Annotated in this window: 62 protein-coding genes (1 of these 62 only partly in view); 37 read left to right on the top strand and 25 right to left on the bottom strand. The window is 62.8% G+C overall.

Translation table 11 applies throughout. From position 1 onward, the window contains the following. The 5 genes from GGR47_RS17545 to GGR47_RS17525 form a co-directional block, all read right to left on the bottom strand. Positions 1–117, bottom strand: the start of a protein-coding gene (locus GGR47_RS17545; protein ID WP_147036966.1) for a single-stranded DNA-binding protein. The gene continues 207 nt to the left of window position 1, outside the view; the window shows 117 of its 324 coding nt (coding positions 1–117); its start codon is at positions 115–117; its stop codon lies beyond the left edge, outside the window. A 44-nt stretch (positions 118–161) separates the two neighbouring features. Then, a complete protein-coding gene (locus tag GGR47_RS17540) occupies positions 162–776 on the bottom strand; it encodes a hypothetical protein (protein ID WP_244305224.1) in 615 nt (204 codons plus the stop codon). Between the two features lie 368 nt (positions 777–1144). Continuing rightward, positions 1145–2161, bottom strand: a complete 1017-nt coding sequence (locus tag GGR47_RS17535) for a helix-turn-helix domain-containing protein (protein WP_208663178.1) — start codon at positions 2159–2161, stop codon at positions 1145–1147. Between the two features lie 526 nt (positions 2162–2687). Next, the gene (locus GGR47_RS17530) at positions 2688–3548 is read right to left on the bottom strand and encodes a replication initiator protein A (protein ID WP_147036964.1); all 861 of its coding nucleotides are present in this window, start codon (positions 3546–3548) and stop codon (positions 2688–2690) included. Positions 3549–3642: 94 nt separating this feature from the next. Next, entirely contained in the window at positions 3643–4092 is a 450-nt protein-coding gene (locus GGR47_RS17525; protein WP_183949602.1) for a hypothetical protein, read from the bottom strand. A 158-nt stretch (positions 4093–4250) separates the two neighbouring features. Between GGR47_RS17525 and GGR47_RS17520 the strand changes: the two genes are divergently transcribed. Next, entirely contained in the window at positions 4251–4496 is a 246-nt protein-coding gene (locus GGR47_RS17520) for a helix-turn-helix domain-containing protein (protein WP_147036963.1), read from the top strand. Positions 4497–4636: 140 nt separating this feature from the next. On the opposite strand, the gene GGR47_RS17515 is transcribed toward GGR47_RS17520, so the two are convergent. Continuing rightward, entirely contained in the window at positions 4637–5272 is a 636-nt protein-coding gene (locus tag GGR47_RS17515; RefSeq protein WP_147036962.1) for a helix-turn-helix domain-containing protein, read from the bottom strand. A gap of 639 nt (positions 5273–5911) precedes the next feature. Here GGR47_RS17515 and GGR47_RS19190 point away from each other — a divergent pair. From GGR47_RS19190 to GGR47_RS17445, 14 genes are all read left to right on the top strand, one after another. Next, positions 5912–6316, top strand: coding sequence for a hypothetical protein (locus GGR47_RS19190; RefSeq protein WP_244305222.1), 405 nt, complete (start codon positions 5912–5914; stop codon positions 6314–6316). Positions 6317–6665: 349 nt separating this feature from the next. Continuing rightward, the gene (locus GGR47_RS17505) at positions 6666–7265 is read left to right on the top strand and encodes a lytic transglycosylase domain-containing protein (protein WP_147036960.1); all 600 of its coding nucleotides are present in this window, start codon (positions 6666–6668) and stop codon (positions 7263–7265) included. Further along, positions 7262–8578, top strand: a complete 1317-nt coding sequence (locus tag GGR47_RS17500; protein ID WP_147036959.1) for an LPD7 domain-containing protein — start codon at positions 7262–7264, stop codon at positions 8576–8578. The genes GGR47_RS17505 and GGR47_RS17500 overlap by 4 nt, the downstream gene beginning before the upstream one ends. A 21-nt stretch (positions 8579–8599) precedes the next feature. Next, positions 8600–8923 (top strand): TrbC/VirB2 family protein, encoded by a 324-nt coding sequence (locus tag GGR47_RS17495; protein ID WP_147036958.1) that lies wholly within the window; start codon positions 8600–8602, stop codon positions 8921–8923. 1 nt (position 8924) lies between these two features. Then, on the top strand, positions 8925–9260 hold the full coding sequence (locus GGR47_RS17490) for a VirB3 family type IV secretion system protein (RefSeq protein WP_147036957.1): 336 nt from the start codon (positions 8925–8927) through the stop codon (positions 9258–9260). Beyond that, positions 9253–11619 (top strand): VirB4 family type IV secretion/conjugal transfer ATPase, encoded by a 2367-nt coding sequence (locus tag GGR47_RS17485; protein WP_147036956.1) that lies wholly within the window; start codon positions 9253–9255, stop codon positions 11617–11619. Before GGR47_RS17490 ends, GGR47_RS17485 begins: the two co-directional genes overlap by 8 nt. Position 11620: 1 nt before the next feature. Continuing rightward, positions 11621–12343: a TrbJ/VirB5 family protein gene (locus tag GGR47_RS17480; protein WP_147036955.1), complete on the top strand. Its 723-nt coding sequence runs from the start codon at positions 11621–11623 to the stop codon at positions 12341–12343. After that, complete coding sequence (locus GGR47_RS17475; RefSeq protein WP_244305220.1) at positions 12343–12615, top strand: hypothetical protein; 273 nt, start codon at positions 12343–12345, stop codon at positions 12613–12615. The genes GGR47_RS17480 and GGR47_RS17475 overlap by 1 nt, the downstream gene beginning before the upstream one ends. Positions 12616–12658: 43 nt before the next feature. After that, complete coding sequence (locus GGR47_RS17470; protein WP_244305218.1) at positions 12659–13720, top strand: TrbL/VirB6 family protein; 1062 nt, start codon at positions 12659–12661, stop codon at positions 13718–13720. A 432-nt stretch (positions 13721–14152) separates the two neighbouring features. Then, complete coding sequence (locus tag GGR47_RS17465) at positions 14153–14830, top strand: VirB8 family type IV secretion system protein (protein ID WP_033967018.1); 678 nt, start codon at positions 14153–14155, stop codon at positions 14828–14830. Position 14831: 1 nt separating this feature from the next. Continuing rightward, positions 14832–15839, top strand: a complete 1008-nt coding sequence (locus GGR47_RS17460; protein WP_052192522.1) for a TrbG/VirB9 family P-type conjugative transfer protein — start codon at positions 14832–14834, stop codon at positions 15837–15839. Position 15840: 1 nt separating this feature from the next. Then, positions 15841–17124 (top strand): type IV secretion system protein VirB10, encoded by a 1284-nt coding sequence (gene virB10, locus GGR47_RS17455; RefSeq protein ID WP_147035679.1) that lies wholly within the window; start codon positions 15841–15843, stop codon positions 17122–17124. A gap of 4 nt (positions 17125–17128) precedes the next feature. Beyond that, positions 17129–18151 carry a P-type DNA transfer ATPase VirB11 gene (gene virB11, locus GGR47_RS17450; protein ID WP_033967017.1) on the top strand — a complete coding sequence of 341 codons (1023 nt, stop codon included), beginning with the start codon at positions 17129–17131 and terminating at the stop codon, positions 18149–18151. 15 nt (positions 18152–18166) lie between these two features. After that, positions 18167–20062: a type IV secretory system conjugative DNA transfer family protein gene (locus tag GGR47_RS17445; RefSeq protein WP_147035680.1), complete on the top strand. Its 1896-nt coding sequence runs from the start codon at positions 18167–18169 to the stop codon at positions 20060–20062. 39 nt (positions 20063–20101) lie between these two features. Here GGR47_RS17445 and GGR47_RS17440 read toward each other — a convergent pair whose 3' ends face one another. Further along, positions 20102–21160 (bottom strand): Fic family protein, encoded by a 1059-nt coding sequence (locus GGR47_RS17440; RefSeq protein WP_033967016.1) that lies wholly within the window; start codon positions 21158–21160, stop codon positions 20102–20104. Continuing rightward, complete coding sequence (locus tag GGR47_RS17435) at positions 21157–21381, bottom strand: antitoxin VbhA family protein (protein WP_033967015.1); 225 nt, start codon at positions 21379–21381, stop codon at positions 21157–21159. The genes GGR47_RS17440 and GGR47_RS17435 overlap by 4 nt, the downstream gene beginning before the upstream one ends. A gap of 364 nt (positions 21382–21745) precedes the next feature. On the opposite strand from GGR47_RS17435, the gene GGR47_RS17430 reads away from it, so the two are divergent. After that, on the top strand, positions 21746–22015 hold the full coding sequence (locus GGR47_RS17430; protein ID WP_156143081.1) for a hypothetical protein: 270 nt from the start codon (positions 21746–21748) through the stop codon (positions 22013–22015). Positions 22016–22087: 72 nt separating this feature from the next. Here the strand turns inward: GGR47_RS17430 and GGR47_RS17425 are convergent, their stop codons facing one another. Then, positions 22088–22357: a metal-sensing transcriptional repressor gene (locus GGR47_RS17425; protein WP_033967013.1), complete on the bottom strand. Its 270-nt coding sequence runs from the start codon at positions 22355–22357 to the stop codon at positions 22088–22090. A gap of 87 nt (positions 22358–22444) precedes the next feature. Here GGR47_RS17425 and GGR47_RS17420 point away from each other — a divergent pair, with 87 nt between their 5' ends. From GGR47_RS17420 to GGR47_RS17380, 9 genes are all read left to right on the top strand, one after another. Beyond that, complete coding sequence (locus tag GGR47_RS17420; RefSeq protein WP_033967011.1) at positions 22445–23782, top strand: MFS transporter; 1338 nt, start codon at positions 22445–22447, stop codon at positions 23780–23782. Between the two features lie 68 nt (positions 23783–23850). Beyond that, a complete protein-coding gene (locus GGR47_RS17415) occupies positions 23851–24165 on the top strand; it encodes a hypothetical protein (protein WP_033967010.1) in 315 nt (104 codons plus the stop codon). A gap of 57 nt (positions 24166–24222) precedes the next feature. Continuing rightward, the gene (locus GGR47_RS17410) at positions 24223–25482 is read left to right on the top strand and encodes a TolC family protein (protein ID WP_147035682.1); all 1260 of its coding nucleotides are present in this window, start codon (positions 24223–24225) and stop codon (positions 25480–25482) included. After that, positions 25479–26639: an efflux RND transporter periplasmic adaptor subunit gene (locus GGR47_RS17405; protein ID WP_147035683.1), complete on the top strand. Its 1161-nt coding sequence runs from the start codon at positions 25479–25481 to the stop codon at positions 26637–26639. Before GGR47_RS17410 ends, GGR47_RS17405 begins: the two co-directional genes overlap by 4 nt. Then, positions 26636–29878 carry an efflux RND transporter permease subunit gene (locus tag GGR47_RS17400; RefSeq protein WP_033966706.1) on the top strand — a complete coding sequence of 1081 codons (3243 nt, stop codon included), beginning with the start codon at positions 26636–26638 and terminating at the stop codon, positions 29876–29878. The genes GGR47_RS17405 and GGR47_RS17400 overlap by 4 nt, the downstream gene beginning before the upstream one ends. Before the next feature lie 99 nt (positions 29879–29977). Continuing rightward, on the top strand, positions 29978–30217 hold the full coding sequence (locus GGR47_RS17395; RefSeq protein WP_147035684.1) for a hypothetical protein: 240 nt from the start codon (positions 29978–29980) through the stop codon (positions 30215–30217). A 144-nt stretch (positions 30218–30361) separates the two neighbouring features. Next, a complete protein-coding gene (locus tag GGR47_RS17390) occupies positions 30362–30580 on the top strand; it encodes a hypothetical protein (protein ID WP_221204854.1) in 219 nt (72 codons plus the stop codon). A gap of 13 nt (positions 30581–30593) precedes the next feature. After that, positions 30594–31307 (top strand): ZIP family metal transporter, encoded by a 714-nt coding sequence (locus GGR47_RS17385; RefSeq protein ID WP_033966704.1) that lies wholly within the window; start codon positions 30594–30596, stop codon positions 31305–31307. Next, positions 31304–31639, top strand: a complete 336-nt coding sequence (locus GGR47_RS17380) for a hypothetical protein (RefSeq protein WP_033966703.1) — start codon at positions 31304–31306, stop codon at positions 31637–31639. Before GGR47_RS17385 ends, GGR47_RS17380 begins: the two co-directional genes overlap by 4 nt. 42 nt (positions 31640–31681) lie before the next feature. On the opposite strand, the gene GGR47_RS17375 is transcribed toward GGR47_RS17380, so the two are convergent. The 3 genes from GGR47_RS17375 to GGR47_RS17365 all read right to left on the bottom strand — a co-directional run bounded on the left by GGR47_RS17375 (position 31682) and on the right by GGR47_RS17365 (position 34850). Continuing rightward, positions 31682–32764 (bottom strand): hypothetical protein, encoded by a 1083-nt coding sequence (locus tag GGR47_RS17375; RefSeq protein WP_052192509.1) that lies wholly within the window; start codon positions 32762–32764, stop codon positions 31682–31684. Continuing rightward, entirely contained in the window at positions 32761–34023 is a 1263-nt protein-coding gene (locus GGR47_RS17370) for a relaxase/mobilization nuclease domain-containing protein (RefSeq protein WP_244304994.1), read from the bottom strand. Before GGR47_RS17370 ends, GGR47_RS17375 begins: the two co-directional genes overlap by 4 nt. A gap of 245 nt (positions 34024–34268) precedes the next feature. Continuing rightward, complete coding sequence (locus tag GGR47_RS17365; RefSeq protein ID WP_147035686.1) at positions 34269–34850, bottom strand: hypothetical protein; 582 nt, start codon at positions 34848–34850, stop codon at positions 34269–34271. Between the two features lie 341 nt (positions 34851–35191). On the opposite strand from GGR47_RS17365, the gene GGR47_RS17360 reads away from it, so the two are divergent. After that, on the top strand, positions 35192–35461 hold the full coding sequence (locus GGR47_RS17360; RefSeq protein ID WP_033966699.1) for a hypothetical protein: 270 nt from the start codon (positions 35192–35194) through the stop codon (positions 35459–35461). Between the two features lie 432 nt (positions 35462–35893). Here GGR47_RS17360 and GGR47_RS17355 read toward each other — a convergent pair whose 3' ends face one another. From GGR47_RS17355 to GGR47_RS17335, 5 genes are all read right to left on the bottom strand, one after another. After that, positions 35894–36247, bottom strand: a complete 354-nt coding sequence (locus GGR47_RS17355; RefSeq protein WP_033966698.1) for a hypothetical protein — start codon at positions 36245–36247, stop codon at positions 35894–35896. 163 nt (positions 36248–36410) lie between these two features. Beyond that, positions 36411–36761, bottom strand: coding sequence for a hypothetical protein (locus tag GGR47_RS17350; RefSeq protein ID WP_147035687.1), 351 nt, complete (start codon positions 36759–36761; stop codon positions 36411–36413). Continuing rightward, positions 36758–37435 carry a ParA family protein gene (locus GGR47_RS17345; RefSeq protein ID WP_033966697.1) on the bottom strand — a complete coding sequence of 226 codons (678 nt, stop codon included), beginning with the start codon at positions 37433–37435 and terminating at the stop codon, positions 36758–36760. The genes GGR47_RS17350 and GGR47_RS17345 overlap by 4 nt, the downstream gene beginning before the upstream one ends. Before the next feature lie 225 nt (positions 37436–37660). After that, the gene (locus GGR47_RS17340) at positions 37661–38242 is read right to left on the bottom strand and encodes a recombinase family protein (RefSeq protein ID WP_033966719.1); all 582 of its coding nucleotides are present in this window, start codon (positions 38240–38242) and stop codon (positions 37661–37663) included. A gap of 775 nt (positions 38243–39017) precedes the next feature. Next, positions 39018–39665: an SOS response-associated peptidase family protein gene (locus GGR47_RS17335; protein WP_147035688.1), complete on the bottom strand. Its 648-nt coding sequence runs from the start codon at positions 39663–39665 to the stop codon at positions 39018–39020. A gap of 59 nt (positions 39666–39724) precedes the next feature. On the opposite strand from GGR47_RS17335, the gene tnpA reads away from it, so the two are divergent. The 8 genes from tnpA to GGR47_RS17295 all read left to right on the top strand — a co-directional run bounded on the left by tnpA (position 39725) and on the right by GGR47_RS17295 (position 49062). Continuing rightward, entirely contained in the window at positions 39725–40192 is a 468-nt protein-coding gene (tnpA, locus tag GGR47_RS17330; RefSeq protein WP_126053280.1) for an IS66-like element accessory protein TnpA, read from the top strand. Then, entirely contained in the window at positions 40189–40542 is a 354-nt protein-coding gene (gene tnpB, locus GGR47_RS17325) for an IS66 family insertion sequence element accessory protein TnpB (RefSeq protein ID WP_126053281.1), read from the top strand. Before tnpA ends, tnpB begins: the two co-directional genes overlap by 4 nt. Positions 40543–40599: 57 nt before the next feature. Further along, positions 40600–42231, top strand: coding sequence for an IS66 family transposase (tnpC, locus tag GGR47_RS17320; RefSeq protein WP_371859730.1), 1632 nt, complete (start codon positions 40600–40602; stop codon positions 42229–42231). Continuing rightward, a complete protein-coding gene (locus tag GGR47_RS17315; RefSeq protein ID WP_147035689.1) occupies positions 42228–42857 on the top strand; it encodes a hypothetical protein in 630 nt (209 codons plus the stop codon). The genes tnpC and GGR47_RS17315 overlap by 4 nt, the downstream gene beginning before the upstream one ends. A gap of 193 nt (positions 42858–43050) precedes the next feature. Continuing rightward, positions 43051–43812, top strand: coding sequence for an ImuA family protein (locus tag GGR47_RS17310; RefSeq protein ID WP_183949601.1), 762 nt, complete (start codon positions 43051–43053; stop codon positions 43810–43812). Between the two features lie 163 nt (positions 43813–43975). Then, positions 43976–45511: a Y-family DNA polymerase gene (locus GGR47_RS17305; RefSeq protein WP_167509726.1), complete on the top strand. Its 1536-nt coding sequence runs from the start codon at positions 43976–43978 to the stop codon at positions 45509–45511. Then, complete coding sequence (locus GGR47_RS17300; protein ID WP_147035690.1) at positions 45508–48771, top strand: error-prone DNA polymerase; 3264 nt, start codon at positions 45508–45510, stop codon at positions 48769–48771. Before GGR47_RS17305 ends, GGR47_RS17300 begins: the two co-directional genes overlap by 4 nt. Positions 48772–48801: 30 nt before the next feature. Then, positions 48802–49062, top strand: coding sequence for a hypothetical protein (locus tag GGR47_RS17295; RefSeq protein WP_231565314.1), 261 nt, complete (start codon positions 48802–48804; stop codon positions 49060–49062). 240 nt (positions 49063–49302) lie between these two features. Here the strand turns inward: GGR47_RS17295 and GGR47_RS17290 are convergent, their stop codons facing one another. Next, positions 49303–49509, bottom strand: coding sequence for a helix-hairpin-helix domain-containing protein (locus GGR47_RS17290; protein ID WP_033966693.1), 207 nt, complete (start codon positions 49507–49509; stop codon positions 49303–49305). 95 nt (positions 49510–49604) lie between these two features. Here GGR47_RS17290 and GGR47_RS17285 point away from each other — a divergent pair, with 95 nt between their 5' ends. Next, positions 49605–49868 carry a hypothetical protein gene (locus GGR47_RS17285; RefSeq protein WP_147035691.1) on the top strand — a complete coding sequence of 88 codons (264 nt, stop codon included), beginning with the start codon at positions 49605–49607 and terminating at the stop codon, positions 49866–49868. A 31-nt stretch (positions 49869–49899) separates the two neighbouring features. Here the strand turns inward: GGR47_RS17285 and GGR47_RS17280 are convergent, their stop codons facing one another. The 5 genes from GGR47_RS17280 to GGR47_RS17260 form a co-directional block, all read right to left on the bottom strand. Beyond that, complete coding sequence (locus tag GGR47_RS17280; protein WP_033966692.1) at positions 49900–50214, bottom strand: hypothetical protein; 315 nt, start codon at positions 50212–50214, stop codon at positions 49900–49902. A gap of 320 nt (positions 50215–50534) precedes the next feature. Further along, the gene (locus tag GGR47_RS17275; protein ID WP_033966689.1) at positions 50535–51116 is read right to left on the bottom strand and encodes a hypothetical protein; all 582 of its coding nucleotides are present in this window, start codon (positions 51114–51116) and stop codon (positions 50535–50537) included. A gap of 237 nt (positions 51117–51353) precedes the next feature. Beyond that, on the bottom strand, positions 51354–51497 hold the full coding sequence (locus tag GGR47_RS17270) for a hypothetical protein (RefSeq protein WP_156143070.1): 144 nt from the start codon (positions 51495–51497) through the stop codon (positions 51354–51356). A 296-nt stretch (positions 51498–51793) separates the two neighbouring features. Further along, on the bottom strand, positions 51794–52009 hold the full coding sequence (locus GGR47_RS17265) for an antitoxin VbhA family protein (RefSeq protein WP_033966687.1): 216 nt from the start codon (positions 52007–52009) through the stop codon (positions 51794–51796). Positions 52010–52068: 59 nt separating this feature from the next. Then, positions 52069–52461 carry a DUF3768 domain-containing protein gene (locus GGR47_RS17260; protein ID WP_033966715.1) on the bottom strand — a complete coding sequence of 131 codons (393 nt, stop codon included), beginning with the start codon at positions 52459–52461 and terminating at the stop codon, positions 52069–52071. A 251-nt stretch (positions 52462–52712) separates the two neighbouring features. Here GGR47_RS17260 and GGR47_RS17255 point away from each other — a divergent pair, with 251 nt between their 5' ends. Beyond that, positions 52713–53039: a hypothetical protein gene (locus GGR47_RS17255; protein ID WP_033966713.1), complete on the top strand. Its 327-nt coding sequence runs from the start codon at positions 52713–52715 to the stop codon at positions 53037–53039. Positions 53040–53448: 409 nt separating this feature from the next. Here GGR47_RS17255 and GGR47_RS17250 read toward each other — a convergent pair whose 3' ends face one another. Both GGR47_RS17250 and GGR47_RS17245 read right to left on the bottom strand, forming a co-directional pair. Next, positions 53449–53706 (bottom strand): hypothetical protein, encoded by a 258-nt coding sequence (locus tag GGR47_RS17250; protein WP_147035692.1) that lies wholly within the window; start codon positions 53704–53706, stop codon positions 53449–53451. A gap of 302 nt (positions 53707–54008) precedes the next feature. After that, entirely contained in the window at positions 54009–54173 is a 165-nt protein-coding gene (locus tag GGR47_RS17245; RefSeq protein WP_167509725.1) for a hypothetical protein, read from the bottom strand. Positions 54174–54713: 540 nt separating this feature from the next. Here GGR47_RS17245 and GGR47_RS17240 point away from each other — a divergent pair. Next, entirely contained in the window at positions 54714–55121 is a 408-nt protein-coding gene (locus GGR47_RS17240) for a response regulator (protein ID WP_033966681.1), read from the top strand. Positions 55122–55269 lie beyond the last annotated feature (148 nt).

Genomic DNA, 55269 nt, shown 5'->3' with positions numbered 1-55269 from the left:
CTCATCGCCATCCCGGCGATTATAGTTTGCTGCGACACTGACGAACGTAACGCGATCGCGAGGAGTAATTTTGCCGACGCGTCCGATGATCCGAAATTCTGCGATATTTTGAGGCATCACATTCTCCTTGCTGTAACGAAAAGCTGGGGGCGGACAGCACACTATTCGCGACCGGAAGCCCCATGACGAAAGTGGTACTTCTCGATATTCTCCGGTGTGGCGTAGAGTTGATACGCCCGCGTCCAATCATGACTGATGTCATATTGCGCTACCTTCAGCGGCACTTGGCCGGTGCAAACCAACCGCCACAGGACGTAAGCCAGGACATTTTTGTCACCGGCGTTCATCTGTCCTTGACGGGGCTGAAGCCAGAGATCTTTGGCGTCGAATGGGGCGCCCCCAAGCGAGATTGGGATTAGGTGATCTAGCTCATAGGCGGACATCGGTTCGCCCGGGTGTTGAGCGTTCATCATCCGGCGCTTCAGCGGGCCGGTCAGCTCGTAGCTGGGCCGCGCCGAGCGAGCGTAACCCGGCCGACAAATCGTAGTATCGATGTTGGCTTGGGTAACGGCCGCATCAACAGCTCCCGGAGTTTCGGGCGGCGGTAGAAGCTCGGGGTGGCGCGGCGGGAGCATCGAGGTTTTCAAAGCCTTCGAGATGCCCGAAACGGCATCGCAGACGGACCCGTCGCCAGCGTTGGTGCAGCCAAGCGTGCCGGCGTCGACGGGGCCATGATCGCGACCAGGGTGATGCCACAGGATTATCACCGCGAGCATGGCGGCACCTCCGAAGAGAGCGCGCAGCCTCAAAACAGCACGAGCGTGAATGCGACGTCGAACCGCTCCGACGACGCAGGGTGGCTAGGAACCGGCTCGGGATCCGAGGTCCAATGCATTGTTCAATATTATCAAACAAACGAAACTGGACAACCGGTTTCCGATGAGCCGCCTCGTTCGAGGGGCGACAGCCTTTTGAGGAAGGGCGGTATGATCGACGTGATGCTCCTCTTGCGCGGGCAGCAGGCGTGACGATCGCGTTCGGAGAGCTGAGCAATCCGCTTGCTCCCACTGGGGAGCATTCCGGCGCCGTAGGCGTCGGTCCCGCTTGTTATTCTTGGCGGATGGTCGGAGGTTTAGCGGGGCTTCTAGGCTAAGCGATGCCCGTCAGGGCGGTAAGCATCGGCCGACCAGGCCGATTCCTTATCTCCATTCTTAGAGAATATATAATCCATTAGAGGAGCAATGTTCTTGTGACACTCACGGGCAACAGGAAGGGCGCGAACGCGCTGATCGAGGCGCAACGCCGCGTTCGCGAGATCGGCTCTGATGGCGGCATCATCGGGCATAAGCCTACCCCGTTCGCGGGGCGAGACGGCTGCGAGCATCGCTGCATGATCTTCCAGCGCTAACTGGCGACGATGCTCTTCGTCGGCAGGCAGGGGCGAATACATGCCCAGCATCTTTTCCAGCCAGACCGGGAGCGTCAGACGATAAAGGTTCGAGGTTTGCTCCGATCGTGCGCCTGACTGGCTGTCGCTCGAATAATTGAACCGCCGGATCCATTCGATCAGGCCGATCTCCTTGAGCAGGTTCAAGGTGCGATAGACGGTCGAACGCGATAGGCCTGTCCATTCCATGATCGTTTCGTAGTCAGGCGTCAGCCAACCTTTCCGCCCCCGCTCCTCCCAAAGGAGATGGTGGAGTACCCGCTCACACGACTGGGTGAATTGTGCGACGAGGAGCTCATGGTCGGTCAAGGTGCGCGTCTTCTGTCGCGCTTCGTGGGCGAGCTTCTGGGCTAGTTTGAAGAGACTGCGCTTGGCCCGGTAGAGGCGAGTGCGCTGGGGAATCCCTAGCGGACGATGAAACTCCGCTTCCTCCGGGCTCTCCGTCTTGACGCTGTTGGCCCATATTTTTCGGCGGGTGATATGAAGCCCCCCCTGGGGTCTTCCGCCGCGGCGGGGGACCATGAGCAGGGCGCGCGTGTTCTCGAGCATCACCTGATCGGCACGAGCTTGGGGTTTGTCGAGGCCGCAAATCACGCGCAGGGGAAGTACAGGCACACCGCCCCTGCGCTGCGCCTCCTGATGCGCCAGCGCAATCTGAACGTCCTCGTAGGAGACGCCTGCGGCGCGCAGTTCGTCGACTACTGAGCCGGCCATCGCCGGAGATGTCTGTAGGGTAAGTCCCATCGTTCGCCCTCTCATGCGAGAGGCCGTCAGCAGGCAAAATGAAGGCGTGGCGCGAAGCGCGCTCCCTTGAACCGAAGCTCTGAAACCTGTATTTGGGAGGCCTGAGAGTGACCTGTCAGCGTTTGGCGACGCTGCCGCATAAAGGTTCCTGGGTGCCCGGCCTCGTGCCGGGCATTCGTTTATGTGCTCACGGCCACCCTTTCTGTCCGCTGCGTGCGTGCCGCGAGCGCGACTGCACCATTCACCTAAAATGATGCCAGCCGACGGCGGGCGGCGGAAGCGTCCTCGCATCGTGCTCTTGCGGACAATTTCGAACAAAATGTCGTGCCATCGCGGACGGTTTTGACGCGCTGTCGTGCTCTTGCGGACGGTAATATCGTGCTATCGAGGACGGATATCGGGCATGGCGATCGATGATTTATCGAGAGTCGTGCTCTCGCGGACGGTTTAGGCCGGCCCCGACTCAGAAGCCTCCCCGATTCGACGTCGCTTAGGTTTAGCGGTTCGACAGAAGCGCTTTGGGAGTAATCGTCACCAAGGATGCAGCAGGACGAGGACCACGCCGGCCCTTCGGGCGGTCGCCGCTTGGTTCGCTCAAGTCGATCTGGAAATCGGGAACCGCATTCTGTTCGGCTATTCCCTTCAAGACATTCCTGAAATGCCGTGTCGTATTTTGGTATCCGATTTGTAGCCGGAGATCATCGATGTCTATTTCGACCGCACCGGGCGAGCAAATCGCCCTTGCCACTTCATAGAGCCGACGTTCGACGGGGCCAATTTGGAAGTAGCTGGGGTCATAATCGAGCACGGCGCGATCTAATACGATCGCGCGGTATAGCCAGTCGCACAAACGAACGCGCACGCCGTTCAACTGCTGCTTGCCGTTCTTGAGCTTGGTGTACGAGAGGCGGGCCTCGGATAGCCAGGAGAAATAGCCGCGTTCGCCCTCACCGCCAGACTCGATATTGGTTCTGATCTGCGTGCCCTGCAAGCGCTCCAGTGCGTCTTGAAGGCGATTGTAGGACCGGGCGGAGGTGTTGGTGCCTGTCACGCGGAATAGGTCGTATGCCGTGAAGTAGAAGTCTTGCGAGGCGGGTACACCTGCCTCGATCTTAGCGAGTAGAAGACTGGCGATATAAAGCAGAATTTCTTTGTCGTAGATCGTTGCCACGCCTGAGGGAGTGCCGACGATCTCGATCGAAACGCTGTCGGTCTTGTAGGAGAGCGGTTTCTTCCACGAGGTTGCGAGGGCAAAGAAGGGGTAGGCCATGATCGACCGCTCCCCTCGCACCTCGCCGATCAGCGGGCTGCGAAGCGCAAAAAGGTCGCCTTGAGAGGTCTGAGGCTGGTCGCTCATGAGAGGTCGCCTTGCATAACCGTCCGCAGAAGCACGAGGGCGATGCCTGCGTCGCTTCGGCGCTCGATGCTGTGGTTGGGGTTTCGATAGCCGGTCATGCGTCGCTCGTAGGGACAGCGGTAGCTTCGATGGTGTCGGCGGGCAGCCCTGGAGGTATCGTCAAATCCGCCCCAACGGTCGCCAGCATCATCTCGAACAGTGGCCCATAGGGGATGTTTCGGAACTGCTGCTGGATGCGCTTGACGTAGCCCGCGAGCTCGTTGGGGACGATCGGAGAGATCCGCTTGAGGACGACCGCGCCATCAGTTGCCCGAAGGGTAAACGCCTCCGGGGTGAGCGTAGCATGTGATTTGGCGATTACCCTCGCGACTACGGCGTCGCGCGAGCGCAGATTGTACCGCTTCTTGAGGCGGTCGATTTGGTCGATCGCCTCGACGGGCAGCGCCATGTTCAAGTTCTGATGGCCGCTCGAGTAGAGGTTGCCCCGCTGCTGCTGGACCAACGCCTTCACCTTGGCTCTCTGACTATCGCGCGAGTATGCCATAAATGGGGGACCTAACGTTTTTGACACGCCGTTGTCAAAGATTAATGCACCGGATGCTGTAAACGCTCTAGGGGGTGCGATCTGCCCTCGGACGGTATAAGCTGCGCTCCAACCGCGGCTCATACCTGACCCAACGTGACTGCTATGAGACTGATTTGATGGCTAATGCTCTTCACCTTGAGGAGATTTCTCACCCTACCGCCCTACTTTTTGGAGGGCGCCTCAAGGCGCGCCGCAAAGCGCTGAAGCTCACCCAGGTTCAGCTCTTCGAGCGAACTGGGATTACTCCTGGGTATCTCTCCTTCATCGAGAATGGGCGTGCGAACCCGACGCTCGATATGATGGTGAAACTGTCTGAAGCAGTCGATACTAATTTATGCAAGATGCTATGTGAAGGCGACTGACGAACGCTGCCCGGAAAAACATCCATATTGAATGTTTTGGAACCGGGCATTCACGTACTGCTTCTTGGAGTCGCGATTCGATTGTCACTGGTTTGCGGTAAATGCCAGTGGACCTTGGGAAGACTACAGGCGGCGCTAGGTTAGCTCGTCTTCACTGTGTGCTCCGATTCGGTGGCTTCGGCTACCGATTCGTTGGCGTAACTGGACGTCTTCCGGCGAGGGCGTTCGGCCTGGCGCTCGACGTCATACTTCTCGAGATAGTTGAAGAGCGTCGAGCGTGAGACCCCCAGCGACTGGGCTACCTCGGCCTGTGTCGCCCCAGGCGCGCTCAGCTTCGCTTGGATCTCCGGGAGTTTGCTCGGGTCTAATAGGCGCTTCCGCCCTGCGGGCGCCATCTGCCGGGGATGGGTCTTGATACCGTGCATGTGGCGGTAATGGCTGTCCAACGCCTCTAGCATCGCATGGACCTTATCGTCGCCGCTCGGCTCGATGACGAGCTGCGGCGTGCAGATCTCGAACGTAACACCCTGTTTCAGCAGCTTCACGACCGCCCTGACGAGCATCGGAGTAGCGATATCGAGGCAAGGTAGGTCGTGGACCTTCACTCTATCGCCCTTGCCGAGACGGATGCCTTTAAGTGCGAGTAGGTCCTCAAGCTGTCCGAAAGTGCGACGCCCTGCGAGTACCTGAAGGTCGCTCGGCTCAAGACAGGCCTGCTGGTCTTCGATGGTCGCGGAGCCAGGAGTCTGGGCGATAAAAGCGACGATTTTACTCAATGTACAGGCCTCTGCGTTCGGCGCTCAACGGGGAGGGACGTAACGGAATGCGGCCACTTTGGGCGCATCCGTACTGTAATTTTCCTATGCGACGCTGTGGTGGTCCGCAACCGCGCTAACGCCGCCGACCTCCGATCATTCCGCTCTTGCAACAAGGATTTGGTTCCCTTCTGAATCGCGATTGAGTGTTGCCAGCCCTGTCAACTTCGACCATATTACATTTATTGACAAGCTGACAGGGTAACGGTCATGCTTCCAGCGGCTCTCACGGCTAAAGCGGTTCAGCTCTGCGCGGCAGGGTTGGGCGGCGTTATGGCCCCTGCGCCAGTGCCGTTCGCGATCACGGTTCGCACGGGCGCGACATTAGTAAGGCATCCTGCCACTCAGGCCGATGCGGAAGCGACGGTCCGTGATCTTATCGCGTTGGGAGCGGATTTTAGTGCCGGCCCATTGAGCATCGCTGGCCGGGACTTTGCGACATATGGCGTGACGCCCGCCTCGGTCTTCGATGCATGTGCCTTGGCGCATGTCGACGAGAGGAGCTCAGCTCCTGCAGTAACAGGCGCACCCTCTGTATCGAACGTCGCAGCCCTAGTTCGTCGGGCATTCGGTGCCCGCGTGACGGACACTATCCGGCCGATGAACGCCAACTACGGCGCTCGGTATAGCTGGCACAAATACGGGCAGGCGATCGACTTCGTGCCTTCGGGGGGCGTTAATTCGATCAACCGCGAGCAGATCCGCGCCTTGATGGGGCAGAGCGGCGTCCGTCTCATCGAGCTGCTTGGACCGGGTGATCGCGGTCACTCCAATCACTGGCATATCGCGTTTGCACGTCCTGGGCAGGTCATCGATCGGACGCGTCCAGTCGAAGAAGACGAGGACTGGATCGTCAATGTGGCCAGTGCAGACGCGCCGGCCAATCCCATTGAGGCTGACGCTCACGGCGCGCCGTCGTCGGCCCTCACAGTCGCAGCCAAGCCGCCTCCTGAATGGGACGTCTTTGCGACTGCCGCATGGCGCGCATCAAAGGGAGGTGGTTGACGATGGGACGATTGCTCAATCGGATTGTGGGTAGCAGTGGCGCTCTTGCCTTCGGCGCAGCCGGACTGATCGCAGTCGCGGCTCCCCAGCCGGCATATGCCTCAGACTGGGGTTGTCAGGTAATCCTCTGCCTGGCGACGCCGGGATCGCCGACGAAATATGCGGCGTGCGTGCCCCCCATCACAAAGTTGTGGAATGCCCTTGCTCTCGGCGGTGGGTTCCCGACGTGCACCGGCGTCGGGATCAAGACGAAGAAAGCAAAGCATGGGTACGATCTGAGCGTCACGCGCTCGGATGGCGTCACCTCTCGCTATTCGCTTGATACGCGATACCAGACGGTCACGGCGCAATGATCCACACTGTCGCCGCCATCACGCTTCTGGCGCAGCAATGCGCGCCCGGGGTCGCGACCGAGGCCGTTGTGCCGCTCGTCGTCACGGAAAGTGGCGGCGATGATCTGTCGATCAACGTCAATCACGGTCCTCGCGTGCGGGCGAGCTCGGTCGCTGAGGGCGCGGCGTTGGTGCGGCAGTATATGGCCAAGGGCCATACGGTTGATGTCGGGCTTGCGCAGATCAATTCGGCGAATTTCGCCCGCCTGGGCGTGACCGTTGAACAGGTCTTCGAGCCTTGCACCAATCTGAGGTTGGCATCGGTCGTCCTGCAGGATGGCTACGGGCTGGCGAGCAAGCACTATACCGGGATGGACGCAATTTCCGCGACCTACTCCCTCTACAACACTGGCACCCTGACGCGGGGGTTCCGCAACGGATACGTCAGCCGTGTCTGGGCGGCCGCGACTGATCTCGGGTCGATCGACGCAGCCCCCGTAATTCCCGGAGCACCATTGGTGGTCGTCAAGCCGCGCAGCGCCGTGAAGGCGGCGCCAGCGGAAGACGCCTGGGTCGTTGGTCAGGTTGCCTCCACCACCGTCGAGGTGTTCAAGTGAGCGCAGAGAATACAGTCACGCGGGGCGGCCGGGACCTTGATCCTCAGGCTGACCAGGGAGAGCAGGCCGGGTTTCAAATCCCGCCGGAGCTCCGGGGTCGCTACGAGGTCCGTCTGATTGGAGAGGACGGCGCTCCCGATCGCCGCATCGGTCTTTTCCTTGCCGCCGATCGCGAGAATCCATCGATCGAAATCTCCGGCAACGGCGAGCGCATCGTCGCTCGCAAGGAGGATCCAGAAACCATCGATGCGCTCGTCAAGATCGCCAAGCACAACGGTTGGGAGGGGATCGACGTCGACGGATCGCCGGAGTTTCGCAAAGCCGTTTGGACCGCCGGCACCCGCGAGGGCCTGGTCGTGCGCGGTTATGAGCCGGAGTTTGCCGAGCTGGCGCAGATGGACAAGCTCCGTCGTGAGGATGCCGAACGGCGTGAGCGCGAGGCAGCATCAAAAGCGCCGATCGCCGACCAGGTTGCAGGGAAGTCTGCCGGCGTAGAGGCTACCGTCGCCGGTCGCACAACGGACGGGGAACGGTCGAACGCCTCCCAAGGCGAACGAACGATCGTCGACGATCTATCCTCTGAAGATCAACGACTGTTGCTGACCGTCAGCGCGTACACCCGCGACCGGAAGGCGCTTGTCGAAGATTTTCACGAACACCTGTCTCCGATGGAGGCGCAATTCATGTCGGAGCGTCTCGAGGTGAACCGGGACAATCTTGACGGAGCGCTCGATCGGGCTTTGGAGAGCGAAACCCTCGCGGCGTCCTTCAAGAAGGCCGGCTATGAGCCGGACGACTTGCGGAGCATGGCTGCAAAGGACCTTTGGGATAAAGACATCGCCGACGCGATCTATCTCGTCCGGTCCAGCCTCAATCGCGAGGATGTCGCCCGTGAGACGCTGAGCGCGTTTGTCGACGCCGACCGGGAGGCTCAGGCGCACTACGGGGATAAAGACGGCGCCCCAGACCCACGAACCAACCCCGAAACGCCGTTGGTGCGCGAGGAGCGCGAACACGCCGCTGCCGATCACCGCCACGAGAGCGAGGCGCTGGCCGAACTATTCCTGCATGGCGCAGCCGACAGGATCGCGGCGGAGCCGCGGCTTGCCAATGCGCTTCAGGCGCAAGCGACAATGGAGCGGCACCTCGGTGAGGTGTTCGAGGGTGACGTCGGCCAGACATCGGCCGCCACGCTCGAAAGCCGCCAGATGATCTCGGACGTGCTCCGGCGCGGCCTTGATGTGTCGGTACGTGAACCGACCCCGGTTCGACAGATCGAACCGCCACAACCAACCCCCGACCTGGAGAGGTAATCTCAAGCCATGGAGACCCGTATGAAGTTTGCTCGCAGCATGGGCCGGATGATGTCCGATCGCCGCGCCCGGCAAGTCGTCGGCGTTGCCGGCGTCGTCGCTCTGATGGCGATTTCGCAGCCTGCGCTCGCGCAGAGCGGGACCGCGATCCAGAGCGGCCTCAACACCATCAAGGACTGGATGATCACCATCGCATCGGTGGTGGGCGTGATCGCCGTCATGGCCGTCGGATATGCCAAATTGACCGGTCGTATGGATTGGGGCCGCGCCGTTACCGTGCTGATCGGTATCGGCATCATCTTCTCGGCCGCGACGATCGTCGGTTGGATGGGCGGAACGGCGTAACATGGAAGACAAGCTCGCCGAGGATAAGGTCTTCCTCGCCCTGACCAGGCCGTCGGTGTTCATGGGACTGCCGCTTGAGGCGATCCTTCCGATCATCATGGTCTGCATGGTGATCTGGGGGATATTTCATAATCCCTTTTTCCCCCTGGCCTTGTTCGGTGCGCTCTACTTCCCGGCGCGGATGATCTGTCACTACGACTTCAATGCTTTCCGGCTCTGGGGCCTATGGTTCCAGACCGGATTCATCTCGAAGAACCGTAAGTTCTGGGGTGGCGGCAGCTACTCTCCTGTTCGTCTCGGCAAAGGCGTGAAGCGGAAGCAGTTCGGCAATGACTGATTTCAAGCTGAAACATAAGAAGGTCGCAAAGCGTGAGGCGGATGATATCAAGTTCATCCCTTATACACGCCATGTCGACGACACTGTTATCGCACTCGAAGACGGCTCGCTTATCCGCATGTATCGTGTGGATGGGCGGCCATTCGAGACTAGCGACGTCTCCGACCTTAACACCTGGCATAACAAACTGAACGTCGCTTGGCGTTCGATCGGCGACGATCGCGTCGCGATGTGGACGCACCTTGTGCGAACCGCGACGGATCCAATTCTTGAAGGCGAGTTCCATTCGGATTTTGCCCGCGAGCTGCAGGCCAAGTACGCTGACTCGCTGAAGGAGAAGGTCCTCTATCACAACGAGTTCTACGTCACGATCCTAGTGCGGCCGTCGCAGATGGCAGGCGATCAGTTGACGCGGCTGTTTGCGAAGCGGAAGGCGAGCGCGGAAATAGATGATCGCGCGATGAAGATCATGGCTGATAAATGCCGTGATTTCGAGAAGCTACTCGCGCAGATCACGCCCGAGCCACTCTCGATCTACGAACATAACGGCGTGCTGTTCTCACAGCCAATGGAAGTGCTTCACTTCGTCCTGACCGGCGACCGTATTCGTATTCCGGTGCTGAATGGTCGCCTCGGTCAGGCGCTTTACACGTCGCGCATCGTGTTCGGGCGCGAAGCGGCCGAAATTCGGCTACCCCACAAATCGCATTATCTGGGTATGTTCGGCGTCCGCGAATATGTCGCGTCGACCCGCACCGGCCAGTTCAACGATCTTCTGAGTCTCGACTTCCCCTTTGTCCTCACGCAAAGTTTTGCGCCATTGGTGAAGTCCGTCGCAAGCGAACGGTTCACCAAAAAGTACAAGCAAATGGTGTCGTCTGACGACGCAGGAGTCAGCCAAGCCGAAGAGCTGCTCGATGGTGTCGACGATCTGATGCAGAACCGGTTCGCGATGGGCGAACATCACCTTTCGCTATCGGTGATCGACGAGAACCCCAAGCGTCTGCTCGAGCGGCTGTCGATCGCGCGATCGGCAGCGGCTGACACCGGCATGGTAATGGCCCGCGAAGATGTTGCGCTGGAAGCCGCTTTCTGGGCGCAGCTCCCGGGCAACTTCAAAATGCGGGCTCGTCCGGCGGTCGTGAACAGCCGCAATTTTGCGGCGCTGAGCCCCTTCTATACATTCCCCGCCGGCCATAAGTCGGACAATCATTGGGGCGAAGCGGTGACGCTCCTGAAGACGCGGGCAGGCTCGTCCTTCTGGTTCAACTTCCACCGCGCCGATGTCGGCCACACTCTTATCATCGGTCCGACGGGCGGCGGTAAAACGGTCCTGCAAAACTTCCTACAGGCGCAGCTCGAAAAGACCGGCGCGAAGCAGGTGTTCTTCGATAAGGACCGCGGCGCCGAGATTTTCGTGCGTGCGTGCGGGGGCACGTACCTGACACTTCGTAATGGCGTGCCAACCGGCTTCGCGCCGTTGAAAGGGCTGGCCGCGAACCCGGCAAACATCGCCTTCTTGCGCCAGTTCATTCGGGTCCTTGTTCGTCGGGTGAGCCAGCCGCTTTCGGTTGCCGAAGAGCGCCTGATCGATGAAGGCATTGACGCTGTGATGCGCCTGCCGGCCGAGGCACGTTCGTTCAGCGCATTGCGCGAAATGCTCGGCTATGCGGACGCGGAGGGCATCGGGGCTCGATTGGAACGCTGGTGCCGGGGCGGCGCGCTTGGCTGGGCGTTCGATGGCCCACAAGACGAGGTGTCGTTATCGGCGCAATTCGTCGGTTTCGACATGACGGATTTCCTCGAAAATCCGGAAATTCGCACCCCGACAATGCTCTACTTGTTCCACCGCGTGGACGAGCTGCTCAACGGGCAGCGGGTGGTTGTCGATGTCGACGAGTTCTGGAAGGCATTGGAGGACGATGCGTTCCGGGCCTTTGCCAAGGATGGTCTCAAGACCTTCCGTAAGCGCAACGCGTTTTTGGTGTTCGGAACCCAGTCTCCTGCCGACGCCCTGCGCTCACCGATCGCGAGCGCGATTATCGAGCAGACGGCGACCAAGATTCTCCTTCCCAACTCCGAGGCACGGCGGTCGGATTACATCGATGGCCTTGGGCTGACCGAAGCCGAATACAGACTGATCCGCGAGGAGCTCACTCCGGAAAGCCGGACCTTCCTGGTCAAACAGGGCCACACGTCGATCGTCGCAAAGCTCGATCTTGGTGGCATGTTCAACGAGCTGAAGGTGCTTTCTGGCCGGGCGGAGACGCTCGAAGCCATGGAAGAGGCCATCGCCCATGCGGGCACCGATCCCGCGGCGTGGCTGCCGCACTTCTACGCAAACCAGAGGAGAAGCTGAGATGTCGTTCAAGCGCATTATCATGACCGCGAGCGCGCCCTTTGCGCTCGCCGCCTTCGCGTCGCCGGCCGCGGCGCAAGGCATCCCGGTGTTCGATACGACGACCTATCTGCAAGCGCTCCAGACCGCTCGGCAGACCCTAACGATCGTCGACCAGGGCAAGCAGCAGATCCAGCAGGCCCAGCAGGCGTTCGACTCCTTGTCGAAGTTGACGAACGTCAACAACATCGCGCCGCAGCTCGCGAACAGCCAGGTCCGCAACATACTGCCGAATACGACGATCGACGCGCAGACGCTGCTCCGCGGCGACTTCTCGCAGCTCGGCGCGCTCGGAGGCTTGGCCTCGAACATTCAGTCGCGTTACGCTCTTTCGTCGTCGGGGTCGGATGCCGATGCGGCATACGCGGCCGCTCTGAAGAACTCGACGGGCTCCGCCGCCACGACGGCTGCATTGGGTGAAAACACCCTCGCGCTTTCGCAAACCCGGATGCAGGGTCTCGATCAGCTTCGCCAGCAACTGTCGGTTGCGAAGGATCCGAAGGACGTCATGGACCTCCAAGCACGGATCGCGGTCGAGCAAGCGCACCTTCAGAACGACATGCTGAAGATGCAGGCGATCCAGATGGCACAGGCCGGCGAAGGCAACCTCGCGGCTAGCAGCGCCGAGGCTGCCGCCGCCCGTAATGCAGCCGCCTTCTACGGCGCGAACACGATCAGGAAGTGATGATGCGCAAGATCCTACCAATCGGCGCTTTGCTGATCGTCTGCGGGTGCCAGCAGGAGGTGGCGGTTCCGACGGCCAAGGAGCTGATCGATAACCGCCAGTTGCTCACGGAGTGGCAGGCCAAGTGCAACACTGGCGAATACAGCCGTCTTACGGCTGAGCAAAAGGCCCGCTTCTGTTCGACGACCCAAGAGGCAAGCGTCTCGGTCGCCGAAGCAGCGGCAGCGAAGAGCGCGAGTGACTTCTACGACACCAATACCAAGAGGAAGTAGGCACAGCCGACTGCCTCCTGACGCTTTCTAAGGTCTAGCAAAGATGCCCGCCGCCCCAGTCAACATCATGACGCTGTTCACGACGATGTACTCGTATGTTGAAACGGCTATCGCGACGTCTGTTGCATCGTTCGGGTCCGGACTGGTCGCCTTCGTTGCGGCACCTCTTGCGCTTGCAGCGACGATCTACTTCCTGTTGCTGGGCTTTGCGGTCCTAAGGGGCGCTATCCAGGCGCCCCTTAGAGAGCTTGTTTTCCAAGCGGGAAAGGTCGGGTTCGCTCTCGCTGCGGCGAGTGCTGTCGGCTATTCGGCGTTCGTCGTGAACGTTGTCACGAACCTGCCGACCGAGATCATCGCGGCAGGATCGGGTACGCCGGTGACGAACCCCGGCACTACCTTCGACACCTATGTTTCCGATACCAGCAAACTAGCATCGAGGATGAGTGCGGCAAACGCGAAGGTCCAGTTGATGCCGTCGCAAGGGCTGACGGACGTTCGAACCCCGCTCATTCAGCTTCGCTGCTGGGTCATCACTTATCTGTGTATCGGCATTCTATACGTGTTCGCCTTCCTATCGGCGTCGATCGGATTTTGCATCGTCATCTTCGCTAAGCTGTCGGTGGCGATCTGCGTTGCGCTCGCTCCTCTGGCTTTAGCCTGTCTGCTATTCAATTCGTCACGGTGGTTGTTCGATGGTTGGCTGAAGCAAACCGCCAACTTCATCCTCCTGATGGTCGTGATGGCGATCATGACGAAATTCATAACCGGACTTCAAGAAGCGGCGATGGATGGCATAATGGGCTCGGTAGGGGACGGGTCGGGCTTCGTGACCATCGAGGGCACGTATGTCACCCTCACCGCCGACTTGATGCTCGCCGCGACGCTTGCGTGCAGCGCGATCTACATCGTCGGTTCGATCTTCTTCTTCCAATCACCAGCGATCGCCGCCGGCATCGCGGGCGGTGCGTCCTCGGGGGGCCATGGCTTCCTGATGACCGGCGCAAATATGCTGACGAACCGCCTCATGTTCCGCCGGGCCACCCAGGCGAACCGTCCGGCTGCTGCCTCAACAGCAACCGGGGGTTCGGCCCGCCGCGCCTCTTAAGGCGCGGGGCGAGCCCGCATTTTTTGAACCCATCCAATCGCCATCGCGCGCCAGATACGAACGGAGACCACATGACCAGGCTGATCATCGTAGCGTTAGGTGCGCTGGCACTTAGCGGCTGCGCCGGGAGTCACATCAAGCCGGCCGCAGTCTGTGACGGCAAGCACCGTCGTCCGGCCAACCTATACGGCTCGATCCTGCCCAGCCTGCCGGTGCCGCTGCCTGCATCGCAGCAAGGAGCGGGTCAGTCGATGGTTGCACCGCCTTCAGGCGGAACCGGGCCGGCTCCTGTGCCCGCCCCCGCCCCGGACGCGGGTGCAGCAACTCAAGCTCCTATCGGGCCGGGCGCGATGAATAATTCCCGGTCGGCGCCACGCCTATCCCAACGGGATCGCGCGCTCTCCTACTCCTCCTGCTGAAGGGATCGCCGTCATGGGCGCGGTTAAGGCCGAAGATAAAGATAAATACTTCGAGACGTCGAGGACGTGGGAGTACGACCGGATGCGTGCCGCGATCCAGTCGCGCCGCCTCGCTTGGGGTGTTGCAACGGGTGCTTGCGCACTAGCGGTGGTTTCTGTCGGTGCGGTTGCGATGCTCGCCCCGCTCAAGACGGTGCAGCCTTACGTTATCAAGGTCGATCGCTCTTCCGGCGAGACCCAAATCGTGACGGCGCTCAAGGGTCCGCAGCAGCGAACCTATGAGGAAGCGGTGAACCGCTACTTCATCTCGCAGTATGTCCGGCTTCGCGAGGGCTGGCTGAACAATGCCGCTCGCGAGAATGCATACGCCGTCATGCTGATGAGCGAGCAGGCGGAAGGCGCGCGTTACTTGAACGGCGTAGAGTCAAACAACAAGAACGCGCCGTCAAATATCTATGGCGAGCGAGGCTTTGTCTCCATCTCGATCCGGACGATCAGCTTCCTAAGCCCGACCGTGGCACAAGTCCGTTTCACGAAAATCATTACGTTCGGCCAGAACGCACCGGTCGCACAAAACTGGAACGCGATCTTGACCTTCAAATTCACCACGGCGCCGGAAAGCGAGAAGGATCGGAATATCAATCCGCTCGGCTTCCAAGTCGTCAATTATCGCTCGGACCCGGAGGCGTGACATGAGCAATTCATCGAACACCTCGAACGACGCCGAACGGGTGGTCGTCCCCTTCATGCCCAAGCTCCGCAAAAAGCTGGGCGCACGACTGTCTCCGCCGAAGACGGAGCTGGTTGTAACGGATGCCGGTTCGAAAAGCCGGTTCTGGCGCGGCGTTGGCGCAGTGTGGCATCGTCTGATCGCCTTTTCGGTCGTGGGTGCGGCGACGCTGACGATCTACCCGCATCCGGCTTACGCGTCTGATACGCCCCGCCCTGGGGCTAAGGACGCTCGAGTCCGCAACATCAATTATGACCCGGATCAGGTGGTTACGATTGTCGGCAGCTTTCGCCACGCAATCGAGATACAGTTCGGCCCAGGCGAGACGATAACGCAAGCGGCCTTGGGTGACACGGTCTCGTGGCAGATCGCACCTGTCGCCAATATCCTGTTCCTCAAACCTCGCGAGAAGGCGGCCGGAACGAACCTCATCGTCGTGACCAACGCTGGAGGAACGCCGCGTACTTACCACTTCAATCTGTCACTCGCACCGGGTCAGCAGATGTACGGGGTGCGGTTCCACTACCCACGCGAAGAGCGGGCAATGGCGACGTTGCAGGCGCAGGTTGCCCAGGCTCAGGCGGCTAAGGCTATCGAGACGAACATCGCGCAGACGGCGCTCGATCACGCCGTGATCGAGGGCGCGCGGAACATGAAGTACACGGTGCAGGGGGACTCCTCGCTGCAGCCATCAGAAATCTCCGACAACGGCGAGTTCACGGTGCTGCGTTACCCAGGGCACGCCGACATTCCGTCGATCTTCGCGGTTGATGTCGACGGGACCGAGACGATCGTCCCCTACGACGTTCGCGAGGACTTCGTAGTGATCCACGCCGTTTACCGGCAGATCCGCTTGCGGCGCGGCACCTCGGTGCTGTGCATCTACAATGAAGCGCCGATGCGCAACGATCGCGGCGATCGGACGGGCACTGTCTCGAACGTCGTCGAGCGCAAAGTGAAGGGGCAGTAACATGGTCGGCAATGTCATTGACCGGGGCGGCGAGGTTGCTGTCGATACCGTTCCCCCGAGCGAGCAGGACACCCCTGTCGCGCGGAGCGGGGGTTGGGGAAACATCGCCTTTATCGGCGCCGGCATAGGTCTTCTGGGTGCGCTGGGTGGCATCGCGATAGGATACGGAGCGTTCCACCGCACAGCCGTCACGACCACAGCCGCGCAGCCGGCGAAGGCGAGCGAGCGCTCCGTTGAGGACGTGATGAACTCGCCTAATGCGCAGCGTGCAGCCCTTGCGGGTCAGCTCGGCCAAACCGGTGCGCCTGCTACAGACGTTTTCGGCCGCCCGATAGCTGGCGCGCCGGGACAGACGACTGTGGATGCGAACGGCAATACCGTCGTAGCGCCACAGGGCACGGCCGTTGCGTCAAACGGCAATCCAACTCCCGAGCAACGGCGCGCCGAGCAAGCTCGAGCGATGGCCGACGCCGCACGGCGATCGCCCATCATGGCGTTCGGCAGCACGTCTTCTGCCACCGCAGTGGGTGAAGCCCAGCCACAGCAAGGCGGTCAGGAAGTAGCGGAGGCTGGTCAATCTGCCGTTCGACGGCAGGGCGTCGGGGCGAGCGGGTTTGGCGATCCGAACGACGATGCGCCGGCAGCAGCGGGCAAAGGCCCCTCTGATTTCAGCGATCAGCTCGGCCACTCCGCGATTCAAACCGTTCGCGCTACGACAGTAGGGGATCGCAATCTCCTGTTGAGCGCCGGCACGGTTATCCCCTGCACACTGCAGACGGCCATCAACTCGACGCAGGCCGGGTTCGTCTCCTGCGTCATCAATCACGACGTCTATTCTGAGAACGGGCGCATCGTGCTCCTCGACAAGGGCACGAAGGTTCTTGGTCAGTATTCTGGCGGCATCACGCAGGGGCAAGCCCGCTTGTTCGTCGTCTGGACGCGAGCGCTTACCCCGCGGGGCGTGGCGATCGATCTCGGTTCGCCTGCTGCGGATAGTCTCGGCCGCGCCGGTTTGCCGGGAGGTGTGGACACGCAATTTTGGGCGCGGTTCGGTCTTGGGCTGGTGATCTCGGTACTTGAAGACGCATCCAACATCGCGGGGCGGGCGCTGGCGGGTAATGGAAGCAATACCACTCAGGTTCCCAGCACCACTGGCCAGACCGTGCTATCCCAGACGATGCAGATCCGGCCCATCCTGAAGAAGAACCAGGGGGATACCGCCGCTATCTTCGTCGCGAAGGATTTCGATTTCGGCTCCGTCTACGAAGTCGGGCTGAGGCGTTGAGCGTATGGCGTCGAACGTAAGTTCTGCCATCTACGAGCACAACGCAGAGCCGATACAGAGGCATCTCTCCCGGCCGGATGTGACTGAGTTGGTCATCAACCGACCTGGTGTGATCGGCTTGGAAACACGCAATGGTTGGGAGTGGCATGAGGAGCCGGCGTTGGACAACGCCGCCCTCATGACTCTAGCCAAGCTCATCGCTGGTTTGACGAAGCAGGATATCAACTCGGAATATCCGGTCTGTTCGTCTGTTCTCCCGGGTGGTGAACGTGCTCAGGTCGTTGTCCCACCGGCTGTCGAGCAGGGGTTCATCTCGATCACCATCCGCAAAGCGTCGGGGGTGACGATGGACATCGACGACTTCGACCGGGAAGGACTTTTCAGCGAGGTCCGGGCCAAGGGGCTGCATGGCGAGGTTGACGACGAGCTTGAACGGCTGCGCGACGCTGGCGAATGGAAGACCTTCTTTCGGCGAGCGGTAGAGAACCGCAAAAACATTCTGATCTCCGGTGCCACGGGCTCGGGTAAGACCAGTTTTTCAAAAGGTCTTATCAAGCTTATCCCCGAATATGAGCGTATCCTGACGATTGAGGACACGCGCGAATTGGTCGTACCGCATCCGAACCGCGTGCACATGATGTATGCCAAAGACGGCAAGGGACTGCAGAAGGCCGGCGCACAGGAGTTGCTGGAGTCGGCACTGCGTATGCGGCCGGACCGCATCCTCCTTCAGGAGCTGCGCGACGGAACAGCCTTTTATTACCTCCGCAACGTGAACAGCGGGCATCCCGGCTCGATCACGACGATCCACGCAAATACGCCTGAAGGCGCGTTCGAGCAGCTCACGCTGCTAGTGAAGCAGTCGGAGGGCGGCAGCGATCTTGATCGTGACGATGTACGCGCCCTCCTACGATCGCTCGTTGATATCGTTGTTCAGATGCATCGCATCCCGCCCGGCGAAGGTAAGCCGGCGCGGTATCGGATGACTGGAGTTTGGTTCGATCCCGCGAGCAAAGCTCGCGACTGAGAAAGGCACCGAAACGTGAGCGGCAAATGGGTTCGCAGCAGCGAAGGGTCGCAGCCAGGCGCGATCGTCTTCCTCGCAATCATCGGTTTGGCGGTAAGTGCGGCGATTGGGGCGCTCGTGGTTCTTTGGGCCTCTCACCTTCTCAACATCCACACGCCATGGCGCAAGGTGCCGGGCGCGTTGTGGGCGATGAAGGGGTATCCGATCGTCTATAAGCCCTTCCTGATCGGCTTCGGGATCGGGCTGGTGCTGACGGCCATCACAATCGTTTCTACACTCTTCACGCGTCAGAAACTTCATGGCGAGGCACGTTGGGCTCGCATCGGCGAGATCAAGAAGGGTAAGCTTCTCGCGCCAGGTGGCATCGTCCTCGGCAAGTTCGGGAGCAAGGTGATGCGGTTTGGCGGGCCGGAGCATGTCATGCTCGAGGCCCCCACCCGCGCCGGCAAGGGCGTGGGCGTCATCATCCCCAATTTGCTCGATTGGCCGGACTCGCTGGTCGTCCTCGACATCAAACAGGAGAATTACGACAACACCGCCGGCTACCGGATGAGTGCGCTCCGGCAGGAGGTGCTCCTGTTCAACCCGCTCGATCCCAGCGGCCGAACGGTCCGGTGGAATCCGTTGAGCTACATCAACCGGCGCGATCCCGTGGAGGTCATCAACGAGCTCCAGAAGATCGCGGCGATGCTCTACCCCGATCCGCTGACTGGTGATCCCTTCTGGGCAGCCGGAGCACGAACCGCTTTCCTCGGCATCACAGCGTATATTGCTGCGACGGTCGACGACGGCGAGGACGCACTGCCGTTCACCCTCGGCGAGGTCTATCGACAATTCGCTGGCGGGGACGCTCAAAAGCGCTTTCCGAAGATCATTGCGGCCCGGCAGAAGGCGGGCAAGCCGCTGTCCACAGGCTGCGTCTCCGCGATCCTCGACTACACCACCTCGTCTGCAAACACCTTTACCGGGATACGGCAGTCCGTCACGTCGAAGATCAATGGTTGGCTCAACCCCTATGTCGATGCCGCAACATCCGAGAGCGACTTCGACCTGAGCGAGTTCCGCGACAAGCGGATCTCGCTTTATCTAGGCGTGTCGCCCGACGATCTTGACCGCGTTGCGGCGATCTACGGTCTGCTATTTCAGCAATTGATCGATCGGAATGTCCGCGAGTTGCCCAAGGGCGACAAGCACCAGGTAAAGGTCCTGCTGGCACTCGACGAGTTCGCGAGCCTTGGAAAATGCACGGTGTTGGCCAACGCCTTCAGCTATGTCGCGGGCTACGGCTTGCGGATGCTGCCGGCGTTCCAGTCGATGGAACAGATCCAAGGTGTCTACGGAGACAAGGTTGCCGCCGACATCGAGCGCAACTGCGCCGTGCGGCTCGTCCTGCGGCCTGCGGGCCTCGCCGAGGCAAAGAAGATTTCTGACCAGCTCGGTAGCTACACCTTCCGTGCGCGGTCACGCTCGATGGGTACTTGGGGCGGTGGTGGTGGATCAACGTCTGATTCCGACCAGCGCCGGCCGCTCATGCTCCCCCAGGAAGTCGAGCTTCTGCCTGAAAATGACCTGATCGTTTTTCGACGCGGGATGTACGCGACCTATGGAAAGAAGGTCCGTTACTATGCCGAGAAGAAGCTTATCGAGCGTACCAAGATGCCGGCGCCGCAGATGCCTCAGATCCGGCCGGATCCGGCCGTTGCCGCGAACAGCCTGAGGGTGATCGAGGCAACGCAGGCAGAGCCTGCACCTCCCGCGACGGCCGCGGCCGGAGCCGGTAACGGCGCTGTGGCCCCCATTTCAACTCGTTTGAATCAAGCGGCGCTTGAGGCGGCTCTTGCGGTGCCTCCAAAACAGCGCGTGGCGAAGCTGTTCGAGCATGTCGTAATAGTTCGAGACAAGGCCGCGTAACGGCCAGGAAACGTGACGCGTTGCGCTCGCCGATCATCGTCAGCGTTCGCGGTCCCCGCGATCGATCTCACGGATGGGGGGATTGACCGTCGGCGTCGGAGCCGACCGCTGGCGAGACAGCTCCAGGTTGATGCCGTCGGCGATCGCCGTTAGCCGATCTAACGCCGGCGCCCCCGGATCGTGTCGGATGGTGACAGCGCCGGAAGTTACGCCGGCGAGGCGGTCGGTGAGCGCACTCGCTGAGCCATCGCGAACAACCCAGTCTCGCATGTTTGTCGCACGGTCCAATTCGGAGGCCGGCTCGGTCTTCCGAAGGACAGCCAATCGTGTCTCTTCGACCGTGCGCTCCGCCTGGTTGCGCGCGACCGGCGCTACGACTGCGATTTCGCGAGCGACGTCGACGAGCGGGAGGCGACGGTCGACCGGTTGTTGGTCACGGCCGCGCTCAAGCGAACGGCGCACGATCTCGTCGAGGGGGTCGGCGAGCTTATAGCGCTCGACCTGGTTCGCGAGCTTGTATTTCACCTCGTAGTCGCGGCGGTCGACGGCCGCGTTAGCGTCGGCCATGGTGATGCCCGGGTTCCGCAACTGAATCACCGCCATGTCCCTGGCGATATACAGCGCGTCGCGCGATTGGGCGGTGACGTTCGTCGTCCCCCAATCGAGCTGATGACCATTTTCTCTGGCGAGCTGTTCGGTGAAGGTACGCAGCGTGCGACTGTTCCCCTCGCGGAATGGATGGAGGTAGTCGAGACGCGCGTAGGTCTGTGCGACTGCCTCGGACATATCGAGCAGGTCGTAACCGCGGAGTGCCTTTCCACCCTGCAAGGCCTCGAGCGTTGGACCAAGGCTGCGGTCGATTTCAGGTCTCAAGGCATAGGGCACGAGGATGCGATCGGCAGATGCCTCAAGCTCCCGGTTTTTGAAATGACCCGGAGCGTCTGGGCGAAATTCGCCGGGGTGATGCTCGGGAAGATCCTGGAAGATCCGACGATGCACCTCCTGGAGATGGGCTACGTCGAATTGCCCTTGAACCGGATCGCGCTGAAGCTCTCGAACCCGAGCAAAGGTAAGGGCGGCTTCGCGTTGGCTAATCAAGCCGAGCGAACGGTTTCAGATGCAAGGATGGCTGCGGTCAGCTCGTCGCTGCTGAGCTCGCCGGCGACGTATCGGTCGTTGAGTTGCTCGATTTCGTCGGAGAGAATGCCGCCCTCGTAGCGGATGCTTCCCCTCGCGAAATTGACCTCAGCTAGACGACGTGCGCGCTCCCCCTCGCTGATCGCTGGGACAGGTGACGTGAAGGGCGTTGCGACGTTCATCAAGCGATCCTTTCAAGCCATCAGCATACCATAAACTCACGTAGAACGCTAAAATTCCCGTGATCCATTGAAGCAGCAGAGCGGCCGACCGATGGTCGGTGTTGGTCGTGGCGGCGCTAATCGCGTCGCGGATCGAGGGGGGTGCCACCCCCCTCTGGGCAAGGGCTAGACCGTCTCCGCGCAAGCGCTGCGCTTGGCGATCGAGGGGGTTTCCCCAACCTTCCCGACGCTACGCTTTGGTGCAGGCTGGGTGATACCCCTCCCCCTCGATCGGCCCAGATTTGCCCATTCACCCCCCGCTCTCGGCGAGGGCCAGAAGTCGATGTGCGCATCGCCTTCGGCTCTATTCGAGAAAGAAAACACTATGGAAACAGCTCGCTGCCCTTCGGGACTTCCCGGTCATGGGTACTCAATGCAGGCGGCTGCACTTGCTAGTGCGCTTGTGGAGCGGGAACACGCCCAGATTTATCGAAGCCGCATCCGAGATTGGCTCGATCAATTTGAAGACCCGCAAAGCCTCCCCTTTGAGCCTATGGATGCTGGTCGAGTGTTTGCCGAGTTCCTAACAAACTTGGTGAGAGTGGGCGCCGGGTTACAAGCCAATGATATTCAATCGATTTATCAAGATCTATAATATTATAAATTATATCTTTAGCTTAGAGCTAATGTAATTGTGGAAAAGTTAGTTCCCCACGTCTTGGCAAAATTACCAGTACTTTGAAATTTGTCTAAACTGCTCAATTGCCTGCTGAGGACCTTCACCCTCTTCAGCATGAACGAGGCAATGGTCGATATGATCGTTGATGAGTGCCCTCTTGGCGCTCGCAATCGCGTTTTCGACCGCTTGGAGCTGTTGCGCGATATCAACGCAGGCACGCTCGCCTTCGATCATGCCGACGATGCTGCGGAGGTGCCCCGCCGCGCGGTTCAGCCGCTTGATAATCGCCGGATGGGTGGCGTGGATGTGGTGAGCCATCCCGCCAATGTAGGATACTTGCCGGGATATTGTCGAGTATCCCCACGGGGGGATAGACTGGAACCCCCTAGGGGGATATGGAGGCGTATGCTCAGCGTCCTCGCCAACCGGACCTACCGCCATCTGTTCCTGGCACAGGTCATCGCCCTGATCGGCACCGGCCTCGCGACGGTCGCGCTCGGCCTGCTCGCCTACGACATCGCGGGCGGTGACGCCGGCGCGGTCCTTGGCACCGCGCTTGCGATCAAGATGGCGGCCTATATCGGCGTCGCGCCGATCGCCGGCGCCTTCGCCAACCGCGTGCCCCGGCGGGCGTTGCTCGTCAGCATGGACGCCGTTCGCGCGGTGGTCGCCATCTGCCTGCCGTTCGTGAATCAGGTGTGGGAGGTCTATGTCCTGATCTTCGTCCTGCAATCGGCATCGGCCGCGTTCACACCGACCTTCCAGGCGACGATCCCCGACGTGCTGCCGGAGGAGCGCGACTACACCCGCGCGCTGTCGCTTTCGCGGCTCGCCTACGACATGGAAAGCCTGACCAGCCCGATCCTCGCGGCCGGGCTGCTGACGCTGGTCAGCTACCATTGGCTGTTCTCCGGCACTGCGGTCGGCTTCGTCGCGTCGGCGCTGTTGGTCGTGTCTACCGTGCTGCCGAAGGCCAAGCCCGTCGAGGACCAAGGCGGCATCTACGATAAGACGACGCGGGGCATTCGCATCTACCTCAAGACGCCGCGCCTGCGCGGCCTGCTCGCGCTGACCCTCAGCGCCGCGGCGGCGAGCGCTATGGTCATCGTCAACACCGTCGTCATCGTGAAGGGGATGGGGCTCAGCCAGCGCGACGTCGCATTTACGCTCGCCGCCTTCGGAGGCGGCTCGATTACCGCGGCGCTGACCTTGCCGCGCGTCCTCGACCGGGTGGCCGACCGCACCGTGATGATGATCGGCGCGGCGATCCTCACCATCGCGCTCGCGGTCCTCGCCGGTGTCTCCGCCTCGATGACGCCCGGGCCAGCCTATTGGCACGCCATCCTCGCCGGATGGCTGGTGATGGGTATCGCCTATTCCTCGAACGTCACCCCCTCGGGGCGACTGCTGCGTCGCTCGGCGAATGCGGATGACCGGCCCGCGCTATTTGCGGCGCAGTTCGCCTTGAGCCACGTCTGCTGGCTGATCTGCTACCCGCTGGTCGGGCAGCTTGGCGCGCGCGTCTCGATGACCGCCGCCTTCACCGGCATGGCGATCCTCTCCGCGATCGGCGTCGTGTTGGCGCTTCTGCTATGGCCGGCGTCCGATCCGGACGTGATCGTCCACGAGCATGGCGACCTCGCCGCGGACGATCCTCATCATCTTGCCCACGCGGCGGGCGAACACGCTTACGTCATTGATCGCAAGCATCCTGAGTGGCCGAAGCAAGAGCCCAAATCGTGAAATGCTTGTCGCGGTCGGGTGCCTCGCTTACCGACAGGACTATGGTGATCCGTCGATCCCGATCAGCGATGTTCGGCGCCGTTCTGGCGTTCCTAGCTCTGTTCGGGCTCTTCGCGGTGTCCGGGTGGCACAATGCGATGGTTCACGACGACGATCCCATCCATGCCGTTTCGATCGAACACAGTCACGGATCGTCGTCACAGACCGATCCCGATGCGCCTGTCCACGTCCTCGCCCATGCGACGGGCCAGTGGATCGGGTTCGCCGATCCGTTCATGCCGGTTGCGCCGCTGTTTGCGGATCAGCGGGTGTGGGTGGTCGACGTGGCACCCTGGCTGCATGGGATCGCGCCTGCCGAACTGCTGAGACCTCCGCGCGGCTGAGCCCCACCGGCGCCGCGTCCGGCGTCGATCGGCTTATCCCCCGGAGGAACAGATATCATGAACGGTAAGTCTCGCCGGCAGCGCGCCTATGCGCTGGCCGGCACGCTCGCGGCGCTGTTGCCCGCGGGCGCGGCATGGTCGCAGACCGCGCCGTCCTTCGCGCAACTCTATGACCAGACGCGAAGCACGCCCCGCACGCTCGCGCTCGACGCCGACGTGGCACGAGCCCGGGGGCTGGCCGAGCAGGCGCGCGCGCGTCCCAATCCATCGGTCAACGTCTATGCCGAGAACTTCGCCGGCGACCTGACCCGCAATGCTCGCAACCAGGAGCAGATCACCGGCCAGCTCGACATCCCGATCGAGCTGGGTGGCAAGCGTTCGGCACGTATCTCGGCCGGGGAGGCCGGGATCGTCGCGGCGCAGGCGCGGAACCGCGACGGCCGGCTTCTCTACGCGACCGAGTTGGCGCGTGCCTATGCCGGTGCCGAGATCGCGAGCCGTCGCATCGAGCTTGCCGAGGACGAGGTGGAGGAAGCCACCGCTGACCTCAAGGCGGCGCGCGCGTTGGTGGGGGCCGGCAAGGAAGCCCGGCTGCGCCAAGTCCAAGCCGAGACCGAGTTGAACACGCTCGAAGCGGACCTCGAAACCACCCGCGCGCAGAAGGTCGCGGCGCTCGCCCGCCTGTCGGCGCTGGCGGGTTCGCCAGTGCCCTATACCGGTGTGTCGGAATCGCTGCTCGACCGGATGAACGCCAGGCCCGCGTCGGGGCCGATCGATCCGATGCAGGCGACGATGGTCAAGGTCGCCGAAGCGGAGCGCGAAGCGGCTGCGCGACAGGTGACGGTCCAGCAGCGTCTCGCCATCCCCAACTTGACCGCGCAGATCGGCGTCCGCCAACTCCGCGTCGCCAGCGGGCCGGCGATCGTCGCCGGGATCGGCATCCCGCTTCCCCTGTTCGACCGCAACCGTGGTAACATCGCCGCTGCCCAGGCCGAACTGCAAGGGGCACAGGCACGTGAAGCAGCGGCCCGTCTCGACGCCGAAGCAGGCAGCCGGGCGGCACTGGCGCTTGTGGAGGCCGCCGATCGCAAGGCGGAAGCGGCGCAGCGCACGATGGCGACTGCCGAGGAAGGTTATCGCCTTGCGCGCATCGCCTACCAGGCCGGCAAGTCACCGCTGATCGAACTGCTCGCTGCCCGCCACAATCTCGGCGTTGCCCGGGGCGTCATCCTCGATGCCGCCATCGCTCGCCTCGACGCTCGCGCCAATCTCGCCCGTCTGCAGGGCCTCACCATCACCGGAGAAGCGGTCCAATGACCGACAGGAATCGTCTTTATACCGGGGCCGCGATCGGCCTCGTCGCCGCGGCCGGGATTGGCTTCGGTGCCGCCCGCCTCACCCAGGCTCCCACTCCCGCGCCCACGCCGACGCAGACCGCCGCGCCCAAGGCGCCGTCTGATGCGCTCGCGATCAGCCCCCAGGCCATCGCCACGTCGCAGATCACCGTCGCACCGGCCGCGAGTGGCGAGCTGGACGCCGCGGTCCTCGCATCCGCGACCGTCGAGGCCACGCCCGACGCCGAGGCGGTTTTGACCGCGCGCGCGCCCGGCACGGTCAGCCGCATCATGGTGCGGATCGGCGATCCGGTCCGCACCGGGCAGACGCTCGCGCTCGTCGAGAGCCGTGACGCCTCGCAGATCGCGGCCGATCGCTCGTCCGCGTCAGCCCGAGTGACGCTCGCCGCCAAGCAGCTCGCGCGCGAGCGCAGCCTGCTCAACCAGGGCGTCAGCCCCCGTGCCGACTTCGAGTCCGCGCAGGCGAACCTCGCCGTCGCGCAGGCCGACGCCCGCCGCGCCAGTGCCGCCGCGGGCGCAGCGCGCGTGTCGGGCGATGGCCGATCGGTCGCAATCGTCAGCCCGGTATCGGGGCGCGTGACCAGCGAGGCCGCCAATCTCGGCCAGTATGTCGCGGCCGAGACTGAGCTGTTCCGCGTCGCCGATCCGCGCCGGCTCCAGATCACCGCCAATGTGCCCCCGGCCGATGCCTCGCGAATCCGGGAGGGCGACCGGGTGGAGCTGACCACCAATGACGGTCGCACCGTCGAGGGCCGGGTGCGCTCGGCGACCGGCGTGGTCGATCCGCAGTCACGGACCGCCACCGTCGTCATCACCCCCACCGCCGGCACCAGCACGGTCGCTCCGGGCCAGCTCGTCCAGGCGCGTATCCTCGCCAGTGGCGGCGCCGCCAAGCAGGGTGTCATGGTCCCGCAGGACGCGGTGCAGACGCTCGGCGACCGCACCGTAGTGTTCGTCCGCACCGCGCAGGGTTTTAAGGCCCGCACGATCCGCATCGGCAGTCGTTCGGGCGGTATGGTCGCGATCAGCGATGGCCTTGCCGCCGGCACACCGATCGCGACCACCAACGCCTTCCTCCTCAAAGCCGAACTCGAGAAGAACGAGGGAGGCGACGAATGATCGAGCGCATACTTGGCCTATCGGTCCGCTTCCGCTGGCTGGTCGCCGCCCTCGTCCTCGTCGTCGTCGGCTTCGGCGCGTGGCAGATCACCAAGCTGCCGATCGACGCCGTGCCCGACATCACCAACCGCCAGGTTCAGGTCAGCACGTTCGCACCGACGCTCGGCCCGGTCGATATCGAGAAGCAGGTCACTTTCCCGGTCGAAAACGCCCTGGCGGGCATCCCCGGGCTCAAGATGACCCGCTCGTTTTCGCGCAACGGCTTCAGTCAGGTGACGGCGGTGTTCACCGAGGCGACCGACATCTACTTTGCGCGCCAGCAGGTGATCGAGCGGCTTGCCCAGGCCAAGGACAGCCTGCCCGCCAACGTGCAACCCAACCTGTCGCCGCTGTCGACGGGGCTCGGCGAAATCTTCTTCTACTCTGTCGCCTTCCGTCACCCGGACGGTAAGGGCGGCGCCGACCATGTCGACGGCAAGCCCGGCTGGCAGTCGGACGGTAGCTATCTCACTCCCGAGGGTGAGCGCCTGACCACCGAACTGGCCAAGGCCGCCTATCTCCGAACGGTCCAGGACTGGATCATCCGGCCGCAGATGCGGACGGTCGAGGGTGTCGCCGGCGTCGACTCCAACGGCGGCTACATCAAGCAGTATCTGATTGAACCCAACCTCAACGCGCTCGCATCCTACGGCATCTCGATCACCGAGCTGGCGAACGCGATGGAGCGCGCCAACCTGTCGGCCGGCTCGAACTATATCCGGCGCGCCGGCGAGAGCTTTCTGGTCCGCGCCGACGCTCGCCTGAAGTCGATCGACGACATTCAGGAAGCCGTCGTCGCGACCCGCAACGGTGTGCCCGTGCGAGTGAAGGACGTCGGCCAGGTCGTGATCGGCGGTGCCGTTCGTACCGGCTCCGGGAGCCGCATGGGATCGGAAGCGGTCATCTCGACCGTGCTGATGCGCGTCGGTGAGAACAGCCGCATCGTCGCCACGACGGTCGCCGACAAGCTGACCCAGATCAACAAGGGGCTCCCGCCCGACGTGTTCGCCGAGCCGGTCTACAACCGCTCCAAACTCGTCAACGCGACGATCGAGACGGTCAAGAAGAACCTCAGCGAAGGTGCGCTGCTCGTCATCGTCGTGCTGTTCCTGCTGCTCGGCAACATCCGGGCGGCGCTCATCACCGCGGCCGTGATTCCGATCACGGTGCTGATGATGGCGATGGGGATGAACGGCCTCGGGGTGTCCGGCAATTTGATGAGCCTCGGTGCGCTCGACTTCGGCCTGATCGTCGACGGCGCCGTCATCATCGTCGAGAATGCGCTGCGCCACCTCGCCGAGCGACAACAGGAGGAAGGCCGGTTGTTGACGCTCGACGAGCGTCTGGAGACGACCAAGGCATCGGCTGTCGAGATGATCCGCCCGACCGTGTTTGGGCAGCTCATCATCTTCCTCGTCTTCACCCCGCTGCTCACCTTCCAGGGCGTCGAGGGTAAGACGTTCTCGCCGATGGCGATCACGCTGATGATCGCGCTCGCCTCCGCGTTCGTGCTGTCGCTGACCTTCGTGCCGGCGATGATCGCGATCGTCATCAAGGGGCGGGTCAGCGAGACGGAGGTCAAGCCCGTCCGCTGGTTCAAGGAGCGCTACGGGCCGATCCTGACGAAGGCCATCGCCCGGCCGCTGCCCTTCATCCTGGGCGGCGTCGGCGTGTTCGCCGCGGCGGTGTTCTGCTTCGGCTTCCTCGGCGAGGAGTTCATGCCCCAGCTCGACGAGAAGGACATCACCGTCACCAACTTCCGCATTCCCTCCGCGTCGATCGACCAGTCGACCGAGATGCAGTTGCGGCTCGAGAATGCCTTGAAGACGCTGCCGGAGGTGGCGCTGGTCTTCTCCAAGAACGGCAACGCCGACCTCGGCACCGACCCGATGCCGCCCAACGCATCGGACACCTACGTCATCCCGAAGCCCGAGGACGAATGGCCGGCCGACGTCCACAGCAAGGCCGACATCATCCGACGCATCGAAGAGAAGATGAAGAGCGTCATCGGCAACCGGACCGAGATCCAGCAGCCGATCCAGATGCGCTTCAACGAGCTGATCGCCGGCGTCCGCGCCGACGTCGCGATCAAGCTCTACGGCGACGACCTGACGCAGATGGGCGAGCAGGCGCAGCGGATCGCCGCGGCGGTGAAGGGCATCCCGGGGGCCGGCGACGTCAGCGTCGAACAGACCGCCGGCGCGCCGACCTTCGACGTGCAGGTCGACCGACAGGCCGCGGCGCGGCTCGGCCTGTCGGTCGAGGAGGTGGCGAACACCGTCTCGGCCGCCTTGGGCGGCAAGGAAGCCGGGCTCGTGTTCGAGGGCGATCGGCGGTTCGATATCGTCGTCCGCCTCCCTGACGCGCAACGCGATGACGTCGACGTGCTGGGGGCGATCCCGGTCATGCTGCCCGCGGCCGAGGGGCAGACCGCCCGTTCGGTCCCGCTTCGCGAGGTGGCGCGGTTCAACTTCACCGAGGGGTTGAACCAGATCAGCCGCGAGAACGGCAAGCGCATGGTGACGGTCCAGGTCAACGTCCGCGGACGCGACCTCGGCGGCTTCGTCACCGACGCGCAGGCGAAGATCGCGGCGTTACAGCTCCCTGCCGGCATGTATACCGACTGGGGCGGCACCTTCGAAAGCCTGCAATCGGCGCGCCTCCGCCTGATGATCGTGGTGCCGATCTGCTTCCTGGCGATCTACGCGCTGCTCTACATGGCGCTCGGCGGGTTCATCCCCGCGCTGATCGTGTTCTCGGCGGTGCCGATGGCGCTGGCGGGCGGCGTGTTCGCGCTGCTGCTGCGCGGCATCCCGTTCTCGATCACCGCAGCCGTAGGGTTCATCGCCCTCTCGGGCGTGGCGGTCCTGAACGGCCTCGTGATGATGGAAGCGATCAGCAAGTACCGCGAGGAGGGCGAGGACGAGGACAAGGCCATCGCCGACGGGGCGATGGAGCGGGTCCGCCCCGTGCTGATGACGGCGCTGGTGGCGTCGCTCGGCTTCGTGCCGATGGCGCTAGCCACCGGCACCGGCGCCGAGGTGCAGCGCCCGCTCGCCACCGTCGTCATCGGCGGACTGGTCACGTCGACCATCCTGACGCTGCTCGTCCTGCCGGCGATCACCGCCTGGGTCGCGCGGTTGACCGGACGCATGGCGGAGCGCCGACACCAGATCGCCGCGCCGGTACCGGCGGAATAGGCGCGCGTGGTCGCGGCTTTGATCGAAGCCGCGACCACCTGCCCTCCCCTTCAAATCGACAATCGAGAGACAATTATGCGTGCTTCGGGACCGCTCAAGATGCGTATCCACCTCAAGGCGGCAGAACGGGCCGGCATCGATCGAACCATCCAGGCTATCCGCGCTCACGCCGGCGAGGCCGGCCTTGACGACGTTACGGTCAGCGAGGATGCCGAGGGCACGATCGTCGACGTCGCCGGGGAGGAAGAAGCGCTCCGCCGCTTCTGGACGATCGCGCACGGCCTTGAAGGCACCGGTCTCATTGTCCTGCGCGGTGACGACGCCGCGCAGTCCGCATGAGGCCGGATGGGCTTACGGGTCATGGATCGACCGCACGCCCTTTCGGCGCTCCTCGCGTGCCTGTTATTTGCCGGCTGTTCGGAGCCGCCCCGACGTGACGATCATACCCATGTTCGTGCGAACCACGCGCTCGGGCAGCAGATCGTGGCGTGCGACGACGACAGCCGCGCCGATATCGCCTTCCTCGACAACGGCCTTCGCATGGCAGTGACATGGCTTCCCCGCCGCGGCACCGAATGGCTGATCGCGCCCCGCACGGGTGCTGCATTCCAAGGCGCCAGAACCCGCGCCACCATCGCGGGCGGCACCATCGCCTTCCAGCGCGACACCGGCTTTCTGCGCCTGTGCCACCGCATCGATTGACGAGATTCACTACATGAACACTCAGCTTCTCGCGCTCATGCTGATCCCGTCCGTTGCGGTGATCGCCGCCGGCATCATCGGGGCACTTGCTTCGCTACCGACCGTCTGGCGCAGCGCGGTCCAGCATTTCGCGGCCGGCATCGTCTTCGCCGCGATCGCGACCGAGATCGTACCCGGCGTCATGCACGCCGGTATCCCGGGCGCCGCGCTCGCCGGCTTCGCCGCCGGTGTCGCGGCGATGTTCGCGATGCGCTCGCTCGCCGCCCGGCTCGAACGCGGCAGCGAGGGCAAAGCTTTTCCGCTCGGCTTCGTCGCCGCCGTCTCGATCGATTGCGTCATCGACGGCATCGTCATCGGCACCGGCTTCGCGGCCGGCGCGCGTGAGGGCGTCCTGATCGTCGCCGCGCTCGCGCTGGAGATGTTCTTTCTCGGCCTGACCGCGGCCGACACGATCCGCGCCACCGGTGCGCGGATCACCCGCGTCGTCGCGGTCTGCGTCGGCCTTGCGCTGGTTCTCGGCGCGTCCGCGCTGATCGGCTATTCGCTGCTCGTCGGGGCACCGGCTGCGATCGTCACGACCCTGCTCGCCTTCGGCTGCGCCGCGCTGCTCTACCTCGTCACCGAGGAGCTGCTGGTTCGCGCGCACGAGCATGGCGAGACGACGCTGGTGACGTCGCTGTTCTTCCTCGGCTTCATGGCAATCCTAGCCGCCGAGCTGTTGTCGTGAGACGGGCGCTTATCAGCATCGGGATCGCAATCGGTCTCGTCGGATGCGGTCCGATCCACCCCCAATGGCGAAACGAAACCGATCATCCCATCGTCGTGACCTACGTATATGGCAAGAATGCCTACCGTTCTGCAATCCGCCCGGGAAAGGCGGAGAAGCCTTTAAGCATGGTCGACTTCGCCAAGGTTCAAGTCATTTTTGTCGACGATGACGGCAAGCGTAGCGCTTTTAACAGGCAGGCTATCGCGTTGATGCACAAGCGATGTGGACACGGCTACTCATGCATCATCACCTACCAGGGTGCCGGCCGAACAACTGTGCACGCCACCTAAAGAGAACGAACAAGGCGCGGCCACGTTTGCGAGTCGCTACGGCTACCGGTCTTTACTAAGGTCCATCATATCTGTTGATCCGCGGTCGGTTCGAGTATGCCGTTGGTCGAGGGTTGGTCGCTCACCAAATTCGACGCGGCCCGCTAGTTCGCGATGTAGCGATATAAGTTCGGGTGGTGTTACATCACCCTTCGACGGCCTAATCTCCAGCTCGGCTGCGGCGAATAAGTCGATCACGCCGGCGAGTTCCGGGTCGGAATACAAGGCGGGGCTTTCGCCAGCACGCCAGAGTGCTGCAAGCTCCTGGGATCGCGCAAACCCAGACGCGGCCGACCGATCGGAAGCGCGAGTGGTCGTCGGCCGAGCGGGTGCCGAGGCACCGCGGCCCTCGATCTCTGCTCGGGTGATAGCCGCAAGCCTGTATCGAAGGAGCCGACTATCAGGGGTATCGGTTGGCGATGGGATCTGCTGCCTCGACAGGATAGCGATTAGCTCGCCAGTCCCGGCCCCGCGGGCGACGCGTCGCCAGTCTGCAAGCGCCCGGGTCTCGGATTGGAGGTCGGGTTGCTGGAATAGCACATACCGTTCGAATAGAGGGTTGTCTTCGACATGGGCAGGCAGCGGTGCGCGCTGTCCAAGCGCCGCAGCGCGGGTGAAAGCAATCATCTCACCAGTTGCCTTGAAGGCCTGGACCTGTTGGTCTCGACTTTGCTCCACCGCGCCCACCAACCGATCGACGCCGATCTCTAGCCCCGCTGATAGCTCCCGTTGGCCATCCTCGATGTTCTGGTGCACCTGCTCAGTGAGCCCGTTCAAAGACCCGATCGCCTCCTTCTGCTGATCCGTCTCCTCGACGATTCTATCCAACACAGGGGCGATCAGACTGAGCCACTTATGGGTCGCGTCGTCACCTTCGATCACCCTCGCAAGGATCGCCTCCTGGAATGGGATGAGGTCGACGAGCGGTGCAATCCCGGCATCCACGGCGTCGAGCCGACGTTCTATCTCGCGTTGGCTTTCTTCGATGCGCACGTTGCTGCTAGCGAGCGAGGCAACTTCTCCCCGTAGGAGAGATACCGCGTCCATTATGGCTGCCAAGGCAACGCTCGATGCATCGACACTCATCGACTAGGCCCTTCCCTATCGCGAGACCGATCACGCTCCCGCTTCTCGCGATCACGCTCCTCAGCCTTCCGGATAATCTCACTGGCGCGGCTTAAGTCGATCGGCTGAGCGGGTGAGGCAATCTTTTCAGTTAGCTCGCGCAGCCTGTCACTGAGCGTGCCGGCACGCTCGTTCTGATCCGTTTTGCCAGCATCGCCACGGGCTTTCTCGACGACTTTCCTGATCCGCTCGTTGACGTCTGATGGCGGGGCGCCCGCCGGTTGCGGCGTTGAAACATGCCCCTTCGACGTCGCAGCGCGAGCCGCCAACCTTGCGTTCAGCGCCTGCAGTTTATCCACGCCGGTATCGACCATTGGCGACGTTGTAGGCACCCGGGATGGTAGCGACCCCGCACTGCGGTTCAAACTGGGCGTGCCGCGATCAACCGGGCTTCGGTCCTCACTTAGCGAATTTGGCTGCGGTTCGGGCATGGTAGCGACAAAGCGCTCTAAGCTCTGCGCTACGAGCTGATCGGCCGCCAGAGGAGACGACGAGAGCTCCTGGATCGACCGCTTATAGGTCGCCCGAACGGTCGCTTGTCGTTCGGCGAGAAAGGCCTTCACCGGGTCGACAGATCCCCCATCCCGATATCGCTGAGCGCGCAACGCGCGCGACTTATCGAGCCGGGGCACCTGTCCTTTGCTACGCATTTTAATCGCGGCGATGGGCTCATGCTTGGGATCGATGCCCCGCGCGCGCGCCGGTGTTGCGTTCGCTTCGATGCCCCGACCACGCAGCTTTTCGGCGAACCGTTGGCGGTAACGATACAGATCGTCGCGGTTAGGATGGAAGCGCCGACCGTCATGATCGCGGCGGGCAATCGTCAGATGGACGTGTGGGTGATCGCGATCGACGTGAAGGGAAGCAACCCACGATCGGTTGGCAAACTCCTCGCGTGCGAAGTCCAGCGCGGCGCCCTTGAGGCGCTCTGGATCGGTGCCCGTCGGCATCGAAAGGATCATCGAGATCGACGTCGCGCCCTTCCGCCTCGCGTCTCCGTCCATCTCGAAATCATGCCATTCTTTCGCGAGGAGTTGCATATCGCGGCCGTCGCGAAGAACGTCGCCTTCGCTCGTTTCCAAGCCCAATTCCTTGCCATCCCCGTAACCAAGACGGCTGATATACGCGAAGTTTGCGAGGACATGGCCACCGCCATGCTGCCGCCCAGTGATACGTACTACAGCCTCGGGAACGCGCCTGGAGGTTCGCTCGGCGGCCATCACAGCACGCCCACTCATGCGAGTTTGCGAGCCGCCCCCGAAGGCGGCCTTCGCTTGAATACTAGGCCGTGAGGTAGTGGATGCCGACGCCGCCCTGGGGAACATGGACGCAACTGCCAGGCTTAGAATTGCCCCGCCAGCCTTCGGCGCCTTTGGGCTTCCACCGCCTGTTCCCAGACGATATTTCTTCGGAGGCGCGAACACCCCGGCCATCGAGTCTAGCGTGCCAGGAGAGAAGCGAAAGCTCACCCGCCTTGCTCCTCGTCGCGCCGCGTCCAGTACGCGATCTCACCACCAATGGAGGATGCTAGGACACGTCGTGTCTCCATCAGAACGTCCTTCACCTCCGCGCACTTCTCGATCAGTGCCGCGGCGATCCGGCTGATATCGAGAGAGCTTTCAGGCTGGTTCGCTGCGTTCATCGCATGGACGGCTTGATTGATATTCCGGCCAATCGCGAGAACCTGCTTTCGGACCTTCACGATCTCCGACTGGGTGGAAGGGGACAGACGAAGAAGGGCGGCCTTGTCCCAAAGCTGCCAGCGGAGAGAACGCTTGATCCACTCATTGCGCGTGAGACGCATTGGACCAGCGACCGCATCGATCGCCTCGATCTCACTACGGTAAAGCCGCACTGTAACCCGGATATGGTCGTCTGGATGGCCCCTCCCCTGAACGGGCAGGATGGGCACGTCTTGGCTGGAATCTGACATCACGGAGCGGAGCAGCGTGTTGGAGATCCAGGCGCTTCGAGTCTGCCCATTGGCAGCAGCGATGCGGTCGATCTCTGACGTAAGATCATCACCAAGCCTGACTGTTACCTTCATCACTCAAGCCCCGTGCAGCGGCGCCTCATAAACCAGTGTCCGACATTGGTGCCATGAGGCATATCCTGCCATCCCTCTTCCTTTATCCATATACCCCTAAATGACTAACTCTGCAATCGAACCAATCTCAACGACGCGGAGTGGGGTGTATGTGGATGGGGCAGTCCCCAATCGACCCGTCAGACGATCGCAGCCCGGGTGGTGCCCCTGCCCAACCGGTCCGGTCTCATGCGTCCAAGTTGCAGCCCCATACGGCGATAGGGTGTGACCAAGCCTAGCAATGTCGCATGTAATCCGACATGAACTAACTCACCCCTCAATCGAAAAACGGAGGAATCGCCGTGGCCCGCACATCATCGAAGCCGAATGACCTAGCATCGATCCAGGCACAGAAAGACCGCCTTCTCGCACAGATTGCGGAGCTCGATGTTCAGGCTAAGGAGGTCGAGGAGGAAGAGCGAGATGCAGGCCGTCCCACGCTTCTTGCGGCGCTGGATCGCGTGAAAATCAGGAAACTCGGAAAGGCGGACGCTCGCTTGATCGCCAACGCCATCGCATCTTTTGGCGGCTCAGCGGTAGCCGCTCATCTTGGTTCGCTTGGAAAGGAGTGATGCCAAGGGGTGACTACCTCGGCCTGGTCTCGTTATCCAAGTTGCCACGGTCGTCGCCTTTTACCGCCCACCATCGCCAATTCCGCCGCCTTCGTCATCGACCCGATCAAAGGCGGCGCGGCGGCTAGATCGTCACCTTCCTCTTAGCAATCTTGCTCGTTGATAGCTCGTTTTCGCGCCATGTTTTTGGCCGCCGTAGCGCTAATCGCCGCCTTGGTTTTGGCACACTACGTTCGCATAGGTCAGGGTGCGCCGCGTCATCCGTTGACGCCCGACGGTTACGAATAGCGCATCGTCAGTCAGCGAACCAGAAAGCTATCAGGCGTCGGGATATCAATGACTGCGCGAGGCGACCACCCTCGCCCGTCGCTGCGCTTCACCAGTTGGTCAACGACAGGACGTGTCACTATCCCGCCTGGCATTGCTACGGAGTTATATGCTTGGCGGCAGTGCAGCCCCGTCTGGATCATATAAGCCGAGCAGTCCAAATATGTCGTCGAGGAGGATCTTCGGCAGCTCGGGATAGCTTGCGGTTAGGCCGAGCAGATTGTCGGCAGCTCGGATTTTTACCGCGATGTGAGCGAGGTGTGTCGCCGGTGTTTCGATCAACGCGCGCGCCGCAGCAGCGTGAGCCATCACTGCCGCATCATTGACGTCGCCGGTTCCGCCGCTGGCCTGATTTGTCGCTTCCTCAAGTGCCTCGCTGGCGGTTCTGTAGCGAGCCTCGGCTTCCGTCCATTCGGTATTCCCCCGCTCCCCGTGGCGAGCTACGGTCTCGTCAGTCATAAGCCATCCTTCCGTGATGGGTTGTGATTAGGGGGCGACCGGTGGGAGCAAAGCCCGATCGTCCCCGCCATTTGACCCATTCGCCTACCTAAACAGCAAGTGTGTCATTTTGCGCTTAACATCAGCCCTGAATCGCGAATAACCAAGCGTAGGGATGATGCTTCTATCGGGTCGGGAATGCCTTGGAATGGGCATCCACCAGCTCTTCGATAACCTGGGCTAACGGGATATTTCTATCGTTGGCGATGGCGTAGATATACTCGAGCGTATCGGGCCGCAGTTTCAATGAGAACGGCATCGATCGCCCTCCCCCTCTTACTCGGCGTGGTGCCTCCGGCGCTTGATTTGCCCGCAGGCGATCAACCTCGCCAACAGGCACCGGCACGCTATCAAAGCCTTTTGGCGCAGTAGGCCGAGCCGCTTGGTCGATGCTCGTCTCTTCGGAGGGCGTGTTTCGGATCGCGCCCAAGCCGCCCGTTAGAGAGCGGCGCTGGGGCTTGGTATCGGCGCTCATGCTGCGGTCTCCTGGGCGTTGATGATGGCGGCACTGATGCTGTCAGCCAGCGCCCGGCTCTCCGCTCTTGCCTTATCCAGCGAGGGAACTTCGTCGGCCGGCAGGCGGTCGAGAGTGGTGCTGTAGGAGATGAGGCTTTTGTACGCCGAGCGCTCCGATAGGGACACTTCGCAGACGGGGACCGCCGCCTCCTCAAGCTGCTTGGCAAGGGCTAGATACTCTCTGGTGCGGAAGCCTGTTGGAACGCGTGTCCATAGGACTGCGTACAACGGTGGACGCTTCGACCGCTCGGCGATGTCGTGAACCAGGCGAACCATGTCGATCGCATCTTCGACATCCGCCGCTGACGGATTGGCGGGGATCACCACATAGTGAGCGTGTCCGACGGCGATCGAGACGCTCAGGTTTGCGCTACCCTCAACGTCGATCAATACAACGTCGCTCTGATCCTCGTTTCGCCGGATCGCGTCTGGAAGGGTCTTATAATCGGCCTTGGTGACGATGATGCCTTCAGGCACCTCCCCCGCTGCTGCCCATCGAACGATACGCTCTCTCGGATCAGCATCGATGATCGTGACCCGGTATCCCTGCTCGGCATACTGGCCCGCGAGGACGATTGCGGTCGTCGATTTCCCGCAACCGCCTTTTGAGGATGCGAGCGCGATAACAGCCATCTCTATTCCCTTACATGCTAATACATGTCCGTACATGCAATTGCATGAACGACCATTCCTGTGCCGTTCTATGCAGGTAAGGGTATTACTGTCATTGACAGGCCCAGGCAATGATTTCCTGTACCTGTCTAGAAAATGCATTGCCATCAATGGCATTTACAGTCATGTAAAAGCCTTTACATGTAATTGCATGTTCCTGACGCGCTAGGCGACTGCGCCGAGGCATCAGTCAGGAAGGCTGAGGTTTTCGCGTTCGAGGCGGCGATAGATTGCCTGTCGGCTAACCCCAAGCAGCGTCGCGATGTCGGCGATCCGGGCAGGAGGCTCTGCTTTGAACAACTCGCGCGCCTTCGCCCATTGTGCATCACTGATGCTCGGCGGGCGCCCAAATCTGGTGCCGGCACGCTGCGCAGCAGCGATTCCGGCCAGCGTGCGCTCGTGATTTGTGCCCCGCTCGAACTCCGCGAAAGCTCCGAAAATCTGAAAGATGAGATTTCCCGCTGCGCTACTGGTATCGATCACGGCCTCTTTGATAGACCGGAGACCAATGCCTCGCGCCTTCATGGCTTGCACCGTCTCTATGAGATCGCGCATGGATCGAGAGAGGCGATCCAGCTTCCATACGACAAGCGTGTCCTCATCGGCACGAGCATAGGCGAGGGCCTTTACCAGCTCCGGCTTAATGACGGCTGCACCAGTCACGCCTTCGTCCGTGAAGATCTTGGTACAGCCCGCGGCCTCGAGAGCTTCCACCTGAAGCCGAACGTCCTGCTCATGGGTTGAAACCCTAGCGTACCCAATCAGCACGTCCGAAACTCCGTGGTTAAGTCTACTTTCGGACATTCTCGGGCTTTTGTCCGAAAGTCACAAGAGGTTTTTAGTTTCGGACGTTTCTGGGGGGGGTTTGTGACGGACAGTTGTGGACAGGGGTTTCGGACAGATATGAACCGGACAAATCCATTATTTTGGTTGTCGCGTCCGAAACCGATCGGTTTCGGACAAGCGCGATTTCAATCGAGCATCCGTGGGTTGCGTTCCAACCAGGCGTTCACTTCAGCATCGAGTTGAGGTCCCGGTTGTGCCGGAGGGGTGTCGAGGTAGCTGTCGATTGCTTGCTGCAAATAGCACGCCGGCACCGGCCGGCCGTCCCGGTCAAGGATCGCTAGCGCCATCCTCATCAGTGCCAAAGGCACATCAGTTTTGAGGGGCGAACGCGATCCTAAGGGCATCGGGAAGTCGTCTTCTGGTGTGCAACCGGACATCTACGCCTCCCAAGAAGCCGGTGACGCGCCCGCTGGGCGCGTCATCGCTTCGGAACCGGGTGTTGGAAACCAAGGGTAAGCTTGGCGCGAACGCCTTTGGCCGGGTGGCTTGGACATACGCGTCCGCCACCCGGTCGATAGCTCGAACCGGCCCTTACCCTTCGAGGTTTCCACGCCCCGTCCTACGTCTCTGTAGGCCATCAAGCTTTAAGGAAAGGTACGAGCGCAGCGCAAGGCGAGATGACATCATTATCGATGCGCCATCTAACTTCGCAGCACCATCGACCCATGTCGATGGGGCGGCCGTAAGGTCGCACGTTTCAATCGACGGGCTGGTCGACGCGCATGAGTTGAGAAGGGTAGGGCGATACCAGTTCCTTCACGTCATCCCAGGCGCCGGTAAGCCAGCGACCGTAGTCGTCATCATGCAGGATGACAGGCATTGCTTTCGGATGGATGGGTGCGACGATCGCGTTTGGCTCCGTCGTCAGAAAACCGTAGGCGTTCCCGCGCTCCGTTGGTCGCCAGATACCGGCAAAAGCGAATAACGGTCTGCTGGGCACGTCGAACCAGTGCAGTGGCTTCTTCCCATCCTCGCCGGGCTTCAGCCCGTATTCCGAGAACGACGTGACGGGGACGAGGCAGCGACGCGCTGGCGTAGTCAACATCGAGCGCCAGAAGGTGGATTGCAGGTTCCGGACGTTCGTGACGTATTTCGTTAGCTTTACCCCCGGGTCCCGCTTGCTGGGGATCTGCGTTGGGACGCCCCATTCCATGCTTTCGAGACGACGATCGGTGCCATCTTGGACGACCACTGCGCCATAAAAGGGGGTCTTAGTCCCTGTGGGAAAGATGTCGCCGGTGGGGAACGTCTCATCGATCTCATAGGGTGCGCGGATGCCGAATGTCGCGGCAACCTCGGCCTGTTTGTAAGCGTCCGGTGAGCCGCGTGTTGTCGCGCGCGGCATAGCCGTTGATGTCCAGACCTGTGGTGGTCTCCTTCTGGAGTCCAGAAGGAGGTCAGGAGATGGAGCGGATGGAGGTCATCACCCGGACGGAGCGCCGGCGAACCTACAGCGACGCCGAGAAGGCGGCGGTGGTTGCCAAGGCGTCGATGCCGGGCGTGACAGTGCGGGAGCTGTCGCGGCAGCTCGGCATTGCCGAGAGCCTCATCTACAACTGGCGGTCGGCGCAGCGGAAGGCGGAGAGCATCGCCAGCGAGCCGTTGCAGTTCATCCCCTATGGCGTGGTAACGGACGCTGCGCGCCCCGAGCCTGTTATAGCGCTGTCGCCGGTGCCGACCGTACACGCGCCACCGCCTGCTAAGCCGTCGCTGCCTGCCGCGCCGGCGGAGGACCTGGTCCGGCCGCATCCGGGAACCCGACCGGGCAGCATCGACATCGACCTGCCGACCGGTGTGCGGCTGTCGGTCGACAGCTACGTCAACGAGAAGGCGCTCGCCCGTGTGCTGCGGGCGCTGGGGCATGCGTCGTGATAGCGCTGGCGCCGGGCACCAAGGTATATCTCGCCTGCAAGCCGGTCAGCATGCAGAAGGGCTTCGACGGGCTGAGCGCGCTCGCCCATCAGGTTCTCAACGGCGACCCGTATTCGGGCCACCTGTTCCTGTTCCGGGGCAAGCGCGGCGACTATTTCAAGGCGCTGTACTGGGACGGCTCGGGCATGTGCCTGTTCGCCAAGCGGTTGGAGAAGGGCCGTTTTGTGTGGCCGCCGCTGGTCGACGGCGGCATCGTTCTCAGCCCCGCGCAGCTGGCGCTGCTCATCGAGGGCATCGACTGGCGGCGGACCGTGGCGCCGGCCCCGGTGACCGCGCCGACCCTCGTGTAAGCGGCGCTTTTTCGTCCTTTTCGCTTGGCGTGAGTCGGGCCGGTGGTAGGATGTGCCATGTCGCTGGCGATGGTCGATCTTCCCTCCGACCCGAACGAGCTGCGCGCCTTCGCACAGGCGTTGCAGGACCAGCTGGCGACCATCGAGGAGGCCCGCGTTACCACCGCTGCGGAGCTGGCCAGCACCGTTGCCGAGCTGCGCGCGGCCAAGGCGACCATCCAGCTGACCGCGCTGGAGATCGAGAAGCTCAAGGTTCAGCTGGCACGGCTCCGGCGCATGCAGTTCGGCCAGTCGTCCGAGCGGCTCTCCCGCGAGATCGAGCAGCTGGAGCTGCGGCTGGAAGAGCTGGAGACGGTCGAGGCCGAAGCGACCAGTGCGTCTGCCGATGCCGGCGTGCCGCCACCCGCCCGCGAGAAGCGCAAGCCTAAGCGCCTGCCGTTGCCCGACCATCTGCCGCGTCACGAGGTCGTCCATGCCGCCCCGCAGGCAGACGGCTGCGGCGCGTGCGGCGGGAACATGTCGGCGCTGGGCGAGGACGAGACCGAGGTGCTGGAGTATGTGCCTGGCCGCTTCCAGGTCGTGCGCCACGTCCGCCCCAAGCTCGCCTGCCAACGTTGCGACGCCATTACCCAGGCACCCGCACCGGCGCTGCCCATCCCGCGCGGCAAGGCAGGCCCTGGCCTGCTCGCGCACGTGTTGGTGTCGAAGTATGCAGACCACCTTCCGCTCTACCGGCAGGCGGAGATCTACGCCCGCGAGGGCGTCGACCTCGACCGCTCGACCATGGCGGACTGGGTAGGCCAGGTCAGCTGGCTGCTTCAGCCGCTGGTCGACCACATTCGCGCCCACGTGTTCGCGGCCGACAAGATCCACACCGACGACACGCCGGTTCCTGTGCTGGCGCCGGGCACCGGCAAGACCAAGACCGGCAGGTTATGGGTCTACGCCCGCGACGATCGGGGTTGGCAAGGCATCGGCCCACCGGCAGCGGCGTACTTCTACACGCCCGACCGCAAGGGTGAGCGACCGCGCGCGCATCTCGCTGGCTTCAGCGGCTTCCTGCAAGCCGACGGCTATACGGGCTACGACCAGCTGTACGATGGACGCCGGCAGCCCGGCCCCATCGTCGAGGTGGCGTGCTGGGCGCATGTCCGGCGCAAGATCTACGACGTGTGGAAGGCGACCGGCTCGACCACGGCACGTACCGGCGTCAGCATGATCGACCTGATGTACGAGGCGGAGGAACTCGGGCGCGGGTTGCCGCTGGAAGACCGGCTCGAACGCCGCCAGGTCGTCAGGGTCGGCGTGGACGGCTTCTTCAACTGGGCCGAGGACACCATGCGCCGCATCTCGGGCAAGGGCGCGCTAGCCGACGCCATCCGCTATGCGGTCAAGCGGCGCACAGCGCTGACCCGCTTCTGCGACGACGCCCGGCTCGAGGCGGACAACAACCGCGCGGAGAACTGCCTTCGTCCCGTCGCGCTCGGCCGCAAGAACTACCTGTTTGCCGGCTCGGACAAGGGCGGCGAGCGGGCCGCAGCGATCTACACCCTCATCCAGACCGCACGGCTCAACTTCATCGACCCCGAAGCCTGGCTGCGTGACGTGCTCACCCGTGTCGCCGATGGGCACCCGGTCAACCGCATCGGCGAGTTCGCGCCGTGGAGCTGGAGCAACAAAGACGTATGAGCAACTCCCGCGGCAACCGGCTATTCCCCGTGCTCATCGGAGTCTTTGCCGTGACCGTGAGTTGCTCGCCTAACGCGCCCCAAGCGCCTCAACAGCGCCCTGACAAGCTCTTCATCGGCTGCAAATCACCGTTGTCCGTTCCAGGCGGGCGAACCATCACCAACTTCTTCCACCAGGAAGATCAAGTCGGCAGGCTTCGCGGGTTGTTCTTCGAGGTTTCTGACCCGAGCGTGGCACCGGCCATCAACGGCAATCCTTCCACCAGCTATCGAGCCGAGCCCATCAGCGAGGCTGGTGCGGAACTGGTCCGCGGAAACGCCAAACAGCCAGGCAAACCGTCCTATTACCGCGGCATGAGTGAAGCCGATCAGATGTCGATGAACCTCGCTGTATTCGGCGGGAGGGCCATCCAGTTTGATTCTCAAGCTGGGTACGGTAAGCTTTCCGAGGAAAACTTCCTTCCAACCGACAACCTGCTCTTCCTCGAACCAGGTTGGGCTATCGGTGTCATTGTGCCGAAGGAAAAGGTCGCGCTCGCACCGGCGTTCAGGGCTGCGGCTTCGGCAGCTTTGAACGCTCTGCTCTCGATCCAAAGCGGATGCTCGTCGCCACCCCATAAGCAGTGAGGAACAGGGCTCGCCGGACGCTTACGCCTGTTTCGCTGTCAGTCGATACCTATTGCACATCCGCGCCTCCTATGTCGGCCAGCGAGCTGGCCCGGCATGTCTGCGACGAACGGACTCGGTAGCTGCGGAAAACCTACTTGACCGCAAGCGGCCATTAACGGAACATAAAGGGAACGAGTAGAGTCTAGCCCTTATGTCCGCCGCCCTTAATTCCCTCGCGCCCAGCATAGCGCATCTGCGGACGATCGCCACTCCCGCGACCGACTACCGTGTCATGCCGTTCGGCGTCGGGGCTATCGACGCCCGTCTCGGGGCAGGGGGGTTACGCGCTGGCGCACTGCATGAGGCAGCGGCCCAAAGCGCAGCTTTAGTCGACGATGCCGCCACCACGCTTTTCCTGGCCGGCATTGCTGCGCGTGAGTCGCTCGGTACGGGTGCGCCGGTACTGTGGGCGAGCTGTAGGACAAACCTCTATGCGCCCGCGCTGGAGCAAGCGGGTCTGCCGTCAGCCAACGTCATCTTTGCGCAGCCGCGTGATGATGCGGCATTGCTGGCGGTCGTTGAAGACGCGGTGCGCGACGGCACGCCGTGCGCGATCGTCGCGGAGGCAAGCAAGGTCTCGATGGTGGCAACACGGCGTCTGCAACTCGTTGCTGCTGACGCCGATATTCCCGTTCTCCTGTTGCGCCGCCCTCGCGGCCTCAGCCAGGATGTTCTGGCTGAGCCATCGGCTGCGTGGACCCGCTGGCGGATCGGTGCAGCACCATCCGAGCGTCTCGACGTTGCGGGCGTTGGGCGCGCGCGCTGGGCTGTGGAGTGTGTTCGTCAGCGCGGCGGTGAGGGCTTTTCCATGATTGTGGAGGGCAGCGATGAGACGGGTCGTCTCGCTGTTCCTGCCGAGCTTGGCCGTGGAGCGGCTGAGACGGTTGGAACGGTCCGCTCCGCGGCAGCCTGAACGGCCTGTCCTCGAGCTGCCGGTAGACGACGACCCCGGTGCATGTTCGGTGCCGCGGGGCGGCGGGTGGCGCCCCGGCGCGCGCTGGGCGCGCGAGGGTATGCCGTCGCGTGGCGACGTAGAGGCGCAGATCGCCAGCCTGCCGGCGCACGCGCAGCCGCCCATGCGCGAGCTGGGTCGGCGTTCGGAGGCTGCCAGTCATCCGTACAAGGTTTCGACACCAGCGCCGCGCATCCCCGGGCCAGTTGCCGCGCCGCTAGATCAGGCGCCTTTGGCGCTGATCGGCAAGGTCGGGCGGCGTGAAGAGGTGGTAGCTGCCTGTGAGGGTGCGCGCGCGCTTGGCGTGCATCCGGGCATGGCAGCGACCCATGCGCGCGCGCTCGTGTCCGATCTCGACTTCCGGCCGGCGGAGCCGGAGGCGGATGCCGCCCTCCTGGATCGTCTTGCATTGTTCGCAGTGCGTCGCTGGTCGCCCATTGCCGCAGTCAGCCCCAGCGATGGCCTATGGATCGACGTTGCCGGATGCGCTCATCTGCATGGCGGCGAGGAGAAATTTTGCAAAAGGCTTCTGGCTTTCTGCCGACGCGCCGGCTTCACCGCGCGGATCGCAGTCGCCGATACCGCAGGTGCCGCGCACGCGCTCGCCCGGTTCGGCCGAGGCGAGCTGATCCGCGTTGAGCCCGGCGCTACGGCGAGTGCAATTGCGGCGCTGCCGGTCGTCGCGCTGCGCCTCGCCCCATCGGCGATCAGTGCCGCAAAGCGCTTTGGGTTCGAGACTGTTGCGGATCTGCTGCCGGTAGCGCGCGGACCGCTCGCGCGCCGGCTTGGCCTTCCGGCGATCACGCGCCTGGACCAGGCGCTTGGCGCGGTCGCCGAGCCGATCACCCCGCGCGAGGATGCCGAGGTCCCGATCGTCGAGCGTCGGCTGCTGGAGCCGATCGGCACGGCCGAGGCGATTGAGCAGGTGATGGGCGACCTGCTGACCGATCTTGCGGAGGTTCTGCAGGCGCGGGGACTAGGCGCGCGGGCACTCCGTCTAACCGGTTTGCGCGTCGACGGTACTGAGCAGGTGGTGGGCGTTGGCACGTCGCGCCCTACGCGCGAGGTATCGCACCTCCTCCGCCTTCTGAAGCTGAGGATCGAGCGGATCGACCCCGGCATGGGGCTTGAGCAATTCTGGCTCGTTGCCACACATACCGAGCCGCTTGATGCGGTCGACCTTGGCGCGGTCCTCGCTGGCGAGACGCTCGTGCGAGACCCGGCACGCTTGGTCGACGTCATCGCCGGCAGGATCGGCGGCTATGCCGTCTACCGGCTTGCGCCCGTCGAGAGCCATGTGCCGGAACGGGCCGTCACCCGCTCCGACCCGGTGGAAATGCCAGGATCATGGCCGGCTTGGAAGCGTCCGATCCGCCTGTTTCCGCAGCCAGAGCCATTGGCTCGCGTCATGGCACTGATGCCGGATCAGCCGCCACGTCGCTTCGAATGGCGAGGCACGATGTACAAGATCGTCGCCGGTGATGGTCCTGAGCGCGTTCACGGCGAGTGGTGGCGGCGCGACGCCGAGGTCTGGGCGGTCCGCGACTATTACCGTGTCGAGGATGAAGCTGGAGGGCGGTACTGGGTTTTCAGGCGGGGTGACGGGTTCGAGGACGAGACCGGAGACCTTTCCTGGTGGATGCACGGGGTCTTCGGATGACCCACTATGTCGAGCTGCAGGTGCTCACCCACTTCTCGCTCCTGCGCGGCGCGTCGTCACCGGAGGAGCTGTTCGCAGCCGCGGCGCTGCTCGGCTATCCGGCGATCGGCGTAAGCGACATCGGCACGGTGGGAGGTGTCGTGCGTGCGTGGGAAGCGCAGAAGGCGACTGGCGTCCGGTCGATCGCGGGCACCCGCGTCGATCTGTCGTGCGGCCGGCGCTTGTTGCTCTATCCGACTGACCGCCCTGCCTGGTCGAGGATCACGCGGCTGCTCACCGTCGGCAAGAAGCGGGCAGGCAAGGGCGGGTGCCTCCTCCACTGGCACGACCTGGAGCCGTGGTCCGAAGGTGTCGTTGCCATCCTGCTGCCGCACGAGGCGGACGAGGAGAACGTCGCCGCGCTGAAGGACCTGAAGGCTATCTACGGGCGTCGCGGCTATATGGCCCTGTTCCAGCGGCGCCGGCCGGGGGACGCGGTCCGCATCGATGCGCTGGCGCGACAGGCGGGCGGGGCAGGGGTCCGTGCCGTCGTGACCGGTGACGTGCTCTACCATGCGCCAGAGGCACGGCTGCTGCAGGACGTCGTGACTGCGGTGCGCGAGAAATGCACCGTCGATGAGCTCGGCTATCGCCGCGAGGTCAACGCGGACCGGGCGCTCAAATCGCCGGACGAGATGGTCCGGCGATTCCGCGCTTATCCGGACGCGCTTCAGGCGAGCGTCGATATCGCCCGCATCTGCACCTTCGACCTTGGCGAGTTGGCCTATCAATACCCGCATGAGCGCCTCATTGAGGGGTTGTCAGCGCAGGAGGCCTTGGAGAAGCTGGCGACCGAAGCGGTCGAGCGCATGTTCGATGGCGAGGTGCCGGAGGCGTACACCAACCAGATCGCGCATGAGATGCGGCTGATCGGCGAACTCGGCTACGCACCCTATTTCTTGACCGTGTACGCGATCGTGCGCGAAGCGCGGAGGCGGGGGATCCTTTGCCAGGGCCGAGGCTCCGCAGCCAATTCCTGCGTGTGCTTCGTGCTCGGTGTGACCTCGATCGATCCGATCAAGCACGAGTTGCTCTTCGAGCGCTTCGTGTCGGGCGAGCGGCGCGAGCCGCCCGACATCGACGTCGACTTCGAGCATGAGCGGCGTGAGGAGATCATCCAGTGGATCTACGAGACCTACGGGCGGACCCGCGCTGCGCTGACGGCGGTCGTGACACGCTATCGTGCACGCGGCGCGGTGCGCGACGTCGGCAAGGCCCTTGGCCTGCCTGAGGACCTGACGTCCTCACTGGCCGGGCTGGTCTGGGGATGGTCTGCCGAAGGCGTCGGCGAGAAACAGGTCGAGGAGCTCAACCTCGACATCGCCGATCGCCGGCTGCGTCTCACGCTCGACCTCGCGCGCAAGCTGATCGGTGTGCCGCGCCATATGTCGCAGCACCCCGGCGGCTTTGTGCTGACCCATGACCGTCTCGATGATCTCGTTCCGATCGAGCCGGCCGCGATGGAGGATCGGCAGATCATCGAATGGGACAAGGACGACATCGATAGTCTCAAGTTCATGAAGGTCGATGTCCTGGGCCTGGGGATGCTCGGCTGTATGAACCGCGCCTTCAACATGTTGGAGGCCGACAAGGGTCTGCACGTCGAGCTGAAGGACCTGCAGGACGACGATCCTGATGTGTACGCCATGATCCAGAAGGCGGACACGCTGGGCACCTTCCAGATCGAGAGCCGCGCCCAAATGAGCATGTTGCCGCGCATGAAGCCGCGGCGCTTCTACGATCTTGTCATCCAGGTCGCGATCGTGCGCCCCGGCCCGATCCAGGGCGACATGGTGCATCCCTATCTTCGCCGGCGCGAAGGTTTGGAGAAGCCGGAATATCCGCGTCCGGAGCTGCGCGCGGTGCTCGAGAAGACGCTCGGCGTGCCGCTCTTTCAGGAGCAGGCGATGAAGGTCGCGATTGTCGGCGCGGGGTTCACGCCGACCGAGGCGGACCAGCTTCGCCGGGCCATGGCGACCTTCAAGTTCACCGGTGGGGTCAGCCACTTCAGCGAAAAGCTGATCGAGGGCATGGTCGAGCGCGGTTATCCGCGTGAGTTTGCCGAGCGCACCTTCCGTCAGCTCGAGGGCTTCGGCTCCTACGGCTTCCCGGAGAGCCATGCGGCGAGCTTCGCGAAGATCTCCTATGCTTCGTCGTGGATGAAGCACCATCATCCCGACGTGTTCTGCGCCGCGCTCATGAATGCGCAGCCGATGGGATTTTACGCCCCCGCCCAGATCGTGCGAGACGCGCGCGAACACGGCGTCGAGGTGCGACCGCCCTGCGTCAACGCGAGCCGGTGGGATTGTACGCTGGAGCGGACCGGTGGGCGTTATCTGGCGGTTCGGCTTGGCCTGCGGGTCATCCGCGGGCTCTCGAACGCCGAGGGCGCCAAGATCGTCGCGGCGCGTAGCACCACCGCTTACGAAAGCGTCGAGGACGTGTGGCGACGTTCCGGTGCGCAGCGCGCCGCGATCGAGAAACTGGCGGACGGCGACGCCTTCCATAGTTTTGGCGCCGATCGCCGGCAGGGCCTCTGGAAGGTGAGGGGGCTCGGCGAGGCCCCGCTACCGCTCTTTGCCGCGGCCGATCGCGCGGACGAGGTGCATAGCGCGGAGGGGCTGGAGCCCGAGGTGCAGCTTCGCTCGCTTACCGACGGCCGCGAGGTGATCGAGGACTATCGCAACCTACAGCTATCGCTCCGCGCTCATCCGCTGACGTTCGTCCGTGACGAGCTGAGGCGCCGTGGCGTCACGAAGTGCGCGGATCTCGCCAGCGTTCGCGACGGGCGGCACGTCGAGGTCGCCGGTATCATCCTTGTGCGGCAGAAGCCCGGTTCGGCGAAGGGCGTGCTGTTCATCACGATCGAGGATGAAAGCGGCATCGCCAACGGAATCCTGTGGCCTGACCGTTTCGAGGCACAGCGCCGCACCATCATGTCAGCCTCCATGATCGGCATGAAAGGGCGGGTGCAGAAGGAAGGGGAGGTAATCCATGTCATTTGCGACCGGATCATCGACCACGGCGACCTGCTGCACCGTGTCGGTGACATGTCGTTCCCGCACCGGACGGGCCGTGGCGATGCCGCCCAGCATCCGGGATCGCCTGACCGGGGTGACAAGGGGTGGAGCCCTGAGCCGCGTAATTGTTACTGGCCCCCTCATGCGGAGGGTGCCGATCCTGAGGACGTCGTGCGCTTCAAGTCGCACGACTTTCACTGAGCCGTGTCGAGCTTGCCTCGGCACCAGCGCGTGGTGATCGCGCTGTCAGTGCACATCTTGCGGTCCGGCGTCGCCCGCTGCTCGGAAACGACGGTTGATGGCATGGAGGTGCGGCTCGCCTTGCGCTGCTTGTTGCCGCACTGCCCCGAGCGTTGGCCGCTGGAATTGTATTGGGACGCCGCGTCGCAAACCAATGAGATTGGCCGCGCTCAGGGCGTTACCGCTGCTTTCAACGGGATCGTCCGTCAGCTTCGTAAAGCGGGGCGGTATGAAGATGTCTCGCCTCTGTGAGCAAGCGACCGACGATCCAGGCGCCCTACACAACGCTCGCCGAATGGGCGGCGGATCGTGCTGACATGCGGATTATGTGCGTCTGTGGTCGCACCATGAATATGCCGGCGGCTAGGATCCTTGAACGCTTTCGTGGCGATGGGGAGGTAGCGTCCAAGATAATCCGGCTCCGCTGCCGTGGCTGCGGTCGCCGTGGACATGCGTCGGTGTCGTCCGTCCCCATCGTCAAACGCTAGTCGTTTAGGCGTCGCCGACGGTCAGCGCGGACCTTCCACCGTCCGCCTTGCCGGCCAGGCCGGGAACCTCGTCGAGCTGGCGTAGATCGGTGAATTTGCCACGCTCATCGCGGTAACGGACAATCTCGAAGCCATGACCTTTGAGCTCGGGCACTGCGTCGAGTTCCGCTGCGGTAGCGGTGTTTACGTTCACGAGGGATGCGTCGCTCATGTTCAACCTTTCGTTGGGCGGTGATGAAACCGGCGACGCCCGGTTGCGGTCCAAAGTCGCGATGGCTGAGGACGTTGAAGCGGTTAGATTGCGTCATGGCTAACCATGATGCTCCTGCAAGCGCAGACGATATTCGCGACTTGCTCGTTCATCTCCTGACCGGCGTCACCGACAAACCGGAGGAACATTGGAGGAAGCTCGTCGGAGAAGTGACGGCACTGCCAATCGTCTTTCATCCCCGATCGAATTGGAGGATCGATCCGACGGGAAAGGCGTCGGATATAGAGGTGATCGAGAAGGCTGCGGCGGTGGTGCGAGAGGCGCATCCTTACGTGCCGTCCCCAACTTCGCTTGGGTGAATGCGGGGCGGCCGAAGCCGCCCCGGTTGGTTCAGCCGGGCTTGTCCCGTTTCGCCTTGGCGGCCTGAACCAAAGCTACGATCTCAGGCTCAGCGAACAGCTCGCCCCGGTCGATGATCTGCAGTCCTGGACCCTCCAGCACGTCGCGGATGCGATCTTGAACGATCTGATCGAGTTCGGCGGTGAGCGCGTCGACGTCATATTGCCCGGCGAATGGGTCTGGTTTGGGCCAGTTGGTTTGAGCGGCGAAGTTCGCCTTCTCGGTGAGCGCATCCTTCAGCGACTTGATCGCGGCGCTGCCCAAGGCGCGCTCAAAAGCGAGTTGAGCGAAGAGGCGGTGCGACATAACAATCTCCTTCATGCCATCATTGGCGGCATGGCCAAGAGGTGCAGCGATGCCGGGTCAGAGGACCGCGAAGCGGCCGCGTGAGCGGGGCGCGGAGGAGCCGATTTGCGCAGCAAATTGGAGGGGCCGCGCATCCTTGAGGCGGCAGGAGCCGGACCTCATGCTAGGCCTGCAGTAGGTGGGTAATACACCTGTGTTGTTGTCACGTCAGGGATCGTCACCCGAAGGGCCGAGACCCGCAGGGGCTCGGTGGAGCGCAAGCGGAGTAGAGCTCGGCCCCGCCCCATAAGGGCGGGGAGACGCCCCTCGCTGGCTCGGCTCTACCAAGCCCGCCAGTTCATTTTTGTGAGCCATGGGTCGACTGCCAGCTCGCCCTCGTCATTGTCGCTACCTGGCACCATCATGATTTTCTTGCCCGATGGGTGCGTTAGGAACACCGGGTTGTAGGAGCCACCTTCCGGGCGATCCCAATAGCGGTGGGTCTGGACCAGCAGATAGCCGCGATAGGGTCCGGTACGCATGACGCGCAACGCCCAACCGGGGCAGATCGATCGAACCGCGTTTAGCTTCAGATCGAATTGATGAACGTAGCTGGAGTTCGGCGATGCGTCCGAGCTGTTGAAGTAGACATAGCCGCCATCGAGGGAAAACAATGGCTTTGAGAGGTTGGCGAGGTTGCGGGCATAATCGCCATCCCATTTGGATACGAGCAGCCGACGTTTGAGGTTGCTCTTGGTGCTGTAGAGAACCAGCGCCTCCGCGCCCGAGCCATTCTCATCCCCCGCGCCGTTGGGAACGATCGAGACCGTGTACAGTCCGTCCGGCGATTTGGACGTATCCTGCGCCTGCGCCGATGCAGGAAGGCTCGCCGCAAGCAATGCGATCAGAACGAGTGTCTTCATGGTGCTCCCCAGTCGAACCCATCATTCAGAACGTCGGGGAAGTTTCAATCCACGTTCGGCTGAAACGATCGCGAAGGGGGGGGGTAAATGTCACCGCGAGACACGGTTTGGCGAAATCGCCGCGCCCTTCACGGCCGCAACCTCGGTCCGTTGGCAAGCGGGGGCATGGAAAAGGGGGGGTAAATGTCACTGGCATGAGACATGCCGAGAGCGGGGCGGCTGCGCCGCCCCGTCGCCTCATTCTTCCCAGAGCGGCTTGAGCTTGCGGGTCCGCTTGCGAGCGGGCCGGGGTGCCGCGGGCATACCGTGCGCTTCGATTTCTGCCTGAATGCTGGCCAGTTCCGCGAGCCAAACCTGGGTGCGTGCGGTCTGAATATGCATGTGAACCTCCTGTTCGTTTACGACAGGGGCGGGCTGACGAGCCGAATGGGCCGGGGTCAGGGACCGCGTAAGCGGCCGCGTAGCGGGGCACGGAGGAACCGATTTGCGCAGCAAATTGGAGGGGCCGTGCATCCTTGACGCCGGTCCATTCGGCTTGTCACGATGAATGGCCGTCGACGACAGAGCCTTCCAACGGTGGTGGGACAGGCGAACGTTGCAGCAAGCGTCCACGCCATCCTCTGTTCGTGCTTTCGCGCGGAAAACGGTGCGGTTTCCCGCACCGCCCTCCGCGTCGGTCAATGAGTCTGAACGGTTTGCGATTGGAGGATCGCATTCGTCAGCTCGTCACTGTCGATCTCGCCGGCAATGTATTGGGCATTCAGCCGTTCGATCTCGTCGGTGAGGATGCCGCCTTCGTGGCGGACACAGCCGCGGGCGAAGTCGACCTCGCGCTGGCGAGAGTGACGATCGAAGGCGGCAGGCTGAACAAGTGCGTTGGCTCGGGCAGGCATCGGTGGATCCTTTCAGGGCTTGGAGCGAGCCCCGGCGGCTCGCGCCGGGGCGGCATCGGTCATCGTTCGTCGACGCGCATGATGGTCAGGACGCGGACGGTGAGGAAGGGATCGCTCGGATCCTCGGCGCCTGCGGACAGGTCGAGGTTGTAATAATCGATCTTCCAGTAGCAGTCGGTCCCCTCGAACTCGAACCGGCCCATGTCACGCTCGCCGTGCGGGTCGATCGAGGCGTCGAACGCGTCGTAGGCACGCACCATACGCAGCAGCTCGGCGCGCTTGCGGAAGTTGCGGAACAGGCTGACGTCGCCGATCAGCTCGGCCACCCCTTGCGTCATCATGATGCGGTTGCGGCCGGGGGCGTGGATGTTGTCGCGAAGCCAATCGTTGAGGCAGGCGATTGCAGATGCGCCACCCTTGGCGCGGTCGGGTTGAGGCGTGTGCTCGGCCATGATGGTCTCCATCCCTGGACCCCGACGATCGGGGCCTTTCGACAGGCGACAGGACGGCCGGTGCATAGATCGCGCGTGCACCCGTAGGGTCGAAACGGAGTGGAGAAGCCCGCCCCGCGGGCTTGCTCGCGCGAGCGCACCGGCCAGGACCTCGGAGCCCGAAATGCCCTCGCGACCGTCGCATAGTAGGAGACCCCTAAGACCAATGCACATGCTGGACGATCGCGCCGATCGGGGGTTATCGTATGCCCATGCAAGATGCCGCCAACATCGTCACCCTGTGGCCCCGCTGGATGGAGAGCGCGGGCGAGATGTTGCGCATGAACGCTCTGGTTCGCACCCGCTGCTCGGGCTGCGGAACCCTGATGCGCGTGGATCTACACGACATCGTCGCCCGGCACGGACCGGGCTACTCGCTGGTCGACAAGCTGGAGCGCTGCCGGATGGTCGAGTGCATCAGCTCAACCTTCTATCTGGCCTCGCGGACCTACGGGGGGACGTGGACGACGTTGCTACGCGATCCTGGCCTCGTCGCTTCGTTTGAGGCTTTGCCGCCTGTCAGAACGGCGCGGGGGTGACAGCAAGGCCGTCTTGAAGCGGTAAGGATTGAAGCGTATATCGGTCGGGCTACGATGTTCTATGTCTGTAGATCATCCCCTGAGCCCCGAGCGTTCCAGCGTTCGGGGCTCAAACTTTGTAAGGACGCCCCGGCGTTCCAGCGCCGGGGGTCCCCAACTCGGCCTAGTGGCGCGACAGCTCGATGATTTTCACCACCAAGCCGAGGATCGCGACGACGAGCGTCGCGACGCCGAGTACCAGTGCTACGATTGTTGCGGTGTCTATAGATATCACCTCCCTTGACCGCCCGGGTTGGGCGACCGCGGATCGGATAGGCGCTCTGGCGGTGACAGACTAGCTTTTCGCTGCGGAGCTGGTGCGGCCTGGTTCGCGGTGAGCAAAAAAAAGGGGGCCGGAGCCCCCTCCGCCTCAGTGCCGCAGGATCGAGACTAGCGTTCCGATCGCGGTCAGGGCCACGATGGTAAAGCCGATGATGCTGATGACCCAGGTTTGGGTTTTCATGTGCGTCTCGAGAGACCTTTGCAGGCCGTCGATCTTCTCCTGAAGCGGCTTTGTCGCGTCTCCAACCATCCCGTCGATATACTCCTCGATGCTGGCTACCACCAGCTTTGCCTGTTCGTCGCTTACGTTGATGCCTTTGAGTGTTTGATACAGGTCTACTTGCATAGGGTTCTCCCGTTGTTGCACGAATTTGTGCGGGAGCTCCCGGACATGGGCTTCGAGCGATCGGGTCAGGGACCGCGAAGCGGCCGCGGAGCGGGGCACGGAGGAACCGATTTGCGCAGCAAATTGGAGGGGCCGTGCATCCTTGAGGCGAGCGCGTACCCATGTCACACTTGGACGACACGAATGAGCAGTCCTCCCACGGTGCCGCAGCCGCGCGACGCGCGGGGCCTGGGCGGGCTCGATGCCCGCCTTGGCCCTCTCTTGGCGCCGATAGGCGCGGGGGCCGCGAGGCCCCCAACCGGTCAGGCGAACGGGTCAAACTCCTGGACGACGGTGAGCGAGCTGTCGTGATCTTCAGCGGTGATGACGGCGTATTGGGTGCCGACCGAGATAATCATGGTGGCGACCATGAGGGTGCGTGCGAGGCTGAGGGCGTTCTTGCGGGCGATCCAGATATCGTTGAACATGACCGAGGCTCCTGTGAAGCCGACGGGGTTCATCCCCGCTCGACAGGCGCCCGACAGGACGGAGAGGGGCCGCGATCACTTTTTTCCGCGCGCGGAAAAAAGCCGTAGCGAAGCGCCCGGACCCCTTGTGGGTTGATCGTATAAGGACCCGACCCGGCCCAAGGATTGCGCCTCAAAGAGCGGGGTGAAGCACGACGGCCGGAGCCTCGCTGCGCAACATTGGACTGCCCGATGCGCCACCCTCGCGGGTCTGCTGGACGCTTGCCTATCCCGCCGCCCCACTCCGCGTCTCCGGCGATCGGCAGAGTTGCTGGGCCCACGGATGGCTGGTGTCGCTTGGCTGGTTTGGAAACATCTTGCCGCTTTTCGGAAAGAAGTTTCCTGCGCGCGTCCGCGACCGTCAGTTGATCGTCACCCGAATGGGCCGAGACCGGTACGGGCTCGGTGGAGCGCAAGCGGAATAGAGCAACGGTCCCGGCGTAGCCGGGAGACGCCAGACATTCCTCGGAGACCTTTTCCTCAGCCGGGAATTGTACCTCGATGCCTCTCTCAACCGACCCCTACGCCCTCGTGGTGGACGATGATCCACTGATCCAGATGGACGCCTGCGACATCCTCCAAGATGCTGGCTTCCGTTGCTATTACGGGGGGACCGGCCAGGAAGCTGTCGATCTTCTCCAAGATCATGCTGGGAATGTCACGCTGCTGTTTTCAGACGTCGACATGCCGGGCGACATGAATGGATTCGCCTTGGCCCGGCACGTCGACCAGCACTGGCCCCACATCGAGATCGTGATCGCGAGTGGGCGGGTGAAGCCCGAAGAGGGTGACATGCCCGACAAAGCGACATTCATCGGCAAGCCGTTCAACGCGCGCATGGTTCATGACCACCTCCGCGAAAAGCTGCCTGACGGCAAAAAGCCGGAGCCGCTCAAGCACGCGGTCTAGGTGAACGTGAGAAGAGGCCCGGAGCCTTGGCTCCGGGCCGTTCTGGCCTCTAATCAGAACGGTTATTCCGGGGGAGAGGTGTAACTGTATGTAAGAACAGCCCCTCCCCCTCTCGGCGAACCGGCCTTGCACTGCATCACGTCGGCAC

Source organism: Sphingomonas aquatilis, assembly GCF_014196115.1.
GTDB classification, from domain to species: domain Bacteria; phylum Pseudomonadota; class Alphaproteobacteria; order Sphingomonadales; family Sphingomonadaceae; genus Sphingomonas; species Sphingomonas aquatilis.
This window is presented reverse-complemented; position numbering and strand designations above follow the sequence as displayed.

Bases quoted from the DNA above. Each gene is read 5' to 3' on its own strand.
- GGR47_RS17395 (WP_147035684.1), top strand. From the start codon at position 29,978: ATGCGTATCCACCTCAAGGCGGCAGAACGGGCCGGCATCGATCGAACC.
- GGR47_RS17435 (WP_033967015.1), bottom strand. From the start codon at position 21,381: ATGAACGTCGCAACGCCCTTCACGTCACCTGTCCCAGCGATCAGCGAG.
- GGR47_RS17415 (WP_033967010.1), top strand. From the start codon at position 23,851: ATGTTCGGCGCCGTTCTGGCGTTCCTAGCTCTGTTCGGGCTCTTCGCG.
- GGR47_RS17465 (WP_033967018.1), top strand. From the start codon at position 14,153: ATGGGCGCGGTTAAGGCCGAAGATAAAGATAAATACTTCGAGACGTCG.
- GGR47_RS17365 (WP_147035686.1), bottom strand. From the start codon at position 34,850: ATGAAGGTAACAGTCAGGCTTGGTGATGATCTTACGTCAGAGATCGAC.
- GGR47_RS17475 (WP_244305220.1), top strand. From the start codon at position 12,343: ATGATGCGCAAGATCCTACCAATCGGCGCTTTGCTGATCGTCTGCGGG.
- GGR47_RS17430 (WP_156143081.1), top strand. From the start codon at position 21,746: ATGGAAACAGCTCGCTGCCCTTCGGGACTTCCCGGTCATGGGTACTCA.
- GGR47_RS17310 (WP_183949601.1), top strand. From the start codon at position 43,051: ATGTCCGCCGCCCTTAATTCCCTCGCGCCCAGCATAGCGCATCTGCGG.
- GGR47_RS17240 (WP_033966681.1), top strand. From the start codon at position 54,714: ATGCCTCTCTCAACCGACCCCTACGCCCTCGTGGTGGACGATGATCCA.
- tnpA (WP_126053280.1), top strand. From the start codon at position 39,725: ATGGAGCGGATGGAGGTCATCACCCGGACGGAGCGCCGGCGAACCTAC.
- GGR47_RS17480 (WP_147036955.1), top strand. From the start codon at position 11,621: ATGTCGTTCAAGCGCATTATCATGACCGCGAGCGCGCCCTTTGCGCTC.
- GGR47_RS17305 (WP_167509726.1), top strand. From the start codon at position 43,976: ATGCGCGAGCTGGGTCGGCGTTCGGAGGCTGCCAGTCATCCGTACAAG.
- GGR47_RS17275 (WP_033966689.1), bottom strand. From the start codon at position 51,116: ATGAAGACACTCGTTCTGATCGCATTGCTTGCGGCGAGCCTTCCTGCA.
- GGR47_RS17540 (WP_244305224.1), bottom strand. From the start codon at position 776: ATGCTCGCGGTGATAATCCTGTGGCATCACCCTGGTCGCGATCATGGC.
- GGR47_RS17485 (WP_147036956.1), top strand. From the start codon at position 9,253: ATGACTGATTTCAAGCTGAAACATAAGAAGGTCGCAAAGCGTGAGGCG.
- GGR47_RS17505 (WP_147036960.1), top strand. From the start codon at position 6,666: ATGATCCACACTGTCGCCGCCATCACGCTTCTGGCGCAGCAATGCGCG.
- GGR47_RS19190 (WP_244305222.1), top strand. From the start codon at position 5,912: ATGAACGCCAACTACGGCGCTCGGTATAGCTGGCACAAATACGGGCAG.
- GGR47_RS17280 (WP_033966692.1), bottom strand. From the start codon at position 50,214: ATGTCGCACCGCCTCTTCGCTCAACTCGCTTTTGAGCGCGCCTTGGGC.
- GGR47_RS17375 (WP_052192509.1), bottom strand. From the start codon at position 32,764: ATGAGTGTCGATGCATCGAGCGTTGCCTTGGCAGCCATAATGGACGCG.
- GGR47_RS17270 (WP_156143070.1), bottom strand. From the start codon at position 51,497: ATGCATATTCAGACCGCACGCACCCAGGTTTGGCTCGCGGAACTGGCC.
- GGR47_RS17420 (WP_033967011.1), top strand. From the start codon at position 22,445: ATGCTCAGCGTCCTCGCCAACCGGACCTACCGCCATCTGTTCCTGGCA.
- GGR47_RS17385 (WP_033966704.1), top strand. From the start codon at position 30,594: ATGAACACTCAGCTTCTCGCGCTCATGCTGATCCCGTCCGTTGCGGTG.
- GGR47_RS17530 (WP_147036964.1), bottom strand. From the start codon at position 3,548: ATGAGCGACCAGCCTCAGACCTCTCAAGGCGACCTTTTTGCGCTTCGC.
- virB11 (WP_033967017.1), top strand. From the start codon at position 17,129: ATGGCGTCGAACGTAAGTTCTGCCATCTACGAGCACAACGCAGAGCCG.
- GGR47_RS17265 (WP_033966687.1), bottom strand. From the start codon at position 52,009: ATGCCTGCCCGAGCCAACGCACTTGTTCAGCCTGCCGCCTTCGATCGT.
- GGR47_RS17260 (WP_033966715.1), bottom strand. From the start codon at position 52,461: ATGGCCGAGCACACGCCTCAACCCGACCGCGCCAAGGGTGGCGCATCT.
- GGR47_RS17400 (WP_033966706.1), top strand. From the start codon at position 26,636: ATGATCGAGCGCATACTTGGCCTATCGGTCCGCTTCCGCTGGCTGGTC.
- GGR47_RS17315 (WP_147035689.1), top strand. From the start codon at position 42,228: ATGAGCAACTCCCGCGGCAACCGGCTATTCCCCGTGCTCATCGGAGTC.
- GGR47_RS17245 (WP_167509725.1), bottom strand. From the start codon at position 54,173: ATGTTCAACGATATCTGGATCGCCCGCAAGAACGCCCTCAGCCTCGCA.
- GGR47_RS17425 (WP_033967013.1), bottom strand. From the start codon at position 22,357: ATGGCTCACCACATCCACGCCACCCATCCGGCGATTATCAAGCGGCTG.
- GGR47_RS17335 (WP_147035688.1), bottom strand. From the start codon at position 39,665: ATGCCGCGCGCGACAACACGCGGCTCACCGGACGCTTACAAACAGGCC.
- GGR47_RS17285 (WP_147035691.1), top strand. From the start codon at position 49,605: ATGGCTAACCATGATGCTCCTGCAAGCGCAGACGATATTCGCGACTTG.
- GGR47_RS17405 (WP_147035683.1), top strand. From the start codon at position 25,479: ATGACCGACAGGAATCGTCTTTATACCGGGGCCGCGATCGGCCTCGTC.
- GGR47_RS17355 (WP_033966698.1), bottom strand. From the start codon at position 36,247: ATGACTGACGAGACCGTAGCTCGCCACGGGGAGCGGGGGAATACCGAA.
- GGR47_RS17520 (WP_147036963.1), top strand. From the start codon at position 4,251: ATGGCTAATGCTCTTCACCTTGAGGAGATTTCTCACCCTACCGCCCTA.
- GGR47_RS17490 (WP_147036957.1), top strand. From the start codon at position 8,925: ATGGAAGACAAGCTCGCCGAGGATAAGGTCTTCCTCGCCCTGACCAGG.
- GGR47_RS17350 (WP_147035687.1), bottom strand. From the start codon at position 36,761: ATGAGCGCCGATACCAAGCCCCAGCGCCGCTCTCTAACGGGCGGCTTG.
- GGR47_RS17460 (WP_052192522.1), top strand. From the start codon at position 14,832: ATGAGCAATTCATCGAACACCTCGAACGACGCCGAACGGGTGGTCGTC.
- GGR47_RS17300 (WP_147035690.1), top strand. From the start codon at position 45,508: ATGACCCACTATGTCGAGCTGCAGGTGCTCACCCACTTCTCGCTCCTG.
- GGR47_RS17470 (WP_244305218.1), top strand. From the start codon at position 12,659: ATGCCCGCCGCCCCAGTCAACATCATGACGCTGTTCACGACGATGTAC.
- GGR47_RS17345 (WP_033966697.1), bottom strand. From the start codon at position 37,435: ATGGCTGTTATCGCGCTCGCATCCTCAAAAGGCGGTTGCGGGAAATCG.
- GGR47_RS17410 (WP_147035682.1), top strand. From the start codon at position 24,223: ATGAACGGTAAGTCTCGCCGGCAGCGCGCCTATGCGCTGGCCGGCACG.
- GGR47_RS17535 (WP_208663178.1), bottom strand. From the start codon at position 2,161: ATGGCCGGCTCAGTAGTCGACGAACTGCGCGCCGCAGGCGTCTCCTAC.
- GGR47_RS17290 (WP_033966693.1), bottom strand. From the start codon at position 49,509: ATGAGCGACGCATCCCTCGTGAACGTAAACACCGCTACCGCAGCGGAA.
- virB10 (WP_147035679.1), top strand. From the start codon at position 15,841: ATGGTCGGCAATGTCATTGACCGGGGCGGCGAGGTTGCTGTCGATACC.
- GGR47_RS17495 (WP_147036958.1), top strand. From the start codon at position 8,600: ATGAAGTTTGCTCGCAGCATGGGCCGGATGATGTCCGATCGCCGCGCC.
- GGR47_RS17525 (WP_183949602.1), bottom strand. From the start codon at position 4,092: ATGGCATACTCGCGCGATAGTCAGAGAGCCAAGGTGAAGGCGTTGGTC.
- GGR47_RS17255 (WP_033966713.1), top strand. From the start codon at position 52,713: ATGCAAGATGCCGCCAACATCGTCACCCTGTGGCCCCGCTGGATGGAG.
- GGR47_RS17370 (WP_244304994.1), bottom strand. From the start codon at position 34,023: ATGGCCGCCGAGCGAACCTCCAGGCGCGTTCCCGAGGCTGTAGTACGT.
- tnpC (WP_371859730.1), top strand. From the start codon at position 40,600: ATGTCGCTGGCGATGGTCGATCTTCCCTCCGACCCGAACGAGCTGCGC.
- GGR47_RS17250 (WP_147035692.1), bottom strand. From the start codon at position 53,706: ATGCAAGTAGACCTGTATCAAACACTCAAAGGCATCAACGTAAGCGAC.